Consider the following 55879-nt stretch of genomic DNA (forward strand, 5'->3'; position numbering starts at 1 on the left):
ACTTCGTTAAGTCCAAATTGTCTGCAATCGCTAAAACTGCATCAGCCTGATTTAGCGAGTAGAAATGAATGCCAGGTGCACCGGCAGTTAACAACTGATCACACAAGTCGGTCACTACTTCTTCACCAAATGCACGAATAGACACAATGTCATCACCGTAAGATTGAAGACGTAAACGAATCCAGCGTGGAATTTCTGCGCCACAGGCATCAGAGAATCGCAATAATTGGCTGCTATTGGTAATCGGCATAATGCCAGCAATGATTGGCTGTGTAACGCCTAATTCATAAGCCTCATCTACGAAGCGGAAGTAAGCATCGCTGTTGTAAAAATACTGGGTAACCGCAGAGTTAGCGCCCGCCTTCATCTTTTGCACAAAGAAATCGATATCACTAGCAGGCGACTTTGCCTGTGGATGCGTTTCTGGATAAGCAGCTACATCAATATGAAACCAATCGCCTGTTTCTGTGCGAATAAATTCAACCAATTCATTGGCATGATGAAACTCACCATACTGACCCATGCCAGATGGCAAATCACCGCGTAAAGCCACAATGCGTTTCACACCTAAGGCTTGATATTGCTTGAGCATCTCGCGCACGCTTTCACGTGAGCTACCGACACAAGACAAATGGGGAGCAACAGCTGCACCAGCAGCATGAATATCGCTCACCACTTTTAATGTGCCAGACTGAGTAGAGCCACCGGCACCAAAGGTCACGGAATAAAAGGCGGGCTTGAGCGTTTCAGAAAAACGCTCGCGCACCAGGTGCAACTTACTCTCACCTTCAGGTGTTTTTGGAGGAAAGAATTCGACGCTTAATTCCATGATTTTGGGCCTAGGTTTCTATGTGACTGGATTAATAACGATAGTGGTCAGCCTTGTATGGGCCTTCCTTCGTTACGCCAATGTAAGAAGCTTGCTGATCAGACAACACTGTTAACTCTGCATTCAGAGTCTTGAGCTGTAAACGGGCAACCTTCTCATCCAAATGCTTAGGCAATGTGTAAACGCCGACTGGGTATTTATCTGTACCGACTGCATTCCACAATTCGATTTGAGCAATCACTTGGTTTGCAAATGAAGAGCTCATTACGTATGAAGGATGTCCTGTACCGCAACCAAGGTTAACCAAGCGACCTTTGGCCAAAATGATGATGCGCTTTTCAGGCTTGCCATTAGCGGCTGGGAAAATCACATGGTCAACTTGTGGCTTGATCTCTTCCCACTTGTATTTCTCAATACCAGCAACATCAATCTCATTATCAAAGTGGCCAATGTTACAAACGATAGCTTGATTCTTCATCTTAGCCATGTGGTCATGTGTAATCACATGATAGTTGCCCGTTGCAGAAACAAAAATGTCCGCTTTATCAGCAGCGTAATCCATCGTCACAACACGGTAGCCTTCCATTGCAGCTTGCAATGCGCAGATTGGATCTACTTCAGTCACCCAAACCTGAGCTGATAAAGCGCGCAATGCTTGGGCTGAGCCCTTACCCACGTCGCCATAACCGCAAACTACAGCAACCTTACCGGCCACCATTACGTCAGTAGCGCGCTTAATTGCATCAACCAAGGACTCGCGGCAACCATAGAGATTATCGAACTTGCTCTTGGTAACAGAGTCATTTACGTTGATTGCAGGGAACTTCAAGTCGCCCTTAGCAAACATTTGATACAGGCGATGTACGCCAGTAGTGGTTTCTTCTGTAACGCCTTTAACTTTTTCTAAGCGTGTTGAATACCAAGTTGGATCTTGCTCTAATTTTTTCTTAATGGCTGCGAACAAAATAGTTTCTTCTTCGCTAGTTGGATTATTCAAGCAAGCTTGATCTTTCTCAGCGCGTGCACCAAGGTGCAACAACAAAGTAGCATCGCCGCCATCATCCAAAATCATATTGGTGTAGCCGCCATCAGCCCACTCAAAAATGCGGTGAGTAAAGTCCCAATACTGCTCAAGGGTTTCGCCCTTGATCGCAAATACTGGCGTGCCATTAGCAGCGATTGCAGCGGCAGCATGGTCTTGTGTAGAGAAAATATTGCAAGACGCCCATTGAACTTCAGCACCGAGCGCTTCAAGCGTCTCGATCAATACCGCAGTTTGAATAGTCATGTGCAAAGAGCCAGTAATGCGTGCGCCACGCAATGGCTGTTGTGCAGCAAATTCATCGCGAATGGCAATCAAGCCAGGCATCTCAGTTTCAGCAATAGCGATTTCTTTGCGGCCAAAGTCAGCCAAAGAAATATCAGCAATTGCGCAACGAGTTGCAACAAAGTTATTTAAGTCAGTTACGGTATTCATTAATGCTCCAGCTAAATACGATCCAATGCTGGAGTAGAAACTCGCTAGCCATTGAATCATGGGTTAGCGAGCGCGGTTGCAATTAGCAAACTCCGGGGGTTACCTTAGAGCCCACTCCCTTCAAGCCTGGGGAAGTGCTGGGTCTCAGCATTCCTTGCAACGCTCCTTGAAGGTATGCCGTAATTGTAAACAATTACGGCATATTTCGCCTCAATACACCTACAAACTGCGTATTTCCTGCTTACAGGCCTGCTGCGGCACGTAATGCTGCTGCTTTATCTGTTTGCTCCCAAGTAAATTCTGGCTCTTCACGACCAAAGTGGCCATAAGCAGCAGTCTTTTTATAAATTGGGCGCAAGAGATTCAACATCTTCACAATACCTTTTGGACGCAAGTCAAAGTGCTCAGAAACCAATTGAGCAATCTTCTCATCCGAAATCTTGCCAGTACCAAAAGTGCTCACCATCACTGAAGTTGGTTTAGCAACACCAATCGCGTAAGAGATCTGAATCAAGCACTTGCTTGCCAAACCAGCAGCAACCACATTCTTCGCAACATAACGTCCAGCGTATGCAGCAGAGCGGTCAACCTTAGATGGATCTTTACCAGAGAATGCGCCGCCGCCGTGAGGGGCTGCACCACCGTAGGTGTCCACAATAATTTTGCGGCCAGTTAAACCACAATCGCCCTGTGGGCCGCCGATAACAAAACGTCCAGTTGGGTTTACCAAAAAATTAATCGCGCCTTTGATCAAATGCTTAGGCAATACTGGTTTGATAATTTCTTCGATTACTGCTTCACGTAATTTTTCGAGAGAAATTTCTTCATCGTGTTGAGTAGACAGCACAACAGTATCAATAGAATCAGGCTTGCCATCCACATAACGCAAGGTCACCTGTGACTTCGCATCAGGACGCAACCAGTTCAAACGGCCATCGCGACGCAACTGTGATTGACGCTCAACCAAGCGGTGTGATAAGTGAATTGGCAAAGGCATGAGCTCAGCAGTTTCATCACAAGCGTAACCAAACATGAGGCCTTGGTCACCAGCGCCTTGGTCCAAGCCGTCATCATGCGCTTTATCAACGCCTTGAGCGATATCAGGGCTTTGCTTGTCGTAAGCAACCAATACTGCACAACCTTTGTAGTCGATGCCGTAGTCAGTGTTGTCATAACCAATTTCACGCAAAGTGTTGCGAGCAACTTGGATGTAGTCAACATTGGCGTCAGTAGTAATTTCACCAGCCAAAACCACCAAGCCGGTGTTGCACAAAGTTTCCGCTGCAACACGTGCAGTAGGATCTTGAGCCAAAATGGCATCGAGAATCGAATCAGAGATTTGGTCTGCTACTTTATCGGGGTGACCTTCAGAAACAGATTCTGAGGTGAAGAAGTAATCATTTGCCATTGCATATTCCTTTAATAATTAACACGATCATTGGGACAACTCGACGTGCCAGGAACTACAACGGCGACGCTTTAGCAGAATTTATGAATCGCCCTGCAAGTTGCCTTAACTCAGCGATGAAGCAATTTTATCTGAAAAGTACTTAATTCAGCAAATCAACCTGAAATCCACACACTCAGAGCGGCATTGAATATCATTAGGGGGTGCGAAAACTCCTTCTCAAGCTCTGCCTTAATGCGATTGCCGTGCTTCCTCTTGCGCTTGTGCAAGTGATTGGGGCCTGTTTAGGCATGTTGGCTTACCTTGGCTCCAAGCAATATCGCTCACTCTTTAGACCCCAATACGAAGCGGTAGTTGATGCACGGGGTCTGACATTCAAGCTTTGGGATGCAGTAAGAGCCTCTGGAATGCTGTTTTCAGACAGCTTGTGGATTTGGCGCAACCCTGCAAAAGCACTGAAATTAGTGGAAGTGCAAAACTGGGATGTGGTTGAAGCGGCGATCGGCGAAGGGCATGGCTTAGTGATGCTGACCCCTCACCTCGGTGGCTTTGAGATCATTCCACGTGTTCTCGCACAGCATTTCCCAGCAACGATTCTCTATCGACCTTCACGCCAAGAATGGCTCAATGAAGTAGTGGAAGAAGGCCGCGCCTATCCAAATATGCATTTCGTGCCGACCAACCTCAATGGCGTGCGCCAAATGACTAGAGCGCTCACCCGAGGCCAAGCGATTGGCATTCTTCCAGATCAAGTGCCCAGTGGTGGCGAAGGTGTTTGGGTCCCATTCTTTGGGCGTCCTGCTTACACAACGCCACTACCAGCGCGTCTAGCTAATCGGAATAACACGCCAGTAGTCATGTTTACCGCTAAGCGCAAAGGTATTGGCCAAGGATGGCTCATGCAGGCTAATCGCCTTGTGCCTTTATCTGAGGATGCCAATCTTGCCGCTGCAGAACTCAACGTTGCAATTGAAAATGCAGTTCTGGTCGCGCCAGAACAATTCATTTGGTCATACAACCGCTATAAGCATCCTGCCGGTGCAGAATTGCCCCCAAGCAATTAAATAAATTCGCTATCATTTTTGAAATGACCTGGTTACAAAACCTCTTCAATTTTTTGGCGCTCAGTCTTTTGCGCCTCTTTGCCTTCCTGCCTTATACGATTACCGTCCATGTGGGCTATGGCCTGGGCTGGCTTGCTGCCCATACCCCAAATAGCCGCACCCACGTAGTGAAAACCAATTTACGCCTGTGCTTTCCCAATCTCAGCGAAAAAGCAATTGATGATCTGGCGACTGAGCACTGGAAATTATTTGGCCGCAGCGTATTAGAGAGAAGTCGCATCTGGTTGGGTAGTGGCAAACAAATTACCGATATCGTCACCATTGCATCAGCGATTACTTTGGGAGATCGCAAGCCACGCCTACTGATTAATCCACACTTTGTTGGACTTGAAGGCGGCTTCATGGCACTTTCCGTCTTAGCCAATCAACACGACTGGCCACGTGGCGCAGGACTTTATCAAAATATGAAGAACCCATTCTTCAATCAAAAAATGATTGAGTGGAGAAATCGCTTTGGCGGAAAGTCCATTGAGCGACAGAGCCGCTTACGTGACCTGATTCGTGAAATTCAAACAGGCAACTTTATTTTCATCGCCCCCGATATTGACTTGGGTCCACGTGACTCTATCTTTGTGCCCTTCTTTGGCATACAGACCAACACCATTACCTCAGTCTCCCGCCTGGCAAGACTCAGTGGCGCTGAAGTATGTTTAATGACAACTACCTTAAACAAAGACCGCAAGGGCTATACCTGCCATATTAGTGAGCCATTGCCAAACTTCCCTAGCGATGATGTTGAAAAAGATACTGCTCGCCTAAATCGATATATCGAGGAACTTGTTCGAGAAAGACCAGCAGAGTACTATTGGGTTCATAAGCGTTTTAAACACAGGCCTGAAGGCGAACCTAGTCTTTACGATTAAACGGAAATATTTTGAGCACCAATACTAACAATCCAGCACGCAAGCTACGCTTCACCAAAATGCATGGAGCTGGCAATGACTTCATTGTGCTCAACGGTATCGACCAAGACTTGAGTGGCATTACCAAGGATCAATGGCAAGCCTTAGCCCATCGTCAATTTGGCATTGGTGCCGATCAAATTCTCCTGGTTGAAAAAGCCACGCGTCCTGATGCTGATTTTAGATACCGCATTTTTAATGCTGACGGCGGTGAGGTAGAGCAATGCGGCAATGGCTCGCGCTGCTTTGTACGCTTTGTATTAGATCAAGGTCTTTCCAATAAGAATCCATTACGCGTGGAAGTGGCACACACCGTTCTGACTCTCAAGTCCCATCCGGATGGCCAGGTTGAGGTGGATATGGGCGCACCAATTTTTGAGCACAGTCATATTCCATTTAATGCAGCCGGGTTGGCAAGCGTTCAAGAGTTTCAAGAGACTCTCTATGCGCTTCCTTTGAATTACCCCGCTACTCACGATAGTTTGGTGGGCGTCCTCTCAATGGGCAATCCACATGCAGTCCAAGTAGTTGGTGATGTTGATAGTGCACCCGTATTAGAAGAAGGCCCAGAAATTGAACAGTTTGCAGCGTTTCCGAAAAAAGTAAACGTGGGTTACATGCAAGCAATCAATCGCAATGAAATCAAATTGCGTGTCTTTGAACGCGGTGCTGGAGAAACGCTAGCCTGCGGTACCGGCGCTTGTGCAGCGGTGGTTTCAGGGATTCGCAGAGGCTTACTAGACTCGCCAGTAAAGGTGCATACGCGGGGCGGCGACTTGCAGATTGCCTGGGGCGGGACTATTGATAACCTTGCTCAGCCAGTCATCATGACCGGCCCAGCAGTTACTGTCTTTGAGGGTGAAACAACAATCTAAAAGCGGTTGCTCTTAGATTCCGTATTTCTCACGATAGGCCTTTACTGAGGGCAAGTGGTTTGTTAACTGCACATCGCTTGATGAAGTTAAGAAAGACATTAAGCCGGCTAAATTCGCAATTGCAATCACCGGTAAACCAAATTCTTGCTCTACGGCCTGCACTGCAGACTTGTCTCCAATTTCAACAGCATTGCCTGAGCGCTCCATACGATCCAAAGCGATCAATACCGCTGCAGGCTCTCCTCCCGCTTTGCGAATAAGATCAACGGATTCCCTAACTGAAGTGCCAGCAGAAATTACATCATCAATGATGACAACCCTGCCCTTTACTGGCGCACCAACCAGCATGCCACCTTCACCATGATCCTTAGCTTCTTTACGGTTGTAAGCATATGGAACGTTAATCCCATCATCTGCCAGCGCAATGGCTGTTGCCGCTGCAAGTGTGATTCCCTTGTATGCCGGTCCATAAAGCATATCGAACTGAATGCCCGATTCCTGCAAGGCTTTGGCGTAATAACGACCCAAGGCGCTTAGTCGAGCTCCATCATTAAATTCACCCGCATTAAAGAAATAAGGTGAGAGTCTTCCCGCTTTGGTTTTAAACTCCCCGAAGGACAAAACCCTTGCCTCTAAGGCAAAACGAATAAAGTTATCTTGATTTGAATTATTTGAGCTCATAGGCCTATATGTTACGCATCATTTCCGCGAACCTCAACGGTATCCGTTCTGCAGTCAAAAAAGGCTTTCTGCCATGGGCTGTAAAGCAAAAGGCTGATTTCATTTGTATGCAGGAGCTTAAGGCTCAGCGCGATGATCTAGAGGACGCCATTCTGAACCCTGACGGCATGCATGGCTACTTCCATCATGCGGAGAAAAAGGGCTACAGTGGTTGCGGTATTTATACGCCCCATAAGCCAGATGAGGTCTTGTACGGCTATGGCAATGAAGAGTTTGATGCTGAAGGGCGCTATGTTGAAGCCCGCTTTAAAGGTATATCAGTGATATCTGTTTATATGCCCTCAGGCTCAAGCTCCCCCGAGCGCCAAGAAGCTAAATATCGCTACCTCGACAGCTTTCTGCCGCATCTCATCTCCCTCAAAAAATCAGGTCGTGAAATTGTCCTATGCGGCGATGTCAATATTGCCCATCAAGAAATTGATCTGAAGAACTGGAAAGGCAATCTCAAAAATTCTGGCTTCTTGCCCGAAGAGCGCGCATGGCTTACCAACTTATTTAGCAAAGTAGGTTATGTCGATGTCTATCGCCAGTTAGAGCCAGAGGCAACTGAAACTTGCTACACCTGGTGGAGTAATCGAGGCCAAGCTTATGCCAAAAATGTTGGCTGGCGTATTGACTATCACATCACTACCCCCGGTATTGCGGCTACAGCCAAGAAAACTACGGTGTATAAGGAGGAGAAATTCTCAGACCATGCGCCACTTATCGTGGATTACGACTGGAAGATTTAACAAGTAACAGGGAGAATTTACTTTCCCCATTACTCCACTTTTACTCACTCTCTTTTTTGGTCTGCACGATCTTGAAATGAATCGTTGCCCAAATAAGAAGTAGGACTGGAGCGCCAATAATGGCGGTGCCGTAGAAGAATGCTTGGTACCCAAAGTTATCAACAAACACTCCAGAGAAGCCCGCCAACCATTTGGGTAGCAGCAACATCATCGAACTGAACAAAGCATACTGGGTGGCTGAGTAACGGATATTAGTAAGCGATGACAAGAACGCTATAAAAGCTGCACTAGCGATACCAGAACTTAAATTATCTGCAGAGATGACCCAAATCAAACCATGTAAATCATGTCCTTGAGTAGCCAGCCAAGCAAACAATATATTGCTAACCGCTGAGAGAACCGCGCCTACAAATAGAATTCGCAACACGCCAAAACGCAATGTGAGCACGCCACCAACAAAAGCACCAACTAAGGTCATCACTACACCAAACACTTTGCTTACTGCAGCAACCTCATCTTTGGTGTAACCCATATCTACATAAAAGGGGTTTGCCATAATGCCCATCACGACATCACTAATACGGTAGATGGCAATTAATGACAAGATCAAAATAGCATGCCAGCGATAGCGTGTAATAAATTCTGCAAAAGGCTCAACTAAGGTCTGATATAGCCATGCTTTGGCAGTACGGACCTTTGCTAACTCATACTTCACAGGCTCTTTGCTTAAAAGGGTTGTAATTACACCTACCCCAATTGAGGCCGCCATACAAAGATAGGCAAATTGCCATGCACCCGCATCGTAACCACTACCTGTTTCAGCACGAGCAGCAAGCCAAAGCACACCGGCGCCGGCCCAAATTAAGGCAAGACGATATCCAGTTTGATATGTAGCAGCAAGGGCTGCTTGATGGTCACCATTGGCCGACTCAATACGGAAAGCATCTAATGCGATATCTTGAGTGGCAGATCCAAAAGCCACCAAGAGCGCACACCAAACAATGGAATTGAGTGCCAGCTTGGGATCTAAAGTCGACATACCGACCAGACCCAAAATGATGAGTGCTTGCGCAAAGAGTAACCAGCTGCGACGGCGACCAAACAATTGCGTTAAGAGCGGGATTTGTAAGCGATCAACAAGCGGAGCCCAAACCCACTTAAAAGCATATATCAAACCAACCCAAGTTAAGTAACCAATGGTGCTGCGATCAATGCCGGCTTCACGCAGCCAAAAGCTCAGAGTTCCTAGAATAAGTAATAGAGGAAGTCCTGCGGAAAAGCCCAAGAACAACATGCGCAAACAAGACCATTCGAGATAAACCCGAAAGTCTTGAAGCCAGGACTTCACTACATGGAGTTGCTTGTTAGGCACGACGAATGCGGAATAAAGCGAGACTACCAAATAAATTTGGCATCAAAGTCACCTGGCGACCCTCATGCAAGATGCATTGATCAATTACCTTCAGGCCAAGGCTTGAGGCTAACTTCTCAAAGTCAGCAACCGTGAGAACGCGTACGTTGGGCGTGTTGTACCACTGATAAGGCAAACTCTTAGAAACTGGCATGCGGCCTAGACCAACAGCCAATCGATGAGACCAATGGCCGAAGTTTGGAAAAGAGATTACTGACTCCTTGCCTACACGCACTACCTCACGCAAAATCTTTTCAGTTTGATGAATAGTTTGCAGAGTTTGTGACAGCACAACTGTGTCAAAACTACCATCTTCAAAGAGCGCTAAGCCGCCTTCTAAATCTTGCTGTATGACGTTTAAGCCCTTTTGCACGCAAGAGAGTACGCGTGAATCATCAATCTCAACACCATAAGCGTGAACCGGTTTTTGCTTCTGCAAAAACTCCAAGAAACTACCATCGCCACAACCGAGATCCAAGACTTGAGTATTGGGTGCAATCCAATTAGCTATGGCAGCAAAGTCGGCACGCTTATTAAAATTGCTCATGCTTGAACCTCACGCATTTGCTTAAAGTAAGCTCGGACCAGGTTGTGATAACGCTCGTCATTTAGCAGAAAAGCATCATGCCCATGTGGCGCGTCGATCTCAGCATAGGTTACTTCACTCTTATTGCTCAGCAAAGATTGCACAATCTCGCGACTGCGATCAGGCGGGAACCGCCAGTCGGTTGAAAAGCTGACAACCAAAAACTTAGCTTGCACCTCCGCTAAGGCGCGATTCAGACTGCCATCGTAACGACGTGCTGGATCAAAATAATCTAGTGCACGCGTAATCAATAAATAAGTATTGGCATCAAAGTAGCTTGAAAACTTATCACCTTGATGACGTAAATAACTCTCAACCTCAAACTCAACATCAAAGCTGAAGCGATAGTCATTTGACTCGCCATTAGGGCGCTGCAATTCTCGTCCAAATTTTTCTGCCATGTCATCATCAGATAAATAGGTGATGTGACCAACCATGCGCGCCAAACGCAAACCCCGCTTTGGTACAACGCCATGCTCGTAGTAGTTGCCCCCATGAAAATCAGGATCAGACAGAATGGCATTACGAGCCACTTCATTGAAGGCAATGTTTTGTGCGCTCAGCCTTGGGGTAGATGCCACCACCACACAATGGTCTATGCGCTTAGGAAACTGAATAGCCCAAGCCATAGCTTGCATGCCACCCAGGCTTCCACCCATTACAGCAGCAAATTTACGAATACCCAACTTATCCGCCAAGCGGGCTTGAGTATTCACCCAATCCTCAACCGTGACCACCGGAAAATCTGCGCCATATGGCTTGCCATTAGTAGGATTGATGCTCATTGGCCCAGTAGAACCAAAACAAGAGCCTAAATTATTGACGCCAATGACAAAAAAGTGATCGGTATCCACTGGCTTACCAGGACCAATCATGTTGTCCCACCAACCAATGTCTTCTGGATTATCTGGGCTTGGGCCAGCTACATGATGAGATGCATTGAGAGCATGACAAACAAGAACAGCATTACTTTTATCGGCATTGAGTTTGCCGTAGGTCTCAATCACTAAATCGTAGCCAGACAAAATGGCGCCACTCTGCAAAGGCAGGGGCTCGGCAAAATGAATAGTATTTCTAGAGAGGTGTAGCTCGCTCATTCTGAAAGGAGAAGGCGCAGGCTAACATCGGAGGCTTCAGTTGGCAGCTTCTTAAATCCGCTACGGGCAAAGCGATGCCAACGACCCAAAACAAAACTCATCAACATGGCCGCACGAATGCTGACCTCTTCTTGGCCTAGCTGAGCCCAATTACCGCCTTGGGTTTGGGCAATACGTAGAGCTTGCTTAAGAGATGCTTCGACACGATCAAGCACTTGAGTAATGCGCTCTTGAAGACGATCATCCTCTTGCAATAAAGCATCGCCCAATAAAACGCGAGTCATGCCAGGATTCTTTTCAGCAAAGAATAAAAGCATTTGCAAGATACCGCGCGCCTGAACAAGGCCAGATTCTTCTTTTTGATTAATTTGATTAATCAATCCAAAAACGGTTTGCTCAATAAAAGAAATGAGGCCTTCAAACATCTGCGCCTTGCTGGCGAAGTGCCGATAAAGAGCTGCTTCTGAAACCTCAATCTTGGCCGCTAAAGCGGCTGTAGTGACACGCTCAGCCTTTGGGTTTTGCAACATCTCAGCAAGCACTTGCAGAATCTGTAAGCGGCGTTCACCTGGGCGAGGGCGCTTACGAGCTACACCAGCGTCAGCGTTGCTGTCGTTGATGTTTACTGGCTCTAAAGATTCGCTCATGGTTATCTGCTTATCTAGAGCGAATCATCGTGCCGAATGCTTGCTCGGTCAGAATTTCTAACAATAATGAATGCTCAATGCGGCCATCAATAATGTGCACTGAATTGACACCGCTCTTAGCGGCATCTAATGCGGAAGAAATCTTGGGCAACATACCGCCAGAAATAGTGCCATCAGCAAAGAGCGCATCAATTTCTCGCGCGGTTAAATCTGTCAGCAACTTACCGTCTTTATCCATCACGCCCGGGATATTGGTCATCATGACCAACTTCTCTGCATGCAGGATTTCTGCCATCTTGCCAGCCACCAAGTCAGCATTAATGTTGTAAGCCTGGCCTTCTGCACTAAAGCCAATAGGAGAAATTACCGGAATAAACGCATCGTCTTGCAAAGCTTTAACCACCGCAGGATTAATTGCCTCGATCTCACCAACAAAACCGATATCCACCATCTTGCCCGGCTCTGTATCGCTAGGAATCTTCATTTTCTTAGCGTGAATCAATCCGCCGTCTTTACCAGTCAAGCCAACAGCCTGGCCGCCAAAGTGGTTAATCAACATCACAATATCCTGCTGCACCTCGCCGCCTAGAACCCATTCCACTACTTCCATGGTTTCTTCATCGGTTACGCGCATACCTTGAATAAAAGTACCGGTCTTACCAATCTTCTTCAAGGCCTCATCAATTTGTGGGCCTCCCCCATGAACTACTACTGGATTCATGCCAACAAGCTTTAACAAGATCACGTCACGCGCAAAACTTTCCTTGAGACGTTCTTCCACCATGGCATTTCCGCCATACTTAATCACAATAGTCTTGCCGTGATACGCACGAATATAAGGCAAAGCCTCAGCAAGAATCTCCGCCTTTAATAAAGGAGAGATATCACTAATGGTTGGTAAATGCTTAGTCATCGCTACTTAAAATTTATTCGCCAAATAATTTTTGACGGAGTTCGCGACGCTCTTGAGCCTCAAGAGATAAATTAGCTGTAGGCCTTGCAATTAAACGGTTCAAGCCGATTGGCTCACCAGTTTCTTCGCACCATCCATAGTCACCTGACTCAATGCGAGCCAATGCTTGCTCCACTTTTTTAAGCAGCTTGCGCTCACGATCACGCGTGCGCAATTCCAATGCATGCTCCTCTTCGATCGTTGCACGGTCGGCGGGATCGGGAACCAAAATATTTTCACGCAGATGTTCTGTTGTCTCGGACGCATTCTTCAAAATGTCATCTTTGAGAGTGAGTAGTTTTTGACGGAAAAAATCTAACTGCGCAGCACTCATGTAGTCCTTATCGGACATCTTGAGCAATTCGGCCTCAGTCAATGGAGCACCTTTTGCAACCTTAGCGCTCGCAGCCTTACTACTAGCTTTTGCAGCGGTTGATGGTTTTGTTGCTGTTTTTACCGTCATCTCATTCTTTCCTGGTTTGAAGCATTATTGCTTCATTCTGCCAAACTTTTACGACTCCTTTATTAATATTCATCAATATGGGCCGTGGCGGCGGATTGTACCCGAATCTTGCTAGGCCAAACAGCCCTCAAGCCCTGCCAATAGGGTGTCCTTGGGCAAATCGATGCCTATGAAGACCATCCGGGTTTGCTTGGGTTCTGTGCCCCATGGACCGGCTAAATCGCTGCCCATCATCTGATGAACCCCCTGAAACACCACTTTTCGGCTACTTCCCTTCACATAGAGTACACCCTTGTAGCGCAACATCTTCTCTCCAAAGACCTCCAAAATGCCTCCCAGGAAGTCTTCCAACTTTTTGTGATTAAAGGGTTTATCACTACGAAAAACAAAGGATTGGATACGATCAGTATGGCCAGCATGGCCATGGTGTTGGTGCTGGTGGTCGTGACTATGGTCATGGCCACAGGTACTGTGGTCGTGGTCGTGACTATGGTCATGACCGCAATCCGCATGGTCATGATCTTCCTGCTCCAAGAAATGAGGGTCAATATCCAACTTGGCATTGAGATTAAAGCCCTTGAGGTCTAAGACAGCATTCAAGGGCACCACACCCTTAGAAATGCCTGCAATAGGCGCTCTTGGGTTCATATGCATCAGGCGATTACGTAAGGCATCTACTTCAGCAGGCGTCACTAAATCGGTCTTAGTAATAAAGATTTGGTCGGCAAAGCCAACTTGGCGCTGAGCCTCTTCATGCTCATTGAGTTGTTGCTGACCGTGCTTGGCATCCACCAGGGTCACTACAGCATCTAAAACATAATGGTCTGCCACATCATCATCCATAAAGAATGTCTGAGCGACGGGGCCAGGATTAGCAACGCCTGTGGTTTCAATCACGACACGATCAAAACTAATCTTCTTATCTTTGCGTTGCTCCCAAAGCTCGTTTAAAGCATCCACGAGATCGCCACGAATGGTGCAGCAAATACAACCATTGCTCATTTGCACAATGTTCTCTTGGTTGTCTTGCACCAAGATGTCGTTATCAATATTCTCTTCACCGAATTCATTCTCAATGACGGCAATTTTTTTGCCATGCTCTTCAGTCAAGATGTGTTTAAGCAAAGTGGTTTTGCCGCTTCCCAAGAAGCCCGTCAAAATCGTTACTGGAATTAATGCCATGGATGATCCAATCAAAATCTAAAAGCCAACAATTCCCAAAGCGGGAAACCTTCTATCTTACCGAGTTCCTCAGCCTTTGCCAGCCTTTGCGCGCGGATGCGCTTTATCGTATGCCTGAGCTAGGTGCTGAAAATCTAAAGAGGTATAAATCTGGGTACTAGCAATGCTGGCGTGCCCTAGCATCTCCTGTACTGCACGTAAATCCTGTGAGGATTGCAGCACGTGGCTGGCAAAGCTATGGCGCATCATATGAGGATGCACATGGGTGGGCAATCCAGCGCGCATAGCTAAAGTCCGCAGTCTTGCTTGTACGGTACGTGGTGATAAGCGCTTACCCGTTGCTGACAAAAACAAGGCGATGGATTCTTCTGAATAGTTTCCAGCATCACGCAGCTCTCGCCAGGTAGCAAGTGATTTCATTGCAGGCACACCAACAGGTACTGAACGTCGCTTGCCGCCCTTACCCAAAACTGTTACTTCAGCAGCATTCCAATCCAACCAACCAGCAGATTCATGCTGACGATTTTTGCTTTGCATCACATCAATTCCCAAGAGCTCTGAAAGACGCAGGCCTGATGAGTAAAGCAAATCAATAATGGCTGCATCTCGGATTGATTCCAAATCCTTTTTTTCTTCCGCTTCTTTCACGGCTTGGTTTACCAGGGCAAGCGCCTGCTCGACAGACAAAGCCTTGGGCAAAGACCTCAAGCGCTTAGGCGCCTTTACATCGTCAACCGGGTTAGCAATTAAATTGCTTGTTACCTTACCAGCACGGGCATCACGCCTGGCATCTTTCTCGGTAAGCCAGTCATACCAGCCACGCCATGCAGAAAGCGCTCTCGCAATACTTCTTGAGGATTTACCTTTGGAGTGCAAACGGCCAGCCCAACGACGCACATGGCCGTTGCTCACTTTTAATAGCTCAACATTGTCTTCAAGAGCGAAATTTTGCAGATCACTCAAATCCATGCCATACGCTTTGAGCGTATGCGGCGAGAGCTGACGCAACACATGTAACTCATGCAAATACTCTTGCATGAGGGGGTGTAGTTCAGTCAACTTTAATTTCATAAGCCTGGATACGATCCAAAGCTGCGGCAGTTAATTCAGCAATCTGGCGCAAGTAGAAGGCGCCCATATCTGCCGTAAAGCGAGATTCATCCTTGCTAGCCAGCAACAACACGGCCGGTGATTGAGTGGCACCAATACTCTTACCCAAGGGCAGGCCAATAGCCACCATACTTTGCCACTCCGGATCAATGGTCGTCTGGCTTGCCAACAAATCTACGCTAGCTGCCACCAATTCTTTTGCAGAGCCACATAGTGGTGTGTCGACCCAAGGACCAAATGCAGAAGTAGGTGATAGCAGTTGAGCAGACTCCACCTCAAAGACTTCGGCTAAGCCCGAAGTAATCGCAGCCTCCACGTCTGATTTATTGTTGGCCTTCATCAAACGCAATAACCAAGCAACTAAACTTTGTTGAGTTTTATCGTTACGGCTACCAAAATGCAACATCTCGCTTAGGCGACGATTGAGCTCTTGGTTCTGTGTGCGCAATACTGTCATCTGACGTTCTTGCAAAGAGATCGCACGATCCTCATGTGGGTGCTTAATCCGAATCTCATTAAAGAGATCAGCGTAACGCTCAAAGAAGCCTGGGGTTGAACGCAACCACTCAGCAACTAACTCTTCTTGTTCGGCTTGCTTTGGATCGATTGCACTCATATATTTCTTTCTAAATATGTTCTTTGGTTAACCAAGCTTTTTACGCAAGAGCTCGTTTACTTGACCAGGGTTTGCTTTGCCTTGAGAGGCCTTCATGATCTGGCCAACGAGAGCGTTAAATGCTTTCTCTTTGCCTGAGCGGAACTCTTCAACCGATTTCTGGTTGGCCGCCAACACCTGATCAATAATGGCTTCAATGGCGCCGCTATCACTAATTTGTTTTAGTCCTTTAGCGTCAATAACCTGATCAACGGTGCTGATAGCTTTACCTGCGATAGCTTCTTCCCAAAGAATGGCAAAGATATCTTTAGCAATCTTATTGGAGATAGTGCCATCTGCCACACGCGTCAGTAATGGCGCTAAATGCTCCGCTTTTAATGGCGCGTCAGCTGCAGCAATGCCTGCACGATTTAAGGAGGAAGCAAATTCACCAGCAATTAAATTGGCTGCGGCCTTTGCCAATGGCTTACCTACGATTACCAACAATGCTTCAAATACTTTTGCTGTGTCGCGATCTTGCGTGAGCAACTGCGCATCGTATGCACTTAAGCCAAACTCGGTTTGCCACTGCTCGCGTAATTGAGCAGGTAATGCTGGCATCTTGCTGCGCACATCTGTAATCCATGCATCATCAATCACAACGGGCAATAAGTCAGGATCGGGGAAGTAGCGATAGTCGTTAGCATCTTCTTTACTGCGCATACTGCGGGTTTCGCCACGGTCAGGATCGTAAAGTCGGGTTTCTTGAACAACGGCACCGCCATCTTCAATCAGCTCGATTTGACGACGCACTTCATATTGAATGGCTTCCTCTAAAAAGCGGAAGGAGTTCAAGTTTTTGATTTCGCAACGGGTACCGAATTCAGCCTGGCCTTTAGGGCGAACAGAAACGTTCGCATCGCAACGGAAAGAGCCTTCTTGCATATTGCCGTCACAAACTCCCAGCCACACCACCAAGCCATGCAAAGCCTTGGCATAGGCAACGGCCTCAGCGGCACTGCGCATCACTGGCTCAGTAACAATCTCGAGGAGTGGTGTGCCGGCGCGGTTCAAATCAATCCCGCTAGAGGGCTCGCCATGAGGGCCTGTAAAGCCTTCTTCATGGACTGATTTACCAGCATCCTCCTCCATATGGGCGCGAGTGAGTTCAACTACTTTTATTTCATCCCCAACCAAGATCTCAAGATACCCGCCAACAACAACCGGGATCTCCATCTGGCTGATTTGATAGCCCTTGGGTAGATCTGGGTAGAAATAATTCTTGCGAGCAAAGATACTTGCCGGCGAAATCTTCGCATTTACTGCTAAACCAAATCGAATCGCATGCTCTACCGCTTGACGATTAAGTACAGGCAAAACGCCAGGCAATGCTAAATCCACCGCACACGCTTGCGTGTTTGGCGCGGCGCCAAAGCGCGTACTTGCGCCACTAAAAATCTTGGACTGAGTTTGCAACTGCGCGTGGGTCTCTAGACCAATAACGACTTCCCATTGCATCATGCCACCTCACTTGCTGGACGCAAATGCCAATCAGTGGCTTGCTGATATTGATGAGCCACTTGCAACAAGCGCGCTTCAGAAAAATAATTACCAATGAGCTGCATGCCAATTGGCAAGTTGTTTGTATTAAATCCACAAGGGACACTCATCGCTGGCAAGCCTGCCAAGTTAGTAGAGAGCGTATAAATATCTTCTAAATACATTTGCACGGGATCTTTAGATTTCTCGCCCAAACGCCAAGCCACATCAGGGGCTACAGGCCCCAGGATGACATCGCACTGATTGAATGCAGCTTGAAAATCCGCTGCAATAATGCGACGAATTTTTTGTGCCTGAAGATAGTAAGCATCATAGTAACCATGACATAGCACATAGGTTCCAATCATGATGCGGCGCTTCACTTCTTCACCAAAACCTTCGGTGCGTGACTTGGCATACATATCATTGAGATCACGATACTCATTGGCACGATACCCATAACGCACACCATCAAAGCGACTCAAGTTACTCGATGCTTCTGCTGGCGCTAAAACGTAATACACCGGTATGGATAACTTGGTTTTAGGCAAGCTGACTTCAATTAATGTAGCGCCTAAATTTTCTAAAAGCTTAGTGGCTTCAGTAACGGATTTAGCAACATCAGCGGCTAAACCTTCTGCAAAAAATTCTTTAGGTAAACCAACACGCAAACCCTCCAATGGTTTTGCGGGATTGGCATTGCCTTTCTTCCAATGTTGATTGAGGTAACGACCGTAATCTTCACCAGAGTCAGCCAAAGAGGTGGAGTCACGCGGATCATGCGAAGACATTGCAGACAGCAACAAGGCGCAGTCTTCTGCAGTCTTGCCCATCGGCCCAGCTTGATCGAGCGATGAAGCGTAAGCAATCATGCCGTAGCGTGACACTCGCCCATAACTCGGCTTAATTCCAGTTAAGCCGCAAAAAGCAGCCGGCTGACGAATTGATCCGCCTGTATCTGTGCCAGTTGCAATCGGAGCCAATCCCGCTGCTACAGCTGCAGCAGAGCCACCGGACGAGCCTCCCGCTACGTGAGAAGCATTCCAAGGGTTTAAGACCGGCCCAAAGGCGGAGTTTTCATTAGAAGAGCCCATTGCGAACTCATCCATATTGGTTTTGCCAAGACAAACCATGCCAGCGCCATGGGGATTGTCTTCATCTGGAATTCCCAGATTCGCTACTACCGTGGCATCGAAAGGACTCTGATAGCCAGCCAAGATTTTGGAGGCTGCGGTCGAATTCCAACCCCGGGTTACAAAGACATCTTTATGAGCCACAGGAATGCCGGTTAACTTACCAGCTTTACCAGATGAAATTAACTGATCTGCCTTATTTGCTTGCTCTAAACTTAAGTGAGCATTCACATCAAGATAGGCATTCCACTGTTTTCCAGCCTCAATACGGTCTAAGAAGTACTGGGTTAGCTCTGTACTGGATACCTCTTTTGCAGCAAGTGCTTTTGCCATTAAGGCGATAGGGGTGTTGTGCCAACTCATTCGATCACCTTTGGCACCAAGAAATAGCCGTCATGCTGAGCAGGGGCTGACTGCATATTTTCGGCACGATGATCTGATTCAGTAACTTGATCAACGCGCATGGGCTGGGCCAAATCCCGCAAAAAGAGGATTGGGTGAGCCAATGGCTCAAGACCAGTGGTATCCACGGCCTGCATTTCCTCAACCAAAGAAAAAATGGCCTGTAATTGAGGTAAAACTGCCTCGGCTTCTGCCTGATTTAACTCAAGCCTAGATAGGTGCGCAATGCGCTGGACATCATCAAGTTTCATGGGACGAGAGTATCATTCCTATATATTTTCATTAACACTTTCTATTTTCCCACTACATCATGTTTGGTTTTTTCCGCAGCTACTTTTCCAATGACCTAGCCATCGACCTAGGAACCGCTAACACCTTAATTTATATGCGTGAGCGGGGTATTGTCCTCGATGAACCTTCTGTTGTGGCAATTCGCCAAGAAGGTGGGCCAAACGGCAAAAAGACCATTTTGGCCGTCGGCAAAGAGGCAAAAGCGATGTTGGGTCGTGTTCCAGGGAATATTGAGGCCATTCGCCCAATGAAGGATGGCGTTATCGCTGACTTCACCATCACCGAACAAATGCTCAAGCAATTTATCAAACTTGTGCATGAAAGCAAATTATTAAAGCCAAGTCCACGCATCATCATTTGCGTTCCTTGCGGATCTACCCAAGTTGAACGTCGTGCGATTCGCGAATCTGCATTAGGCGCTGGGGCATCACAAGTATTTCTGATTGAAGAACCAATGGCAGCTGCAATTGGTTCTGGCTTGCCTGTCTCAGAAGCTGCGGGTTCGATGGTTGTCGACATCGGCGGCGGTACAACTGAAGTTGGCGTCATGTCATTAGGTGGCATGGTTTACAAAGGCTCTGTTCGTGTTGGTGGCGATAAGTTTGATGAAGCGATTACCAATTACATTCGTCGTAACTACGGGATGTTGATTGGTGAACAAACTGCTGAGCTGATTAAAAAAACGATTGGCTCAGCTTTCCCTGGCGCTGAAGTGCGCGAGATGGAAGTAAAGGGTCGCAATCTTTCTGAAGGTATCCCACGTAGCTTCACCGTTACTAGCAACGAAATTCTGGAAGCGTTGACTGATCCATTGAATCAAATCGTGACTGCGGTAAAAGCAGCTCTCGAGCAAATTCCACCAGAGTTGGCGTCCGATATTGCTGAACGCGGCATGATGCTTACTGGCGGCGGAGCCTTATTGCGCGACCTCGATCGCCTCTTGCTTGAAGAAACTGGTTTGCCAATTCATGTGGCAGAAGATCCCTTAACTTGCGTGGCTCGTGGTTGCGGTATCGCACTCGAGCGCATGGATAAGTTAGGCGGAGTGTTCTCGCACGAGTAAGCAACATACACGTCGACCAGGGAATTGCAACATAGCGCTCCACCACTTTTCAGACAGGGCATTCCGGCCTTACTTAAACTGATTGTCTGTCTGTCGATCAGCATCGCTCTGATGCTGATCGATTTTCGTTTCAAAGCACTCGACCCCATTCGCAATAATGTCAACTGGATTTTGCGTCCTCTTGAATATGTGATGATGGCACCGCGTAACGCCTTCGAAGCAACATCAGAATATTTCACCACCCGATCAACTCTTGATCAAGAAAACCAAGTAATGAAAGTACGTCAAGCAGAGCTTTCTTTGCTGGCAAATCAATCTGAATTTTTGATGGTGGAAAACCAAAACCTGCGCGAGCTTATGACTTTGCAAAAACAGGTTCCATTCAAAACATTACCGGCAGAAATTCTATTTAATCCACCCAATCCAATCTCGCAGCGCATCGTAATCAATCGTGGCAGCAATGATGGCCTAAAGCTTGGCAATCCGATTGCCAATGATTCTGGCATTTTGGGTCAAGTGGTTCGCCTCTATGAGCGCTCTGCCGAGGTTTCCCTGCTGGAAGACCGTGATTTTGCGGTTCCAGTTCAAGTGGCCCGCAACGGCCTTCGTGCGGCTGTATTTGGCGCGGGGCGTGGCAATCCATTGGAGCTACGCTATTTACCGGTAGCCAGCGATTTGGAGGTTGGCGATATTTTGCTGACCTCGGGCATTGATGGCGTTTACCCCCCAGGGTTTGCAGTAGCAGTGATTAGCAAAATAGAGCGCAATGTTGATAAGAACTCTTCTAACGTCTTTTGTGATCCCGTTGCGGCAGTAAATCGCTATCGTCAAGCGCTTGCACTGTTGTACGATCCGCAACTTGATGCCAAAGCGGCAACTGTAAATAGCAAATCCACTTCTGGTGCACCACTAAGCAATACACCCGGCAGACGCCAAACGCGTGCGCGAGGTATGCAATGATCGATTTCCAGAGCGGCTATATTCTGCGCCCGGTAAATCCGGTCTTCATTTATTTCAGCTTATTTTGTGCGCTGCTATTAAACCTATTGCCCATTGGTAATTACGGTTGGGTGCCAGATTGGTTAATCCTGTGTATTGTGTTTTGGAACATTCATCAACATCGCTATGTCAGCGTCATCACCGCCTTCATTTTGGGCTTGATGATCGATGTACATAATTCCGATTTATTAGGATTGCACGCCTTTAGTTACTCTCTGGTCGCCTACCTTGCTATCTCATGGCACAGGCGCATTGTGGCTCTGACCGTTCTTTCCCAAGCCCTGCACCTACTCCCCATCTTCTTATTGGTATCGCTATTTCCTGTGCTGGCGCACTGGCTGCTCAGCGGTGAACTCTATTGGTGGGCTTTAACAGGTGCGATCCAGGCTTTGATTGAAGCAATGCTTTGGCCGCTAGCCACCCGCATCCTGCTTGCGCCGCAACGTCGCCCTATAGATGTTGATCACAATCGACCCCTTTAAGAAGCGGCATGGTTTCTTTTAAAAAACCGGATCTCGACTCTTTTCAAGAGCGCATTCATATTGCGACTCTATTTGTCACGTTTTGCTTTTTACTACTCATCACCCGTCTTGTATGGCTACAACTAGTAAGCCACGGAAAATACGCACTTCTGGCTGAAAGCAATCGCATTGCCTTGGTTCCAGCGCCAGCAAATCGTGGGCTCATTATTGATCGCAATGGCATCGTTATTGGTCGAAATTATTCTGCCCTTACCTTGGATGTGAATGCTGAAGAAGTCAAAGGGAACGTAGATCAGCTCATCAACGATCTTTCTGAAATCGTTGCTATTTCGCCTCGGGATCGTCGCAATTTCAAGCGCTCCCTGGAGGATTCTCGAAATATGGGCACTTTCCCTCTGCGCTCCATGCTCAACGAGACCGAAACCGCCCGGTTTATGGCCAATCGCTATCGCTTTCCTGGGGTAGAAATCCGGGCTAGAAGCTTTCGGGAGTATCCATACAACGAATTAGCCTCCCACCTGATTGGCTATATTGGCCGCGTTTCGCAACGTGACAAAGAGCGCATGCAGACTGAAATTGAGGGCGCCAAGGCCGATGATCCCGATGCTTTGCAGGCTTCTTTTTTGCGTGGCATTCAGTACGTAGGCAAGATTGGTTTAGAGCAAAGCTATGAAAATGTTTTGCGTGGCGTGCCTGGTTACGATCAAGTAGAAATTACTGCGGGCGGCAAACCGGTGCGTACACTTTCAAGCTCCCCTTCAGTTCCCGGCAAAAATGTAGTTCTCTCCGTTGATATCAAGCTCCAATATTTAGTTGAGCAACTATATGGAAATTTTCGCGGTGCATTTGTGGCCATTGAACCAGCGACAGGTGATGTATTGGCTTTTGTCTCTAAGCCCAACTTCAATCCGAATGATTTTGTGGAAGGCATTGATTCGGTGACTTGGAAAGAGTTGAATGACTCTCCACAGAAGCCGCTCTATAACCGCCCACTGAAAGGAATCTATCCACCCGGATCTACTTACAAACCTTTCATGGCATTAGCCGCTTTAGAAAATAAAAAGCGTACTCCATCACAAACAATTTCGGATCCTGGCTACTTTGACTTTGGCAACCACACCTTCCGGGACGATAAAAAAGGTGGTCACGGAATTGTCGATATGCAAAAGTCGATTGTTGAATCTTGTGACACGTATTACTACATGCTTGCTCGAGACATGGGGGTAAACATGATTGCCGATTTTATGAAGCCATTGGGCTTTGGTCAAATCACTGGCATTGATTTACAAGGCGAAGCAAGAGGTGTTTTGCCATCCACCGAGTGGAAGAAAAATACTTTCAAAAAACCTGAGCAGCAAAAATGGTACGAGGGTGAAACTATTTCCCTGGGTATTGGACAGGGTTACAACGCTTTCACAATTTTGCAATTAGCCCATGCCATGGCAAACGTAGCTAATAACGGAATTGTGATGAAGCCCCACTTAGTCAAAGCCATTGAAGATCCATTTACTCGCAACAGAGTACTGACAACTCCAAAAGAAAGTTATCGCATCGATCTCAATGCTGAGAATATTGAAGTGATTAAGAAGGCCATGGTCGAGGTTAATAACTCCGGCACATCTGCCGCAGCATTTAAAGGCACTGGATATCAAGTGGGTGGGAAAACTGGAACTGCGCAGGTATTTAGCTTGAACTCCAAAGATTACAAGCATGGATCCACAGCAGAATTTTTGCGCGACCATGCCTTGTATATCGCATTTGCTCCAGCGGATAAACCAACCATTGTGATTGCAATGGTTGTAGAGAACGCAGGCTTCGGCGCACAGTATGCTGCTCCGATTGCACGTCAAGCATTGGACTACTACATTGAGGGCAAGTGGCCCAAGGAGGTTCCTGAATGGAAAAGAGCCCCTTAATCAAAGTTAAAGTATTTTTCTCCAGCATCTTCGCTGGTTTAGACCGCCAGCTAGGCCTTATTCTGCTTGGCTTAGCGGCTGTTGGCTTTTGTACTTTTTTATCTGCAAGTCAAAATACTCCCGTACAAATTACAGATGAATTGCGCAACCTCGCACTCTCGTTTTTAGTGATGTGGATCGTTTCACGTATTCCACCTAAGTGGTTGGAGATGGGTGCAGTTTGGATTTATGGATTTGGTGTTGCCCTCTTAATAGCAGTAGCCGCATTCGGACTCATTAAAAAGGGTGCTCGTCGCTGGCTCAATATTGGAGTTGTCATTCAGCCATCGGAGATCATGAAGATTGCAATGCCACTGATGCTTGCTTGGTACTTTCAAAAGCGAGAAGGCATTCAAAAATCTTGGGACTATGGTATTGCTACTGTGATCTTAGCGATACCAGTTTTTTTAATTGCACGCCAACCGGACCTGGGAACGGCGCTACTCGTTTTTGCGGCAGGACTATACGTCATCATCTTGGCGGGCCTACCGTGGAAATGGATACTGCCGTTTGTTGGCTTGGGTGTTATTGGTATTTTGTTAATCATTATTTTTGGCGGCACTATTTGTGCCCATGATGTAGTGTGGCCATTTGTGCACGACTATCAAAAGCATCGCATATGCACTCTGCTAGATCCGACTAGCGACCCACTTGGAAAGGGCTTTCATACCATTCAATCCATGATTGCAATTGGCTCTGGCGGATTCTTTGGCAAAGGTTGGTTCCAAGGAACGCAAGCACATCTAGAATTTATTCCAGAAAAACATACTGACTTTGTCTTTGCAGTTTTCTCTGAGGAATTTGGCTTATTGGGTAATCTGATATTGATTGCCTTGTTCTTCGCGCTCATTAAAAGAGGTTTAGCGATCTCGGCGAGCGGGCCAAACTTATTTACGCGTCTCTTAGGTGCGTCAGTGACTTTAATTTTCTTTACCTATGCATTTGTCAACATTGGCATGGTGAGTGGTCTCTTGCCAGTAGTTGGTGTGCCACTTCCATTTATTAGTTATGGTGGCACTGCATTAGTGACACTTGGCTTTGGCGCAGGGATATTAATGAGCATCCATCGTCACCGTCGTTTAGTGCAAAGCTAACTCAGCTTAGTGTTGCATCTGATTGATTGAGATTTTTGAAGGAATAAAAAAGCCCGGCATGCCGGGCTTTTTTATCAACAAAGGAAGAATTACTTCTTACGCTTGTTAACTGAATCTTTAAATGCTTTACCAGCAGAAAACTTAACAGTTTTTGCAGCAGCAATTTTGAGTGGCTCGCCAGTTTTTGGGTTACGACCCATACGTGCTGCACGTTTGCCAGAAGCAAAAGTACCAAAGCCGATCAGTTGTACTGAGTCACCTTTAGTAACAGCTTTGATAATTGTGTCGATTGCAGAATTCAATGCGAATTCAGCTTTGGCTTTAGAAATCTCCGCGTCGTCAGCAATCGCTGCGATTAGTTCGGCTTTGTTCAAGTGAAGCTCCTTATAGATATTGATGTCAGCGCACATTACGCTTACATGATTTTAACCACAAAAAATTACAAAAATAAAGTTGCGTTACAGCAATTTTTTACTACGACTACAAATTACTCATCCAAAACAGTAATATCAGAAACAAAATACTCGGTATCGCCAAAACAGGTAGTTGGCAAACCAATGTGTTGCTCATACTTTAGGGCCACCTTTTTACCTAAATTAGCATTGATTTTTTGCGCCACAGCATCTTCGCGCACCGTAAAGAAGAATTTTTCTGACATCGTGCCCGGCATAGAAACCATGGCTAATTCGCCTTCCCAAGTTTTGCATACGTAACCGCGATTAGAGAATTTCTGGACATACCCTGCACGCTCACCACTGCCATAGCTCCAAGTTAGCATTCCCCATGTATAGACTGAAATACCCACTAACCCAATTAAAACAAGGCTTAAGAGCCACTTTATAAAGCTATTCATAAGATCATCCTTAGCAAAACTCCACATAAACCCTAGGCCGGTTTTCAAACCCTCTGCTTGAAGTATATGAGCATCCAAGCATAAGAAATAGTCAATTTAGATCTGATATACAAATTAAAATATTAATAATTACCTCACTTAGACAAAACTCATGGAAATTCGCCACATCATCTTTTTTATTTTTATTGCATCGGCCGTTTACGTCTATTTCAGAGGAAAGATTCGTTTTGGAGTCGTTAGATCCCTTACCGACTACCAAGTGCTTTTGGCTCCCGTAAATGCACTTTTGTATTTATTTTCAAAAGTAAAACCTGGTGCTTTTATTCCAGTAAGCCAATTTCCTGAAATGCAGCCCATCCAAGATAACTGGGAAATGATTCGACAAGAAGCGCTTTCACTGCAGGAAGGTGGCTCTATTGCTGCGGCAACTGGATACAACGATATTGGCTTTAACTCCTTTTTTCGCACTGGATGGAAGCGTTTTCACCTCTGCTGGTATGGAAAAGAAGTGCCCTCGGCCCAAGCAGGTTGCCCCAAAACGGTTGCACTGCTTAAATCAATACCCTCGGTCAAGGCTGCCATGTTCGCCTCTCTGCCGCCTGGAGCAACGCTGGTGCGCCATCGTGACCCCTATGCAGGCTCCTTGCGCTATCACATTGGCCTAGCGACTCCCAACGATCCCAAATGTTTTATTGATGTGGATGGAGAGCGTTATTTCTGGAAAGATGGCGAAGCGGTCATGTTTGATGAAACTTACATTCATTTCGCTGCCAATGAAACAGATCAGCAAAGAATCATCTTATTTTGCGATGTCGAACGCCCGGTTCACACTAAGGCAGTCGCTCTATTTAATCGCTGGTTTGGGCGGTATGTCATGAGCGCTGCATCATCTCAAAATGTTGAAGGCGAGAAAATAGGCTTTGTAAATATTCTGTTTACCTATTTTTACCATCTCCGCGCACAAGCCAAAAAGCTCAAAGCAAAACATCGCTCAGTTTATTACGTAGGTAAGTGGGTGCTTATTTTGGGAATCTTATGGGCAATATTTTGGTAAGCGCCGACCTTTAAATCAAGGGCTCAACAACTGCACAATTTGCTCGGGACTAATAGGCCCCCAAATTTCTACTCGTTTCTTGCGGCTATTCTGGCCAGAAACGAATTGAATTTGTTTTTGAGGCACTCTTAATTGCTTAGAAAGCCAGGCTAATAAGAGCTCGTTAGCCTTATTTTCTAAGGCAGGTGCCTGTAAAGAAATCTTTAAGCAACCATCATGCAGGCCAACGACCTTGGTCACCTTGGCTCCTGGCTGGCAATGTAAATTTAAGGTAATTCCGGTGGGGGTTTGTTTTAACCAATTGGGCATCATTAAAGTACTTTAAACTGAAAGCATGACGATGAAGAATTCTCAAGCGCTAGAACAGCTATTTGCCAATAATCGTACCTGGGCCGAAAGCATGGTGGCGGAAGATGCCAATTTCTTTAAGCGCCTCGTTTCTCAACAAGCCCCTGAATATCTATGGATTGGTTGCTCCGATAGTCGAGTGCCAGCGAATGAAATCGTGAACCTACTACCTGGTGAATTATTCGTTCACCGAAATGTTGCAAATGTAGTTGTTCACACCGATTTAAATTGTTTATCCGTTATCCAATTTGCGATTGACCTTCTCAAGGTCAAACACATCCTGGTAGTCGGCCACTATGGTTGCTCAGGCGTCCATGCAGCACTAACTGATAAACGCATAGGCCTTGCAGATAACTGGTTGCGTCACGTTAAGGATGTGCATCAAAAACATGGGCGGTATTTAGGCGAGACTATTCCAACCCCTAAGCGTCAAGATCGCCTTTGCGAACTCAATGTCATTGAGCAAGTAGTTAACGTATGCGAAACAACCATCGTGCAAGATGCTTGGGCACGCGGGCAAGATCTCACTGTTCATGGCTGGGCTTATCGCCTTGAAACTGGCCTAGTAAATGATTTGGGAATGTCAAGTAGCTCTATTGAAGAAATGGCAGAGCGCTATGCTAAATCCGTAAAGCGTTACGAATCAGAGCAAAACTAATTTGCTGAAGTCTTTCTCCAATCAAGTAGTCGTCGTTCTACTCAAGCTGCTTACCCTTTTGCCATACAGGCTTCTGGTTGCGCTGGGCTACGGCCTTGGATATATTGCGGCTCGAATTCCAAGCGATAGAAGTCGAGTGGTCAAAACAAATCTCCATTTATGCTTTCCAAAACTAAGTGCAGCTGAAATCGACAGTCTTGCCAAAGAGCACTGGCGATTGCTTGGGCGTAGTCTGGTAGAGAAAAGCATTATCTGGTGTGGCAGCTCTAAACAACTGAGCAATATGATTGAGGTGAAGTCAGCGGTTGATCTCTCAAGCAAGAAACCGCGCATTTTAGTAAACATGCATTTCACAGGGATTGAGGGCAGCATTATTTTGAGCGCGCTCTCTAAAACAAAACATTGGCCGCGTACTTCAGGATTTTTCCAGAGAATGAAGAATCCATTTTTTAATAAACGAATTGTGGAATGGCGTAATCGCTTTGGTGGAAATTCAATTGATCGCCAAGGCAATGCAAAAGCGATCATCAGAGAAATTCGTAATGGAGACTTCATCATCATTGCGCCGGATCTTGATTTAGGCCTTAAGGATTCTGAATTTGTGCCATTTTTTGGAATTCAAACAAATACCATCACCACCATTTCTCGCTTAGCAAAAATTACTGGCGCAGACGTATGCTTAATGACCACCACATTAAAAGCAGATGAGTCAGGTTACCTTTGCGAAATTGGGAAGCCTTTAGAGAATTTTCCTGGGGCAGACCCCAAGTCAGACACCGCACGCCTTAATCAATGCTTTGAGGAAGAAATTCGACTTCGGCCGGCGGAATACTACTGGGTTCACAAGCGCTTTAAAAATCGCCCAGATAATGGTCCGAGCCCCTATAACCCTTCTAACTAGGGGCCTTTTGTCCTATCATTAAGAGATGACTGAACGTATTGGGCTATTTGCCGATCTCCACAGCAATTTAGAAGCTTTTGATGCCTGCATGGCTCGCGCCGAGGAACTTGGCGTTACTCGCATGGTGTTTCTGGGTGATCTCGTGGGTTATAACGCTGATCCTGTTGCGCTGCTTGAACGCGTTGCCGCGCTCGTAGAAAACAAAAAAGCGATTGCCATTCTTGGCAACCATGATGAGGCTGTTTTTAAAGATAGCCGCAATCAAATGAACGCCAGTGCCAATGCCGCCATTGAGTGGACTAAATCTCAACTAAATAATGACCATGTAGGCTTTCTTAAAAATCTTCCTCTGATGGTTCAAGAAGATCAGATTTGTTTTGTGCATGCCTCCGCTTACAATCCAGCAGAGTGGAATTACATTACTGACAGCATGAGTGCATGGCGTTGTGTACAAAGCTCTGGGAAAAACTACACTTTTGTTGGTCATGCGCATGAGCAAGCGCTTTTTTATCAAAGCGCTGTTGGGAAACTCATTCGATTTGCACCACACCCTGGTGATGAAATTCCGGTACTACCTCATCGCCAATGGGTAGGTGTTGTCGGCTCTCTTGGTCAGCCCAGAGATGGCAATCCAGAAGCCTGCTTTGCTGTTTTTGAGCCCGCTTCAGAAGTGCTTACATTTCATCGTACGCCCTACGATCACTATACTGCCGCAGAGAAAGTACGTCGCGCTGGCCTGCCAGAAGACCTGGCAAACCGCCTCATCACTGGCAAATAAACAATGCCAATCAATACCGACATTCAAGCAGTAGACGATATATTTCAAGAAGGCAAAGTAGTAGATGGATTTGTCTTAGGCAAGGAAGTTCACCGCGGTGGAATGGCTAGTCTTTTTTCAGCAACTAAAGAGGGAATAAATGTCCCTATCTTGCTAAAAATCCCGCGTGTTGGCAGAGATCAACCGGTTGAAAGTTTGATTGGCTTTGAAACCGAACTCACCATCCTGCGGTCCCTAAAAAGTCCTTATGTTCCTCAATATTTAGGTTCGGGCAATATGGCCACGCGTCCTTATATTGCAATGGAAAGGGTTGGGGGCCGGCCATTAGAGGATTACATCAAAGAAGGCAAGGTATTTACGATTGATGAGGTAGTGCGCATTGGCGCAGATTTGGCGCAAGCCGTTCAATCACTTCACTCGCAGGACGCCATTCATCTCGACGTCAAACCTGAAAATATTTTGATTGATGAGAAGGGAAAGTTAACGCTCATTGATTTTGGTTTGTCGCACCACGCTCGATACCCAGACTTGCTTGCAGAAGAGATGCGAAAAGGTATCGGCTCTGCACCTTATATTTCTCCTGAACAAGTAGCCGGTATTCGCTCTGATTCGCGAAGTGATATTTTTTCTATTGGCGTGATCATGTACGAGCTGCTGACTGGCGAACTGCCATTTGGCAACCCCCAAACAATGAGTGGTCTACGCAAACGGATGTGGGCAGAACCCTTTCCACCACGCGCTATTCGCAGAGAAATTCCTCGCTGGTTACAAGAGGTAGTACTGAGATGTCTAGAGCCACGCGCTGCCGATCGCTATCAAAGCGCTGCGCGTTTACGTCAAGTATTGCGAGACCCCGAGGGCGTTACGCTCACCGAACGCGCCGACCGTGTTGAGCCACCTAGCTTTTGGGAAAACCTCAAAGGCATGTTCAAAGCCGCTGGTTACGAGCCCTCTCCCAGCCCCCGGCCTAGTATGGGCAGCCTTGATGCACCCCTCATGATTGCTGCGATAGATACACGTCAATCCGATGAAGCTCTGCGTGAGCGCATGCAAATTACGGCAAAAAATTTATTACAGGCCCATCCTGAAAGTCGCCTAATTTGCTTGAGCACGATTGCCAGCACACCAACCTATGAAGGCAATCATGAAAGTCAAACAGCTAGCGGCATCGTCCGCGGCCACTTAGTACAGCTGATGGAGTGGGCTAAGCCACTCAAATTACCGCCCGAAAGAATTTCCTATCATGTACTTGAGGCACTTGATCCCGCCTCTCGAATCGTTGAATTTGCCAAAGACAATGATGCCTCCCTCATTTTGATTGGAGCATCACATAAGCTACCTAATAAGGTAACGCCTTGGAGAACCTCAATGACCAAAATCGTCGAAGAGGCTCCCTGTAGCGTTCACATTGTGCGCACTTAATTCTCAGCGCATTTTGTCCTGCTTTTGATCTAAGATTAGTTCCGGCTCTTGTGCCTCAATCCAATTGTCGCGATTTAGCACACTAGTTAATTGCTTTTGGTCTAGCTCGCCAGTCCACTTAGCAACCACAATCGTAGCCACACCATTGCCAACTAAATTCGTCAGCGCTCGTGCTTCAGACATAAAGCGGTCGATGCCCAAGATGATGGCTAAACCAGCAACAGGAACATCTCCGACAGCAGAAAGAGTAGCTGCCAAAACGATAAATCCACTACCAGTAACACCCGCTGCACCTTTAGACGTCAGCAACAGCACCAGCAAGAGTGTGACCTCCTGCATGAGTGTCATTGGCGTATTGGTTGCTTGTGCGATAAATACTGCGGCCATTGTTAGATAAATAGAAGTACCGTCTAAGTTGAATGAATAACCCGCTGGAATAACGAGGCCAACACAAGTTTTCTTGGCGCCCAACAGCTCCATTTTTTCCATCATGCGTGGCAAGACGGATTCGGATGATGAAGTACCTAAAACAATTAACAACTCTTCTTTAATGTAGCGCACGAATTTAAAAATATTGAACCCATTAATTCGCGCGATGATTCCTAAGACAATGAACACAAAGAGCAGGCAGGTTAAATAAAACGCGCCCATGAGTTTGCCCAAAGAGAACAAGGAGACTATGCCGTATTTGCCAATAGTGAATGACATTGCGCCGAATGCGCCAATAGGCGCGAACTTCATAATCACACCAATCATGTCAAAAAGAACATGGGATGTTTTTTCAATTAAGTCGAACACCATAGTTCCACGACCACCGAACTTATGCAATGCAAATCCAAACAAGATTGCAATAAAAAGGACCTGCAAAATTTCACCCTTAGCAAATGCATCAACCGCACTGCTCGGGATAATGTTCATTAAGAAATCCGTAGTAGTGCCCATTTTTCCGGGCCCGGTATACGCAGCAATTCCTTTGGTGTCTAAGCTTGCTGGATCGATGTTCATGCCAGCGCCTGGCTGAAGCACATTTACCACAACCAAGCCGACCATCAAAGCAATCGTGCTCACAATCTCAAAGTACAACAGTGCTAGCCCACCAGTTTTGCCTACCTTCTTCATGTCTTCCATGCCGGCAATACCGAGAACCACCGTACAAAAAATAATGGGGGCAATTAACATCTTGATGCCTTTAATAAAGGCATCTCCAAATGGTTTCATTTCCGTACCCAAGCTTGGGTAAAAGTGGCCCAGTAGAACGCCAATTACAACAGCTGTAAGTACTTGAAAATAAAGGATTTTATAGATTGGTGGTTTTTTTAATGCAACAGTCATTTGGTCATCCTTTATTAAATTATGAGCAGGCGTTTTTATTTCGTCTGCCCTCATATTAACTCCAGGCCAGTATTTAGCGCTGATACCGGATAATGCAAGCATGGAAGAAAAAGTACGCGTCTCAAAATTACTCTCTGAGCTTGGCCTTTGCTCCCGTCGTGAAGCGGATTCATATATTGAGCAAGGCTTAGTCACAGTAGATGGCGAAGTGGTGAATGAATTAGGTGTTCGCGCCTACCGTCATCAAAAAATTGAGTTGCAATCTGGCGCCAAAGCACAGCAAGCCTCTCGCATTACCGTCATTCTAAATAAACCCGTTGGCTATATTTCTCACTATGACGATGAGCAGGAATATCAACCGGCGGCTTCTTTGATTACCCCTGAAAACTACTTTGCCAGCCCGCTTGATAGAGGTAGAAGTCCTCGCTTTAACACGAAAGGGCTAGCACCGGCAGGCAGGCTAGATATTGACTCTACGGGCATGCTAGTTCTAACTCAAGATGGCCGCATTGCCAAATTATTGATTGGTGAAAACAGCCCAATCGAAAAAGAATATTTAGTGCGCGTAGAGGGGGCTCTCTCTTTTGAAGATTTAGATCGCTTAAAACATGGTCTCTCTCTTGATGGGGTAGAACTCAAGCCTGCACAGGTTAGCTGGCAGAATGAAGATCAGCTTCGCTTTGTGTTGCGTGAAGGTCGTAAGCGCCAAATTCGTCGAATGTGTGAGATGGTGGGCCTTAAAGTGATAGGTCTCAAACGCGTCAGAATGGGTCGCATCTCATTGGGGCCGCTTCCTCCCGGGCAATGGCGCTACGTAGGGGCTCATGAGCAGTTCTGAAGCACCTTGGCACGCTTATAATGGCCTCCGAACCTAGATACTCAACGCAGAATTATCATCGAAACTCTTACCTCCAGCACTCCAGGCGTAGAAGTACTTAGACGTCGCAGCTTTGCGATCATCTCCCACCCAGATGCGGGTAAAACTACGCTTACAGAAAAGTTACTGCTGTATGCGGGAGCCATTCAGATCGCAGGAAGTGTTAAAGCACGCAAAGCCAGCCGTCATGCAACATCTGACTGGATGGAAATTGAAAAGCAGCGCGGCATCTCTGTAGCAAGCTCGGTGATGCAAATGGAATACCGCGATTGCGTCATTAATTTATTAGATACGCCAGGCCACCAAGACTTCTCCGAGGACACCTATCGTGTGTTGACTGCGGTCGACTCCGCTCTCATGGTGATTGATGCGGCCAATGGTGTTGAATCTCAAACATTGCGCTTGCTTGAAGTTTGCCGTGCACGCAATACACCTATCGTGACATTCATTAATAAGATGGACCGCGAAGTTAAGCCTCCAATGGAATTAATGGATGAGATTGAAACTGCGCTTGGCATAGAAGTAGTGCCCTTCACTTGGCCAGTTGGCATGGGTAAATCCTTTGCTGGAGTGATTGATATCGCCCATGCTCGTATGCGCATGTTCAAAGCAGGTGAAGATCGCGTGACCGAAGACTCACATGCAGTAGTTGCTATAAATGATCCAGCCCTTAAAGAGCGTCTGGGCACAGACTTAGAAAATGCCCTGGCTGAAGTGGATCTGATCAAAGAAGCAATGCCAGCCTTTGATCTCGAAGCCTTTCTAGCTGGCCGCCAGTCACCGGTCTTCTTTGGTTCAGCCATCAACAATTTTGGTGTGCGCGAAATTCTCAATACATTGGTTGAGCTTGCACCATCGCCAGGCTCACGTAAAGCCTTGCAACGTGAGGTCAGCCCTGCCGAGAACAAGTTCTCAGCGGTTGTATTCAAGATTCAGGCCAACATGGATCCCGCACATCGTGACCGTGTAGCTTTTTTACGCATCTGTTCTGGCCATTTTCAGCGCGGTATGAAACTCAAGATTTGTCGCAACGGCAAAGAAGTTCGAACGAATAATGCGCTCTCTTTCTTATCGCAAAGACGCGATATTTTGGATGAGGCCTTTCCAGGCGACATCATTGGCTTGCCAAATCATGGCTTGCTGCGCTTGGGTGACACCTTAACCGAAGGTGAGCAATTGCAATTTACGGGGCTCCCATTCTTTGCACCAGAAATTTTCCGCATGGTTGAATCTGCCGACCCTTTGCGCTCTAAGCAACTGCGTACTGGACTGATGCAATTGGGTGAAGAGGGCGCTATTCAGGTCTTTAGGCCAATGGCTGGGGGCACCATGCTACTTGGCGCCTTTGGTCAACTTCAATTTGAGGTGGTAAGCCATCGCCTCCAAACTGAATACGGTGCAGAAGTGCGTCTTCTACCTGCCCGCTATAGCCTGGCTCGCTGGGTTAGCTCAGACGATCCTGTTGCCCTGAAAAAATTTACCCAAGAAAATATCCACCGTATGGCAGAAGACGTGGTGGGCGCATCCGTTTTCTTGGCATCACATAAATCAGAACTGGATGTTGCCCAACAACGTTGGGAGTCTATTCAATTCCATGCCCTCAGAGAGCATGCTGGCTTAATTTATCAATCCGATTTGGCAGGCTAATTCGTCCAGCGGTTGTACTAAATTAGCGTGTTGTTTTGCAATCAAAAACGACAACTAACTGCGTATCACTACTTCTAAACGAGGCAATCTTGCCGTACTGCGCACAATAGGCGCCGGCCTTCTGAGTTAATTGCTCAATTGATTCACCACTACTATTTAGAAAAGTAACGTGATTAGAATCTGATGCATCGGTATATACCGCAGCACAAGCGCTCAAAATAGATGCGCAACATATAGTCAAAATAGAAGACTTCATCAATACATTCATTTAATCATTCCTCATCTGTAAGCTAGAGCTTATTGAGCTCCAGCACCTTCATAATCTTTGCAGTGATTTTGCTAGCAAATGGCCTGTAAATCAGAATACAAACAATGGCCACTGGGTAAGCTACTGACCAAACTTCAAACCATACCCAGAAGAAATTTTCTGCAAGGCCAATACGAACAAATGTAGTAGCAAGCGTAATGCTTGAGGACATTAAGAATCCCATAACCAGGGCAAAAATGAGATTGGGTAGGCTGATCATGGCTACATCATAGCTTCTAGACTTGTTAACTGTTATTCTGGACTGTGATCACTATTGTGCGCCCTAGACAGGGGAATCTCTTGCGAAAGTCATTGAGATTCATCATTCCATTACCCTAGGAAAACTCCATGGCTGTAGGCCAAAATCAAAGAACCAGAAAAAATGACTCTATGCTCACCAAAACGGGAAAAGCGCGCTTAGGCCCCCTGAATACCGCTCAACTTACTAAGTTACTAGAATCGAGCACCAAACCCAAAGAGAAAAGCAAAATCTTGCGCGCACTCAGCAAACACAAAGTTGTTGCCGCATAATTAAATAGCCCCGTTTAATCGGGGCTTTTTAATTTCATGGTTACAAATAAAACTACGCTCTTTTTACCAACATTCTTTTCCCAAGGATGACAGTAGACACAACCAATATAGCAAAGATTAAATTCATCGCCGTGAGTGAATCGCCCAACAAAATACTTGCTGCTACTAAAGTGCAAAACGGCTGAATTAGCTGCACTTGACTGACGCGTGCAATGCCACCAATCGCAAGTCCCTCATACCAAAAAAAGAAGCCAAGAAACATGGGGAATAAACTTAGATAGACAAAGCTAGTCCATGCCACGGCATCCGCATGAATATATTCTGGGCTATAAGTGAACCAAGTCATTACAATATTCAGCGGCAAGGAAATGACCAAGGCCCAAGAAATGACCGCGCGTGGATTCATTTTTCTGGAGAGTTCGCCGCCCTCTACATAACCAATGCAAGCGCTAATCCCGCCAAGCACTAAAAGGCCATCAATATACGTAAAGCTGCCGGAACTCTTTAATAGAGCGTACAGAATGACTAAACCGGCGCCCAATAAAGATACCAGCCAGAACCCTAAGGAGGGACGCTCTTTAAAGCGCAGCACGCCAATAACGGTGGTAGCAAGCGGCATCATCCCCAAAATCACTGCCCCGTGTGAAGACGAACCTTGAGTCATTGCAACAGTGGTAAATATAGGAAAACCAAACACGACACCCAGGGCTATGACCACAAATTTCACGAAATCCACCCTAGTGGGTGTGCTCTCTTTTTTATAAGCAAGATAGGCGAGTGCAACTAGTCCTGCCAGGGTTGCTCTTCCGAAAGCAATGAAATACGGGTTAAAACTTAAAACAGCAATCTTACTTACTGGTAGCGTTAAGCTAAAAATTAGAATGCCAATAAAGCCAATTAGCATTCCCTTGCTTTCTTTATTCACCGTTGCCCTTTTTCTTGTGTTGTATTTATTGTATTAACAATCATCAAAGCATGAGTTGTAATATGTAAACACTCCATATGAAATTCAATGCCTATATTCAAGCCATCTATCTAGCAGCGTCTGCTAGCAAGCAGATGCTATCTGTCAGCACTGCCAAAGCCATAGTTGGCATTGGCCTTGAAGGTGACCGTTATGCGCTAGGTACGGGCGCCTATTCAGCCATCGAGCCAACTAAAGTGCGTCACATCAGCATCATCGCCCTATCTGCCATCGATACAGCAAATGATTGGTTAACAGCTGGGGATGAACCGACTTTTGATGGCTCTGAAACACGCCGTAATATTGCGCTTGCAGGCATTACGGCATCTGAACTCAATGCGCTCGTGGGCCAACGATTTCAGCTAGGTGACATTCAGCTACTTGGCACAGAACTATGCACCCCCTGTGAAAGACCGGCGCAATTACTCGGCAAGCCTAGTTTCATGGAGGCATTCGAGGGGCGTGGCGGCATTCGAGCTGAGGTTTTAAACTCCGGAGTCCTGGCTGCGGGTGATAAGCTCTTCATAAGAGATGAGGAGTGACATGATTCAATATCGCGACAACGCCACAATTAGCGCTGAGCAAGCAATCGATCTATACAAGCGCTCCACTCTTGGAGAGCGGCGCCCTATTCACAACGTTCAAACATTTACGGACATGCTCAATAACGCTAATCTCACTATTACCGCTTGGGATGGCGAAACTTTGATGGGCATTTCTCGCTCGCTAACTGACTTCTCCTATGTAGCCTATCTTGCGGACTTAGCCGTTGATGAAAAATATCAACGCTCTGGGATTGGCAAGCAACTGATTGAGGAAACCAAAGCGCGCCTTGGTCCTGAATGCATGATCGTACTTTTAGCAGCGCCTAAGGCAAATGAATATTACGGACATATTGGCTTTGAACACAATCCGCGCGCCTGGACTCTCAAAAAGTAATTCGGTCTTTATCATTGCCATATGACTATTACTCGATTTTGCTTAGTTCGCCACGGTGAAACTGACTGGAATGCCGCACGACGCCTTCAAGGCCACACTGATATTGACCTCAATGCCAGAGGCTTAGCTCAAGCAGGGCAAATGGCGCGTGCCCTCAAAAATATGAAGCTTCAATTTGACGTTCTATATACCAGCGATCTTCAGCGAGCAGCAAAGACTGCACAAGCGATTGAAGATGTATTCGAAACCTCTGCGATACCCAATGCTGGGTTAAGAGAGCGTCATCTTGGTGCTCTACAGGGACTCACTACCGATGAAGCCCCGATACGTGAGCCAGAACTTTGGAAATCTCATCTCAGCAGAAATATTGAAGAGAGCTTACACAATGGAGAAAGCATTCAACAATTTGCAGATCGAATTAAAGCTGCGCTTGTGGAAATCTGCGAAGAACATTCAGGCAAAACTATTTTATTGGTAAGCCATGGAGGCGCATTGGATATGATGTACAGAATTGCGAGCAATCAAGCCTTGGATGCAGAAAAGGCCGTTACCGTACCTAACGCCTCTCTCAATTGGATCAGTCATGATGGACTTGCCTGGAAGGTGAATAGCTGGGCAGATATAAGCCACCTTCAGGATTTGGCTCTAGATAATCTAGATCTCTAATGGCCCGTAAGGGCTTATGATGCATACATGAAATCGATTTTTCGCATAACGGCTCTTTTAATTGCCACTGCAATCCATATTCCCGCCTACGCGTTGGATGATATTCCGGACGCGCTTCCGGATCGCATCGTTGGCGATATCGGTGCGGCCGTTTACACCTCTAATTTACATATTGGCACCGAAGGGACTCAATCCTTAGCTCTGCCCTATGCCTTTTTTGACTATCAGCGTTTTTTCGCTCGCATTGATGAGGTGGGGATTAAGACTTTCAAGATGGGTTACGGCTACTTTGAAGTCATCGGAAAAATTAATTTAGACACCTACAAAGTAAAGTCGTCAATCAATGGCAACTCTATCAACCGAAGCGACCCAATACCCCTTGGCCTGGGAACCTTTCAAGAGACGCCGATCGGGGGATTTTTTGTTAATGCTTATCATGACTTTGGTAAATCAAAAGGGGCGCTCTATGAATTTTTATACTTCGCCGAAATTGAAACCTATAAAAAAGTAATCCTCTATCCGCAAATTGGTATAGAACGACAGTCAAGTCAATATGCTAACTACTACTATGGCATCAGCCCTGGAGAGTCGACAGCTACTGGTTATGGAGCTTATAGCGCACCAGCGACGAACAATCTTTTAGCAGGACTCATGGTAGAGATTCCGGTAGTGGATAACTGGTATATCAATGTATATGGCAGACGTAAATGGATGGGTGGCGGAATTAATAATAGCCCAGTCATGAATCGCTCATTCCAAGACAATGTCTTTATGGCACTTGCGTATCGCTTTAAGTAAGAAGATAGAAGCTGGCTTACTCTAGATGGCGACTTTAGAAAGACATGGCCAAGATCGACAAGCCTGAAATTAACATCACCAGCTCCATCAGCAGCAAAAATTTCTTTTCCGGTAACGCCAGAACAATTTTCTTAGAAAAGATCGAGCCCACCAAAACACAGCCTCCAATAAGAAGCCCCTGAATGATTGCGGTTACATTGAGAAAGCCTAGCTGATGAAATGTAATTCCCTTGGTAAACAGAATAGATAGGGTACTTGCCGCCTCTGTTCCCAAGAAGGCGCCCTTCGTGAGGCCGTAGGCTAAAAAGAAGGGGGTGTTGATAGCGCCAGTAGTCGCAACAATCCCAGTCAAATAGCCAATAACAGCCCCAACCAGGGCCATCTGCCAAAGTTTTAGATAAAAATTTTGGTTGCGCATCCAGCGACGAATCGGAATTAACGCGATTAAAAATATTCCTAAAGTTATTTCAATTAATCGCTCATTAAGTTGTACGAGCATATTCACGCCCAATATCGTGAATGGTATTGCAGCTAGACTATATACAAAACATACACGCCATTGAATTACGTTCCACCACAAAAAAATGCGAGAAAGATTAGCTACGGTAGCAACCAAAGCTATGACGGGAATTGCCTGAATGGGCCCATAAAAATAGACCAAAGCGGGCATCAATATGATGGTGGTACCAAAACCAATGACGCCACCTAAAACCCCAGCGCACAGGCCCAGGGAACCGAGTACTAAGGCCTGAAGACTCAGGTCAGACAAAGTCGCCCATCTGGGTAAAATTTTGCATTGGCATATTAACGTCCTTGACAAGCCAAAGGCATTTCCCACAAAGGCTTGCCTTGGCTGAAATCACAATTCACCCCTTCTGGAGAAGTGGTGCTGGCAAGGCAACCGCTCAAGATGAGAGCAAATAAAGCCACAGTCAAAGTTAGGAATATTTTGTTCATTTGCGATACCTCACTGGAAATACAGTTTTATAAATAGTTTTGTATTAGGCCCAAAATGCTTTCATCATTGCAATATCAGCAATGCCCCTATCGTTTCCATACTTCAAATAAGGTGCAATCCATTTTGGATCAAGAAGATTCTCTACCTTAGATAAACCAGGCGGAAGACCAACAACAATGTGCTTGGTCTTTGTGCCACCGCCCTCCAAATCCTTCACCTCTTGATTAATCGTATTGGGCAGAGAAGATAAACGCAATCCCTGCTTTTGCTCATTGATCGTTCCATCGCCCAAAGAAATCACAATGGCTCGTTTAACGCCGGCAATAACATCGCTATGCGTGCTACTTTGGCTCATGCCGCCATCCATACATAACCTATCTTTTATGAATGTAGGGCCAACCTGGCCTGGTGCTGAAGAGCTTGCGGCACAAGCAACGTTAATAGGAACATTATCGGCTTTTGACACAACAATACGCTGTCCCGTAAAGCAATCAATAGCCGTAGTAAACATTCCATCTGAAGGCCAAGCAGACGCCGTTAGCAGCTTCCTCATTACCTTGTAGTGATTGGCTACACCATCAGGATTGAACGAAGCCATCGCAGCTTTGCCGATGCGCTGAATGGATGCAAGAGATCCATCGTGCACAGTCAACTCGGCACGCTGCGCCCTTAATTGAGAAGCATTAAATTTTAATGCGGGCATCATTTCTGCAAGCAATTTTGGGAAATCCGCAAAAAGATCCATCTCACCCATAAGGCGCCACATGTGCCCAGATGTCAGCATTGCACCAAATATTGAACCTGCAGAAGTTCCGACCACAACATCTGCAACACTTAAATCTACGCCGGCCTTCTTAAGTGCATTACAGTACCCGGCATACCAAGCAATCAATGGAGTTCCACCTCCACCTAATGCCAAACCTCGATCCTTCCCTTGCGCAAACGGATTCTTAAATGGAGCTGGATGAACCAAACCATCATTCCAACTCGCCGTAGATTCAACATCTTTTTTAGCTGCCAAGGCCTCAACTTCGGCAATGGTTTTTAGTGGCAAATTTTGGGCCTGGGCTAGAGCTTGTGTACTGGCAACTGCCGCGATGCCAACAGCGGAAGTTTTTAAAAAATTGCGGCGTGATGATGCAGTCATATAGCTTCCATAAGTAATGCTCGATTTATAGCAGACCCTAACGGCAAAGGATCGTTTACACAGCGATCCTGTAGAGAGACCATCCCAAGTTCAATGCAACCAATGCAATAAGCGTGAAAAAAGTGAATTTCATTCCAAGCACACGCTTGCTGAAATCTGGCGGCGGAGTATTCATGCCTTTTGCATGAATCAAGCGCCCAATAATGAGTGAGACACCTGGAATAGCCATCAACCACCAAGGGGCGCCATTTAACTCAAGACAAGCTATTAAGATAACTCCCAAAGGAATGTATTCGGCAAAGTTTGCTTGGGTACGAATAGCCCTCTCGAGATCTTCGTGACCACCACTTCCTAAGCCAACCTTATTTTTTCTTCTTAAACCAATGACCGCAAAAGAGAGCTTGATAAAAATAATTGTTAGGATGGCGGCAATGATGGATGTAATTAAAAGCATTCATATCTCCTTAGATAACTTCTAATACCTTGCTTAAAGAATTACCTTCATAGTTTGGTTTTTCACCAATCTCTTCAAAAGGGTGGCCAAGACGATTGACCCAAAATACATCAAAACCATACCACTTTGCAGCTAGAGCATCCCAAGCATTGCTCGATACAAAGAGAATTTCTTCTTTCTTCACAGAAAATGCCTTTAATAGCAATTCATAGGCCTGTGGGGCCGTTTTAAATAAGCGGACATCCTCGATAGTGACAACTTTATCCAGGTAAGGCTTTAAGCTATTACTCTCGACTACGGTTGCCAACATTTCTCTGCTGCCGTTAGACAAAATCGCAGTAGAGATTCCTTTCTGTTTTATTGTTTTGAGGACATTAAGGCTATCTTCAAAGCCAGTGAGCTTGGCATACTGGTCCATCAACCGCCCCTCATAATCAGGGGTGAGATTTAGGTTCATGCGCTTACAGACATATCGCAATGAGCGAATGGTTAGCTCCCAAAATGGGAGATAGTGCGAACTGCCATTGGGATTGGGATCACTCATCGTCACCAGGCGAGTGTATTCAATTTGGCGATCGCGCCACATTAAAGCAAAGGCCTGCCCATGACCCGGAAATAAGTCTTCTGCCAACTGCCCCATGGAATACACATCAAATAACGTGCCATAGGCATCAAAAGCGATTAGCTTATACATGTGTTTCTTGCTTTCTAGTATGAATTTCTATTGTCATTTAATCAGAAAATTTAGCCAACGCATGCCACCCAAAACTAAGCAGGGGAAGCATATCTTTAGCAAAACTAGTGACTTCTTTAATTAACTCTTTCGAGCAAATCGTTGATCTGGGCAACTGCTTTCTAATAATCCAACCCTTGAGCTTGATAGCTCCCTCAATCTCTTTAGGAACATCATTAAAGCCTCTCGGAATTCGGGCCAATGTGTTGGAATAATCCAGCTCATAGCCTTTTCTTTTTAGAGACTTCTCAAGAGATAGCCAGGCCTTAGGGTTATCTAAAATCCCCTGCCTGAGTTTTTTGAGATTGTGGGCCTCTGGTTGTAAATAACCCGCAGCACATCTACTTCCTAAGGGGTCTAAACGAAAATACAAAACGCCGGGAGAGTGCTTGTCGCCGGTTCTCGTAAAGAGCCCGCTGGCATGCATGTTGTAAGGATGCTTTGCTTTTGAAAACCGAGCATCTCGATTAATTCTAAAGAGAGATTTTTTAGGATCACCCCACAAGGGCACATCTTTTTTAGAGAGACTCTCAGACAGGGCGTCTGTAAAGTGCCTCATCGGTTCGCGCACAAATTCTTCATATTCTGAACGATGCTCAGAAAACCAAACCCTAGTTTGATTGTTGGTAAGCTCTTCAAGAAATTTGAAAGCTTTCGGACTAAATCCAATAAATTCACTCATTGCATTAAGGGGCGAGGATGGCAAGCCTAACTCGGTTTTTTAAACCGGTTCTGCTTTTCCTCAGGACTCATGTTGTCCCATTTAGCTCTTCGTGCTTTTATTTCTGCCTGCTCTTCTGGTGTTAGTCCATCAAAGAAATATTTTTTCTCAGCTTTCATTTTTTCTTTTTGTTCATGAGTAATGGATCGCCATTGTGCCTTCATTTTTTCCTGAACTAGCTTGCGATCTTCAGGGCTTAAGGCCTTCATTTGATCGCGCCTCTGATGCCAATACGCTTTGCGCTCTTCTGGTGTTGCCTTCAGCAATGCAGCATCTATTTGCTTCATCTGTTCAAAGCGCTGATCAAAGGTGAGATTGATATTGGCCAAAGGATTTGGTGGCTCGGGGAGGGCAGCAGCAGCCAAGGAAATTACAGCAACACTAAATAGCGCTCCAACTACCCATTTTTTAGAAATCATCGCCTCATCTCCTGCTGGTTATGAACCATTCTAATCCCGGTCAGGACAGAGTCAACCAGCCACATCTAGTAAGTTAGACCCGCAATATAAGCGTAAAGTGGAATCCCCAAAGTGATATTGAAGGGGAAGGTAATTCCCAACGACATTCCCATATATAAAGCGGGGTTTACTTCTGGAAGTGCGTGTCTTAATACAGCTGGCACAGCAATATAAGAAGCGCTCGCGGCAAGCACCATCAATAAAACAGTATCTCCCAATGGTAAGCCAAGTAGTTTGCAAAACCCCAGTGCGATTGAGGCATGAACCAAAGGGGCACCGATTGCATAAAGCAAAGTAATGGGTGGCTTACCCTTTAATCCCTCAAAGTTCTTAGCCGCCATCAAACCCATATCTAGCAGGAAGAAGGCCAGCATTCCCTTGAACAAATCGATTGAAAATGGGGCCATTATTCTTTGTCCGCTGTCGCCACTGACTAAGCCAACTATCATCGAACCCAAAAGCAGTAGTTGTGCGCCATCAGTAAATGACTCATGAAGAATCTTTGACATGCCTGTGGACTGCGTCGAATTAGTAGCTGATGATCTTGCTTTATTCGCCAACAAGATTGCCAGAATGATTGCCGGCGACTCCATCAAAGCCATAGCGGCCGCCATGTGTCCACCAAACGCAATCCCATATTGATCAAGTGCTTGTGTCGCAGTAATAAACGTAACGGCACTAACCGAACCATAAGTAGCTGCAATGGCGGCTGCATCATAGTTATTGAGTTTGGCTCTTAAAACCATATACCCCATGAGAGGAATGATGATTGCCAAAAATACTGCGAGCCCAAGCGCCAAACCTATCTCAAGAGTAAATCCTGATTTATGCAGAGCAAAGCCGCCCTTCAAACCCAACGCCATCAATAGATAGAGCGATAAAAACCTAGCAATGGGCTGAGGAATTTCTAAATTGGATTTAACGGCGCCAGCAAAAGCACCAAAGACAAAGAAGAGAATTGCTGGATCCAAAAAATTATTCATATCGATATCTTAGGTAATTTTAGAAGTTCTTGTATTGGCCCCACAGTGCCTGAGGGTTATACAGGATCGATATGCGTCATGACATTGAGCACCGGCAATTGTTTCTTGATTTCATTGCCCGCGTTTAAAGCAATGTCGTGCCCAACCTTGACGGTGGCATTGGCATCCACATCAATATGGACATCTACCAAAATCATATCGCCCATCTTACGAGTACGCAGATCATGAAAGCCTCTAACGCCATCAGTAGATTTAATGATGTCCTCTATCTGACGATGCTCTTCCTCCGATACCGCCCTATCCATTAAGTCATGCAGGGCATCCCAACCAAACTTCCAACCCATTTTTGCCACCATTAAGCCAACCACTAAAGCACCAATAGCGTCAAAGATTGGGTGCCCAAATAGAGCGCCAACAATACCAATAGAAACGACTAATGAAGAAGCTGCGTCAGATCTGGCATGCCAAGCATTAGCTACCAACATTGAAGATCGCACACGCTGAGCTACTGCCAGCATGTATCTAAAAAGAAGCTCTTTTGCAACTAAGGAGGCCAATGCAACATACAAAGCTAGGGTTTGAATTTGTCCGGCCGCTACTGGATTGATAATCTTTTCCCCGGCTTTAAAAAGCATGCCCGCACCAACAGCCAATAAAGAGATTCCTAAAAATAGAGAGGCAGCAGTTTCATATCGTTGATGGCCATAGCGGTGATCTTCATCCGCATCTTTAGCGCTATGGTGATTGGCAAAGAGCACTACAAAGTCTGCAACTAAATCTGTCGCGGAGTGAATGCCATCTGCAATCAAACCCTGAGAGCCAGACGCAATACCTGCAAATACTTGAGAAACTGTCAGGCCGATGTTCACAACGACACTAACCAATGTGCTCTTCTTCCCGGCCTGTTGTTTGGCAGGCGTTTGTGATTCGTGATCTTCTATTTCTTTATCCATTACCTGATACTAGCAAAGAAGGGGGTGTTAGTGTCTCTTGGTCGCCCAGGACGGAGCCAAACCAGAAGTTCAGAATGATCGATCCTTAATTGCAACCCTAATATCTTGATAAATCTGTAAGCCGGCAATGAAGATAAGGGAAAGGGATAAGGGCACTACTGAAATATAGCCAACCCTTTTAAAGCTTACCGCACCAATAATTCCACCCACCAAAAACATTCCAAAAATAAATAGGTGGGTTTTGAGTTTCTCCCTGTTGGCCTTGACATAACCACTCACATTGGCTTCTGGTGACTTATTCCAATAGATCAACTTACCCAACTCAATACCTATATCAGTAATGACTCCCGTCATATGTGTAGTTCTTATCTCTGCTCTAGAGGCTTTTGTAACTATGGCGTTTTGTAGGCCCATCACAAAACATAAAAGAAGAGCAATCGCCGGGACAGTTATAGGCAAGTAGATATTCAAGTTGGCCCCCACCAAACCAAACACTAGTAGCAGGATGGCCTCAACCAACAAGGGCAAAGCAAACTCACTATGGATTTTTCTTCTATGCCCCCAATTAATAAGAATAGCAGTGGTTGCCGCCCCAAACAGAAACGAGAGCAAAAGCGAGATGCCACCTAAAACAGAAATAAAATTATTGAGAGCCAGGTCATCGCCAATAGCAGAAATGATGCCACTCATATGAGAGGTATAACGAGCAATCGCTAGAAACCCACCCGCATTCACCGCACCCGCTACAAATGCCATATAGGCGCCCAGCTGAACATTAGTCTTATGAGAGCGCTGAGCGCTAGTTAAAAGCTGAATGAACTTAATTGGCATTGAAACTACATTCTAAGGCCCACACCGATTAATCAGTTGGTGAAGTACCCATTGAGGGGGCGCTCTAACTATTGCTTTAGTAATAACTCAGTGGCTCGGTTTTTCCCCAAAAGATTTTGTAGGAATAAATGGTATATCCAATGATGGTTGGCAGCACAACTATAGCCCCCCAGAATATGACCCATAATGACTCCGTAGCTGAAGCCGCCTCCCAAATCGTCATTTTGTCTACAACGATGTAAGGGAACATGCTGTAGGCGATTCCTAGAAATGCTAAGACAAAGATGGCTACGCTTAAAGCAAAAGGAACCCAAACAGGAGCGGGCTTATTCTTCTGCATTTTTAACAAGTTCAAATCGATAAAGATAAAACAAGCCAAAGTCAAAACTGGAAATGGCAATAAGAAAAAGACATTGGGAAAGTTAAACCACTTTGCCGCAATCTCTGCACTAAAGAATGGTGTTGCCACAGAAATGATCCCAACACCCAGGGCCGTAAATAAGAGGCATCTTCTTGCCCAGCCCACCGCCTTTAGCTGTAACTCGCCAGAAGTCTTCATAATCAGCCAGCCAGCCCCCAATAGGGAATATCCAGCAGGCAGACAAAGCGCCACGATAAAAGAAAATATCCAACCCAAGTATCCGGAGTCAAAACCGATCACCTCTCTACCAACCATAACCCCTTGAGATGCAGCGGCCAAGAAGCTGCCAAAAAAGAATAGAAAGTTCCAGACTGCCTTCTGACTCAAATGGGCTTTTGCACGAAAGTCAAAAGATACGCCTCGTAAAATTAAACCAGCCAACATGATGCCTACAGGCAAATAGAGCTCAGTCAAAATAATTCCATGCGCCATTGGAAAGGCAATCAAGAGAACTCCGACTCCGAGCACCAACCAAGTTTCATTAGCATCCCAAAAAGGACCGATTGATGAAATCATGATGTCTTTTTCTGACTCACTTGCCTGATTCAATAAGATGCCAACGCCTAAGTCATATCCATCTAAGACAACGTAAGCAATCATTGCAATGCCCATTGCCGCCAAAAAGAAAAGGGGCAACCAACCAGATGGTTCGTATAAATTAGGAATCATTCTTATGCTCCAGCAATACCGTTAGTCAAACCTGGTTTTTGCCCATCAATAATATGTACGGGATTAGCTTGTCTTGCCAAATAAAAAACAACCCAAATATAAGAAACAATAAGTCCCAAATACAGAGCAAGGTACATCACGAGCGTACCCAAAACCATATTGGCAGGAACTTTAGTAACTGCGTCAGCAGTTTTTAGTACTCCACTAACAAGGTAGGGCTGTCTGCCTATCTCCGTCACATACCAGCCAGCAACTACGCCAACCCAACCAGAAAAAGTCATCACACTGAGAGCCCTTAAGAGCCAGTTTGGTAGTTCTTTATTTTTTCTTGTGAGATAAAACCCAACGAATGCGGTTAAGAGCATCAACATGCCAATGCCGACCATAATGCGAAAGGCAAAGAAAATGGGGGCGACTGGTGGAGTTGCACCAGGGAAGGAATCCAAACCCTTCACCTCACCTGCAAATGAGTGTGTCAAATATAAAGATGCGAGCTTTGGAATAGCTATTTCGTATTTATTGGCTTTAATACTCTCATCTGGTATCGCAAATAAAACGGCGGGGGCACCTTTTGTTGTCTCCCAAATTCCCTCCATTGCCGCTACCTTTGCAGGTTGATACTCCAACGTATTTAAGCCATGCGAGTCTCCAAGAACAATTTGCAGTGGAGCTAACACTGCCGCCATAGTCATCGCCAACTTGATCAGCGCTCGACTGCCAGAAAGATCAATGCCCTTCAAATATCGATAAGAGGAAATGCCTGCAATTAAAAACGTTACCGTCAAAAATGATGCTGTCATCATATGCAAGAGGCGATACGGCATGGAAGGATTAAAGACAATCTCAATCCAATTAGCTGCATGTGCTTGACCATTAATCATCTCAAACCCTTGCGGGGTTTGCATCCAAGAATCTAAAGCAATGATCCAAAATGCCGATAGTGATGTACCGAAGGCAACTAAAAATGTAGCGATAGTGTGAGCTCTTTGAGAGACTCTTTTGGAGCCAAACAACATAATTCCTAAAAAAGTTGCCTCGAGGAAGAATGCCGATAAAACTTCGTAGCCAAGCAAAGGTCCTGCGATATTGCCAACCGTTTGCATATATCCAGGCCAGTTGGTTCCAAACTGAAAACTCATCGTGATACCACTAACAACCCCCAGGGCAAAAGTTAGAGCGAATATCTTGACCCAGAATTGATAGGCTTGGCTCCATACTGAGTCGCCAGTTTTATTAAATTTAACTTTGAAATAAAAAAGCACCCATCCCAGTGCAATCGATATTGTTGGGAAAAGAATGTGAAAAGTCATATTCGAAGCAAATTGAATTCTGCTCAAAATAAGCGTATCTACCATTTTGTTGCCTCTTATTTTTAATGTGCTTTTATTATGCTCTTTACCTTTCTAACTTGCTGATGCTGGTTTAATGGGCTTACCTCAGCATCGCATGTCGCTTTAACGATATTGCCTAATATGAAAAAACCACCCGAAGGTGGTTTTAGTGTCTCCTACATCCTATAACAAGCGCAGCACAAAATTTAAGGCCTCAACCAACATCTGCTAGCCGGCCCCTGTATTGGCATATATCCTTGATTACCAGTACTTAAAAGGCTTTTCAGCATCTACATCACCGCCTAAAGCCCTCATGCTCGTATTGCAATGCGGACAGGTAAGGCCATCCCACTCAGACAGATGATTACTCGAGTGGCAACTAGTACAAACCGGTGTCCTACTAATTTCAGTATTAATACTTCCTGGATGAGCCACTGTATAAGCATCAATCGTTGAACAAGATTTACAAACCATCGCCACCCTAGAAGAGTGAAGACCAACCTCTCTGCCTATGCTACTAATGCATTCAAACTTACAAGAGCGGCACACAAATTTATATCTAGCCATACATGTATCTCGCTAATTCTTTTTAGATTGAAGCGCTAATTTCTTCATGCGGGCATCTTGAATAAGCAATTGCCTTTCTTGATTGGCCACTCCAATAGTGATCTTTCTGGCTATAAGATCCGCATAAACACCATCAATCTTTTTAAAAAAATCTTCGTAAACCGCTTTCTTTTCGGGGCTTAAGCCCTCCAAAGCAATGGGTCGACAGGAGTTTGCTTCAGCCAAATAATTTGTCAATGCCACAGTTTGCTGATCCGTTAATTTATCTGCGGAACTAAAGAGGGCTTTGGCGTGAGGATTGCTTCTTGTGACAGCGATGATTTGACTGTCCGCTAACAACGCATCAGCACTTTGATTGCTGTGAATGATGCAATCATTCAGTCGCTTAGTTACAGACCCCGAGTGATCTGGTGCTGGAGCCATCATTGGTGATTGTGCCTTAGCAACCTGTACTGGGTTATTGGGTATAACGCTTGTCGCACATCCCCCCAGGAAAGTAACTCCTATCAAACTTAACTTAAATATGTTTTTCATTGAGTGGCCCATTAGTTATTGATAGACAAAATCAGCGCGGCGATTTTCTTTAAATGCCGCCTCTGTCTGAGCTGGGTTAGCTGGCTTTTCTTTTCCAAAGCTCACCGCCTCTAACTGAGATTCACTGACGCCCTGGGCAAGTAACGCCTTCTTAATGGCTTCTGATCGTTTTTGACCTAGGGCAAGGTTGTACTCGGTAGTTCCACGATCGTCGGTATTGCCCTGGATGATCACAAAAGCTTTTTGCTTTTGAAATGCCTTTAAGTAAGAAGCATGCGCGGAGATTGTTGATGCATATTTTGGGTCTACGGTATAGCTGTCAAACTCAAAATAGATTGAGCGCTTACCATAAACACTAGACTTCGGATCACTAATTGGATCGTAAGTAGAAGAGCCTCCAGCGTTAACAGTGGTGACGCCATTGGCATCATCTAACTTAACGCTACTGCAAGCGGAAACAAATAAAACCAATAATGCCAATGGCACTATTTTTACAAATTTAAACATGATGAGGTTTCCCCAAACATGGCTACACCTTAGTAGCCAAATAGCAAAGAGGCACGCCACTAAAGCATGCCCAACCTAAGAAAATTAGGCTATAGCTTTGGGTGGTTTAAACGCTGAGTCGGGAAAGTTTTGCGTCAACAAAACTTCATTTGTCATAGCAAATTGATGCATGGTAGTTGATGGAAGAAAAACAGCAATTCCAATCTCGCTAATATTTGCGGTTACATGGCTCATCAGATACATCGTATGAACCTGCTCTTTGTCATCGGTCGAATCAGAGCTGTTATGTGCTTGCTGTGAAGCTGAGGCATTGTTATAGCTGCCAGCAAGCTCTGCCCGCTCAATTGCAGACTGGATAAAAATAGTTCCAGCTGCCGCCTTAAATGCAATCAAGAAGAGGCATATCAATAGAACGAGTGTTTTACTACGAAGCAACATGGACAAATTCTATACCTGATTACCAAATTTGTCGTTTTAAACAATGCCTACAAACTGGGCTGAGGATATTTAATCCTAATTTTGATCGCCCTTAGCTACTAAGCGCATGATTCTCAATAATTCAACATCATGGCTTGGAAGACCATCCAGCAGGCCAACTAGATGCGGAACATCCTTAGCAATTTGATCACCCCCATAAAACCTTAAGGCCCAATTGGGAAACAATCTTTGGTCAATCTCATCGAGCTCAATTCGATGCAGAACCTTATGACGATAGTCTTTTTGAATTTTTCCCCAAATGAACAAAACATCCTTTCGCTTACCCTCAAGAATCTGGGCGAAATGGCCATTCTCGTAGAAAAGAGCCCCCGTAAGCTCATGGTCTAAATTCCACTTTCGGGCAACATCAAACAGATGGACTAGGCTTGAAAGGCCCATGTCATGAGTTGCTTTGCTGATATAGCTCAGCTCAACCAATTGATTTGGATCGTCAACACTCACTTATTCTCCCGGCCTATAAAAATAACTATGAAAACTAAAGCCAGTTTGTTCTTTTAGTCACCAAGCTTAAATGGGCAATAACCCTATCGACTGGGGCCAGGATGCCTAATTCTTGTCTGCATATTGCATTTCGCCATTGCCAAATGACCAATTTTCTTTGCTTACCTCAAGCAAGTTAATAAAAATATCTTGAGGCCTGACTTGAAGCTGTTGCACCAAGGCCTCACAAATGGCTTTATATAGTTTCTTCTTTGCCTCTATGGACCTACCAAAACTTATGGTCGCTTGAATAAAAATGATGCCCTCTGAATATTCAATTCCTAAATAGCTTTTTGGAATATTTAATTCTGATGCGTCGTGTCTAGTAATAACCTGAAACTTATCGTCTTCAGGAACGTTGATTTGCTCGCGCATCACGTTATAGATAATGTCCCCGACTTGCTGAGCAAAACTCTCAGAGTGTTTTTTACTTAAATCAATTCTGACTAATGGCATCACTATTCTCCTTAGATTCATCTATCTTAAACAGATGCAATTAATTGCGCAGAAGCTTGAGAGATTGCTAAATAAAAAACCACCCTCGGGTGGTTTTGGTGTTTCTTGGAGGACCGGCACGGAATCAACCAGGGCCGAGGATGTTTAATTCTATTTCCTGTTTGCCCCATAAGTTTTATTAAGGTAGTCGACTATGACTGGAACCTCCTCATCAGTAATGGGCGCCTTAAATACATTTTTCATCCTTAAAACTTGAGCATTCCAATAGCCAACTCCTGTATTGGGCGGTTGATATTCTGCATAGTGGGCAGAGTGGCAGGTAGAACATTTCTGTAAAGTCAGCTGATAGCCAGGCAAATCTGATGGTCGCCATAAAACAGTATCAGCTGGTAACTCAATCGTTTTAGCTTGTGCCATTTGTGCCAAAGCAAGAGCAGATAGAAGGAGGATAGTTTTTTTCATATTCTTCTCCTTAAACCGCTGTGACTTTTACAGTCTCAACAATATTTCGCATATAGCCTGCAGGCATCCAGCTTGCAGTCATGGGCTGAACTTGGCCAGCATGATTAAATGCTCTGACCCTTAAGTCCAATATCCCTTTTTGTTTTGGCGTAAATTCAATGCGCCACTCTCTAAATGAGAAACGTCCAAGGTCTTGACCCAATCTAGCCTCTGTCCAATTTTGTCCATTGTCCTGCGAGAACAAAACTTTCTTTATTCCATAGCCCGCATCAAAGGCAATGCCTCGGGCTTGAACCGGCTTACCAATAGCGACAACGCTACTGTCTGTGAAGTTCGTAATGAATGAGCGAATCGTAAACTGATTAATAGGAATCGTTTTTGAAGGTGCGGTTCCAGGCGCAACACAGTTACAGTCATTATCAGGAATGCGATAAGCAGGATTCATCCAATAACCGTTGTATACATCATCAACCACTTTAATTTCACTAAGGTGCTTAACCCAATATGTTCCGTAGTAGCCGGGAACAATTAACTTGATTGGATAGCCGTTTAAGAAAGGAATATCTGTGCCATTCATTTGATAGGCAACCATCACATTGCCGTCCATGGCGTGATCAATATCTAGGCCTTTTACAAAATCTGAATCGCTTGGGAGAATTGGCTGATCCAAGCCATTAAAGGTTACTTGCTTAGCTCCGCCGCCGGGATTGGCCGCCTTCAAAATATCTTTTAAGGCAACGCCAACCCAAGCGGCATTACCCATCGCACCATTACCGAGTTGCCCACCATTCACTCTAGGCTCAAATAAGCCGCGACTATTACCAGAGCATTGATTAACAGCAACAATGCGTTGCGATGGAAAGTTTTTCTTTAACGACTCTAGAGAAATCTCTAAAGGCTTTTCTACATTGCCCCCAACTTTTAGTCGATAAGTATTAGGGTCAATGGATGTTGGAATGCCGGCCATGTGATAGCGTACAAAGAATTCATCATTTGGCGTAATGACATGATTGTCGTAATACTGAAATGGTGTTTCTAATTGTGGGGGCCTAGAGGTCAGCACAATCATGGGCTTCTTTTCAGGAAACGCCATGAGTTCGCGCTCACCATAGGCCATAGGTAAATTTGTTTTCTCTGCGCCCATTGCCCAAGATGGCAATAATGAACTGGCTCCACCAGCCAATGCGGCTGTAATGACTTTCCGTCTATTGGTAAAGTTCTCTGAATTCATGGATGTCTCCTCCATAGTATTTTTGGTTCAGGTAAGAATAGCTACTTTTAAAGAGGCATGCGTTGGTGATTACCCTCATCGAGCATTAAAAATGTCGTTTTAAATGATATTGCGAGCAACCGCCATTAATAAGCTATATGCTTAAATCGACGCAGGGCAGTCAAATTAGTTTGCCCTTTTGAAGGACAGTTCTTGCATGCAATATCCGAGACCAATGGCGCCTAACCTTGGCAAGCCTTAAAAGAAAATAGCCCAACAAGTAGGCTATTGAGATTCTTAGTGGCCCGGGGTGAATCGACTGGGGCCGAGGATGTCTAATCCTTGGTGGCTATTTAAAAATCTTTAACGCGCCGCAATAATAGAAATCCTTATAGCGTTTTTTAGTACTAAAAATCATCACTAGAGCTAAAGTATTACCCGCTCTTGGCAAGAAGGTTGACTTAGGACAAGTTTTTCTAATAGGCGCAAGCAGAGTATTGACGCGCCGCTAACAACATAACTGTAGGGGAGAAAAATCACTTATAATTTTTAAAACTATAAAGGGTGCTATGAGGAAATTGCTTGTACTAACGCTGTTTAGCTTACTGGTTGCTTGCTCACAAAATCCTAACAACTTAACATTAAGTTGTTATGGTGCGGCCATTAAGACTGAAGCAAAACAAGAGGTAGTTACACCTCAGGTTACACGAACTTATAAGTTCCAAAATTACAAGATTGATGATTATGATTGTGCTCAACAAGCCAACATCATCAGTTGTAACTTTATAAAAGAAGAAAGCGGTACCAGGCAGCGTAAACGCATTATTTACGATACAAGCACGCAGTCATTCGCAGAAATTGATGCTATTTGGGCTGTTGGTGAAAAGATAAATCCTAATGAACGCAATATAGCCAGAACAGAGTTTCTTGGTAGGTGCCAAAAGCCACTCCTAAACTAAACGATTTTTTTAAACAATATCTCGAGTCCAGAGGAATGTTGGAGGGCCTGAGACCAATAGTGGCTAACCAATCCGATCAAATAAAAAATCACTCGAAGATGTTTCTTGGTGGCCCGGAGTGGAATCGACCAGGGCCCCTGGAGACACTCATCCTAGCTCTAGACTACTTCCAGCTAAGGTTCAATTTCTTATGCGAAAGGGCGCAATCTCTTAAATAGAGATTAATGAGGCTTTGATAAGGAATGCCCACCTCTTCTGATATAGATTTGAAGTAGCTCACTGAATCCTCATCCAATCTAATGGTAATGGGCTTCTTGAGCATGGAAGCATATGGATTTTTACGGGCTTTTGAGAAATCATATTCATTACGCATCTTCATCACCTTTAATAAGATTTTGACTCTTTAGGGGTTGCCTTACGAGCCGAAATAATACGAATGACATTACCCTCGCTTCGATAACAATGGCAAACCAAAATCACACGAAGAGAATGGCTTACCCCCAGCAAGATAAATCTGTCTTCGTCCTCCGAATGATCGGGGTCGGAAATTAACTTAGCACTTTCATCATAAAACACAGATTTCGCCTCTTCAAATGAAAAACCGTGTTTCTTCAGATTGGCTGAAGCTTTTCTAGGTTCCCATTCAAATCGTAACGAAGTCATATGTACATTGTACATACATCAGCTGGGATAAGCAACCAGGGTTAAAAATCCTGAATCACGCAACCTTTCCGAAAGACCAAATGAAAAAACCACCCGAAGGTGGTTTTGGTATTTCTTGGTGGCCCGGGGCGGAATCGACCAGGGCCTAGGATGCCGATCCTATTTCCAACTTTTAGCCTGTTGAGATAGATGCTTCTTAAAGATTGTGGCTATTGGAGATAACTTTTTGCCTTTGGGGCTCACAAGGTGCCAGCTTGATTCAATAGGAAATTCTTTACATTTCAGTATGGCAACCTCTTCTTGGTCAGTCTTATCACCAAGAGAATACTTGGATAGAACTGCGATACCGAGACCACCTATAACTGCCTGCTTTATTGCTTCGTTACTTCCAAGCTCTAACCTAACATTAGGTCTGTACTTCAGTCTTTTGAAGTGAGCATCCGTTGCCATTCTTGTGCCAGAGCCCTTTTCTCTAAAAATAAACTTTTCACTCTTGAGCGCACTAATATCAATATTCTTTTTTTTGGCAAAAGCATGATCTTTTGGGGCAACTAATAACAAAGGGTTGGGCATAAACACTTCGTCCTCTATATCAACATGAAGTGGTGGCTGGGACATGATGTAAAGATCATCCAAGTTTTCTTCCAATCTTTTCACTACACCATCACGATTGAGCACCTCTAGAGAAATATCGATTTGAGGATACTTCGCGCAAAAAGTT

Annotated in this window: 66 protein-coding genes and 1 riboswitch (2 of these 67 only partly in view); of the genes, 22 read left to right on the forward strand and 44 right to left on the reverse strand. The window is 45.4% G+C overall.

Going from position 1 to position 55879, the window contains the following annotated elements; genetic code table 11:
• The 3 genes from metF to metK form a co-directional block, all read right to left on the reverse strand.
• A protein-coding gene (gene metF, locus C2755_RS09770; protein ID WP_215321149.1) for a methylenetetrahydrofolate reductase [NAD(P)H] crosses the window boundary here: on the reverse strand, positions 1 to 829 show its 5' portion. It extends 2 nt beyond the left edge of the window; only the first 829 of its 831 coding nucleotides appear in the window; it begins with the start codon at positions 827 to 829; its stop codon straddles the left edge of the window (only 1 of its three bases is visible, at position 1).
• A 31-nt stretch (positions 830 to 860) separates the two neighbouring features.
• Positions 861 to 2306 carry an adenosylhomocysteinase gene (gene ahcY, locus C2755_RS09775; RefSeq protein WP_215322366.1) on the reverse strand — a complete coding sequence of 482 codons (1446 nt, stop codon included), beginning with the start codon at positions 2304 to 2306 and terminating at the stop codon, positions 861 to 863.
• 61 nt (positions 2307 to 2367) lie between these two features.
• Positions 2368 to 2480: riboswitch (S-adenosyl-L-homocysteine riboswitch) on the reverse strand.
• 67 nt (positions 2481 to 2547) lie between these two features.
• The gene (gene metK / locus C2755_RS09780; protein ID WP_215321150.1) at positions 2548 to 3714 is read right to left on the reverse strand and encodes a methionine adenosyltransferase; all 1167 of its coding nucleotides are present in this window, start codon (positions 3712 to 3714) and stop codon (positions 2548 to 2550) included.
• Positions 3715 to 3917: 203 nt separating this feature from the next.
• Between metK and C2755_RS09785 the strand changes: the two genes are divergently transcribed.
• Genes C2755_RS09785 through dapF form a run of 3 tightly spaced genes read left to right on the forward strand, consistent with a single transcriptional unit; the run spans position 3918 to position 6615 of the window.
• The gene (locus C2755_RS09785; protein ID WP_215321151.1) at positions 3918 to 4778 is read left to right on the forward strand and encodes a lysophospholipid acyltransferase family protein; all 861 of its coding nucleotides are present in this window, start codon (positions 3918 to 3920) and stop codon (positions 4776 to 4778) included.
• A 23-nt stretch (positions 4779 to 4801) separates the two neighbouring features.
• Complete coding sequence (locus tag C2755_RS09790; protein WP_215321152.1) at positions 4802 to 5701, forward strand: lipid A biosynthesis acyltransferase; 900 nt, start codon at positions 4802 to 4804, stop codon at positions 5699 to 5701.
• 59 nt (positions 5702 to 5760) lie between these two features.
• The gene (gene dapF / locus C2755_RS09795; protein WP_215322367.1) at positions 5761 to 6615 is read left to right on the forward strand and encodes a diaminopimelate epimerase; all 855 of its coding nucleotides are present in this window, start codon (positions 5761 to 5763) and stop codon (positions 6613 to 6615) included.
• A gap of 12 nt (positions 6616 to 6627) precedes the next feature.
• Here dapF and pyrE read toward each other — a convergent pair whose 3' ends face one another.
• Positions 6628 to 7296, reverse strand: coding sequence for an orotate phosphoribosyltransferase (pyrE, locus tag C2755_RS09800; RefSeq protein ID WP_215321153.1), 669 nt, complete (start codon positions 7294 to 7296; stop codon positions 6628 to 6630).
• Positions 7297 to 7304: 8 nt separating this feature from the next.
• Between pyrE and C2755_RS09805 the strand changes: the two genes are divergently transcribed.
• On the forward strand, positions 7305 to 8087 hold the full coding sequence (locus tag C2755_RS09805) for an exodeoxyribonuclease III (protein WP_215321154.1): 783 nt from the start codon (positions 7305 to 7307) through the stop codon (positions 8085 to 8087).
• A gap of 40 nt (positions 8088 to 8127) precedes the next feature.
• Here the strand turns inward: C2755_RS09805 and C2755_RS09810 are convergent, their stop codons facing one another.
• The 12 genes from C2755_RS09810 to gatC form a co-directional block, all read right to left on the reverse strand.
• Positions 8128 to 9459 carry an MFS transporter gene (locus tag C2755_RS09810; RefSeq protein WP_215321155.1) on the reverse strand — a complete coding sequence of 444 codons (1332 nt, stop codon included), beginning with the start codon at positions 9457 to 9459 and terminating at the stop codon, positions 8128 to 8130.
• A complete protein-coding gene (gene metW, locus C2755_RS09815; protein WP_072582609.1) occupies positions 9452 to 10045 on the reverse strand; it encodes a methionine biosynthesis protein MetW in 594 nt (197 codons plus the stop codon). The genes C2755_RS09810 and metW overlap by 8 nt, the downstream gene beginning before the upstream one ends.
• Positions 10042 to 11181 (reverse strand): homoserine O-acetyltransferase, encoded by a 1140-nt coding sequence (locus C2755_RS09820; RefSeq protein ID WP_215321156.1) that lies wholly within the window; start codon positions 11179 to 11181, stop codon positions 10042 to 10044. Before C2755_RS09820 ends, metW begins: the two co-directional genes overlap by 4 nt.
• Positions 11178 to 11828, reverse strand: a complete 651-nt coding sequence (slmA, locus tag C2755_RS09825) for a nucleoid occlusion factor SlmA (RefSeq protein WP_215321157.1) — start codon at positions 11826 to 11828, stop codon at positions 11178 to 11180. The genes C2755_RS09820 and slmA overlap by 4 nt, the downstream gene beginning before the upstream one ends.
• Before the next feature lie 10 nt (positions 11829 to 11838).
• Positions 11839 to 12741 carry an acetylglutamate kinase gene (argB, locus tag C2755_RS09830; RefSeq protein ID WP_215321158.1) on the reverse strand — a complete coding sequence of 301 codons (903 nt, stop codon included), beginning with the start codon at positions 12739 to 12741 and terminating at the stop codon, positions 11839 to 11841.
• Positions 12742 to 12754: 13 nt separating this feature from the next.
• Positions 12755 to 13132, reverse strand: a complete 378-nt coding sequence (dksA, locus tag C2755_RS09835; RefSeq protein WP_088525877.1) for an RNA polymerase-binding protein DksA — start codon at positions 13130 to 13132, stop codon at positions 12755 to 12757.
• A gap of 222 nt (positions 13133 to 13354) precedes the next feature.
• Complete coding sequence (locus C2755_RS09840; RefSeq protein ID WP_215321159.1) at positions 13355 to 14425, reverse strand: GTP-binding protein; 1071 nt, start codon at positions 14423 to 14425, stop codon at positions 13355 to 13357.
• A gap of 69 nt (positions 14426 to 14494) precedes the next feature.
• Positions 14495 to 15496 (reverse strand): tyrosine recombinase XerC, encoded by a 1002-nt coding sequence (locus tag C2755_RS09845; protein ID WP_215321160.1) that lies wholly within the window; start codon positions 15494 to 15496, stop codon positions 14495 to 14497.
• The gene (locus C2755_RS09850; RefSeq protein WP_215321161.1) at positions 15477 to 16151 is read right to left on the reverse strand and encodes a DUF484 family protein; all 675 of its coding nucleotides are present in this window, start codon (positions 16149 to 16151) and stop codon (positions 15477 to 15479) included. The genes C2755_RS09845 and C2755_RS09850 overlap by 20 nt, the downstream gene beginning before the upstream one ends.
• A gap of 27 nt (positions 16152 to 16178) precedes the next feature.
• Entirely contained in the window at positions 16179 to 17648 is a 1470-nt protein-coding gene (gatB, locus tag C2755_RS09855) for an Asp-tRNA(Asn)/Glu-tRNA(Gln) amidotransferase subunit GatB (protein ID WP_215322368.1), read from the reverse strand.
• Entirely contained in the window at positions 17648 to 19165 is a 1518-nt protein-coding gene (gatA, locus tag C2755_RS09860) for an Asp-tRNA(Asn)/Glu-tRNA(Gln) amidotransferase subunit GatA (protein WP_215321162.1), read from the reverse strand. Before gatA ends, gatB begins: the two co-directional genes overlap by 1 nt.
• Positions 19162 to 19455, reverse strand: a complete 294-nt coding sequence (gene gatC / locus C2755_RS09865; protein ID WP_215321163.1) for an Asp-tRNA(Asn)/Glu-tRNA(Gln) amidotransferase subunit GatC — start codon at positions 19453 to 19455, stop codon at positions 19162 to 19164. The genes gatA and gatC overlap by 4 nt, the downstream gene beginning before the upstream one ends.
• 59 nt (positions 19456 to 19514) lie before the next feature.
• Here gatC and C2755_RS09870 point away from each other — a divergent pair, with 59 nt between their 5' ends.
• The 5 genes from C2755_RS09870 to rodA are packed head-to-tail and all read left to right on the forward strand — an operon-like array spanning position 19515 to position 25088.
• Positions 19515 to 20558: a rod shape-determining protein gene (locus C2755_RS09870; protein WP_068319852.1), complete on the forward strand. Its 1044-nt coding sequence runs from the start codon at positions 19515 to 19517 to the stop codon at positions 20556 to 20558.
• Between the two features lie 24 nt (positions 20559 to 20582).
• Entirely contained in the window at positions 20583 to 21518 is a 936-nt protein-coding gene (mreC, locus tag C2755_RS09875) for a rod shape-determining protein MreC (protein ID WP_215321164.1), read from the forward strand.
• On the forward strand, positions 21515 to 22039 hold the full coding sequence (gene mreD, locus C2755_RS09880; protein ID WP_215321165.1) for a rod shape-determining protein MreD: 525 nt from the start codon (positions 21515 to 21517) through the stop codon (positions 22037 to 22039). The genes mreC and mreD overlap by 4 nt, the downstream gene beginning before the upstream one ends.
• 8 nt (positions 22040 to 22047) lie before the next feature.
• Positions 22048 to 23955, forward strand: a complete 1908-nt coding sequence (mrdA, locus tag C2755_RS09885; RefSeq protein WP_215321166.1) for a penicillin-binding protein 2 — start codon at positions 22048 to 22050, stop codon at positions 23953 to 23955.
• Positions 23937 to 25088: a rod shape-determining protein RodA gene (gene rodA / locus C2755_RS09890; protein WP_215321167.1), complete on the forward strand. Its 1152-nt coding sequence runs from the start codon at positions 23937 to 23939 to the stop codon at positions 25086 to 25088. Before mrdA ends, rodA begins: the two co-directional genes overlap by 19 nt.
• Positions 25089 to 25177: 89 nt before the next feature.
• Here the strand turns inward: rodA and C2755_RS09895 are convergent, their stop codons facing one another.
• A complete protein-coding gene (locus tag C2755_RS09895) occupies positions 25178 to 25498 on the reverse strand; it encodes an HU family DNA-binding protein (protein WP_011903860.1) in 321 nt (106 codons plus the stop codon).
• A 77-nt stretch (positions 25499 to 25575) separates the two neighbouring features.
• Positions 25576 to 25941: a hypothetical protein gene (locus tag C2755_RS09900; protein WP_072582885.1), complete on the reverse strand. Its 366-nt coding sequence runs from the start codon at positions 25939 to 25941 to the stop codon at positions 25576 to 25578.
• Between the two features lie 157 nt (positions 25942 to 26098).
• On the opposite strand from C2755_RS09900, the gene C2755_RS09905 reads away from it, so the two are divergent.
• Positions 26099 to 26995 (forward strand): aspartyl/asparaginyl beta-hydroxylase domain-containing protein, encoded by an 897-nt coding sequence (locus C2755_RS09905; RefSeq protein ID WP_215322369.1) that lies wholly within the window; start codon positions 26099 to 26101, stop codon positions 26993 to 26995.
• Positions 26996 to 27010: 15 nt separating this feature from the next.
• On the opposite strand, the gene C2755_RS09910 is transcribed toward C2755_RS09905, so the two are convergent.
• Entirely contained in the window at positions 27011 to 27307 is a 297-nt protein-coding gene (locus tag C2755_RS09910) for a DUF167 domain-containing protein (protein WP_215321168.1), read from the reverse strand.
• Between the two features lie 22 nt (positions 27308 to 27329).
• Here C2755_RS09910 and can point away from each other — a divergent pair, with 22 nt between their 5' ends.
• The 4 genes from can to C2755_RS09930 are packed head-to-tail and all read left to right on the forward strand — an operon-like array spanning position 27330 to position 31102.
• The gene (gene can / locus C2755_RS09915) at positions 27330 to 28001 is read left to right on the forward strand and encodes a carbonate dehydratase (protein ID WP_215321169.1); all 672 of its coding nucleotides are present in this window, start codon (positions 27330 to 27332) and stop codon (positions 27999 to 28001) included.
• Position 28002: 1 nt separating this feature from the next.
• Positions 28003 to 28902 (forward strand): lipid A biosynthesis acyltransferase, encoded by a 900-nt coding sequence (locus C2755_RS09920; protein WP_215321170.1) that lies wholly within the window; start codon positions 28003 to 28005, stop codon positions 28900 to 28902.
• A gap of 25 nt (positions 28903 to 28927) precedes the next feature.
• The gene (locus C2755_RS09925) at positions 28928 to 29680 is read left to right on the forward strand and encodes a metallophosphoesterase (protein WP_215321171.1); all 753 of its coding nucleotides are present in this window, start codon (positions 28928 to 28930) and stop codon (positions 29678 to 29680) included.
• Between the two features lie 3 nt (positions 29681 to 29683).
• The gene (locus tag C2755_RS09930; protein WP_215321172.1) at positions 29684 to 31102 is read left to right on the forward strand and encodes a protein kinase; all 1419 of its coding nucleotides are present in this window, start codon (positions 29684 to 29686) and stop codon (positions 31100 to 31102) included.
• Positions 31103 to 31105: 3 nt separating this feature from the next.
• Here the strand turns inward: C2755_RS09930 and C2755_RS09935 are convergent, their stop codons facing one another.
• On the reverse strand, positions 31106 to 32434 hold the full coding sequence (locus C2755_RS09935) for a dicarboxylate/amino acid:cation symporter (protein ID WP_215321173.1): 1329 nt from the start codon (positions 32432 to 32434) through the stop codon (positions 31106 to 31108).
• 100 nt (positions 32435 to 32534) lie between these two features.
• Here C2755_RS09935 and C2755_RS09940 point away from each other — a divergent pair, with 100 nt between their 5' ends.
• Both C2755_RS09940 and C2755_RS09945 read left to right on the forward strand, forming a co-directional pair.
• Positions 32535 to 33272 carry a pseudouridine synthase gene (locus C2755_RS09940; protein ID WP_215321174.1) on the forward strand — a complete coding sequence of 246 codons (738 nt, stop codon included), beginning with the start codon at positions 32535 to 32537 and terminating at the stop codon, positions 33270 to 33272.
• Between the two features lie 57 nt (positions 33273 to 33329).
• Positions 33330 to 34958 carry a peptide chain release factor 3 gene (locus C2755_RS09945; protein ID WP_215322370.1) on the forward strand — a complete coding sequence of 543 codons (1629 nt, stop codon included), beginning with the start codon at positions 33330 to 33332 and terminating at the stop codon, positions 34956 to 34958.
• A gap of 22 nt (positions 34959 to 34980) precedes the next feature.
• Here C2755_RS09945 and C2755_RS09950 read toward each other — a convergent pair whose 3' ends face one another.
• Positions 34981 to 35226, reverse strand: a complete 246-nt coding sequence (locus C2755_RS09950) for a hypothetical protein (protein ID WP_215321175.1) — start codon at positions 35224 to 35226, stop codon at positions 34981 to 34983.
• Positions 35227 to 35248: 22 nt separating this feature from the next.
• Positions 35249 to 35485 (reverse strand): DUF2798 domain-containing protein, encoded by a 237-nt coding sequence (locus tag C2755_RS09955; RefSeq protein WP_215321176.1) that lies wholly within the window; start codon positions 35483 to 35485, stop codon positions 35249 to 35251.
• Between the two features lie 128 nt (positions 35486 to 35613).
• On the opposite strand from C2755_RS09955, the gene C2755_RS09960 reads away from it, so the two are divergent.
• Positions 35614 to 35796, forward strand: a complete 183-nt coding sequence (locus C2755_RS09960) for a hypothetical protein (RefSeq protein ID WP_072582586.1) — start codon at positions 35614 to 35616, stop codon at positions 35794 to 35796.
• Positions 35797 to 35848: 52 nt separating this feature from the next.
• Here the strand turns inward: C2755_RS09960 and C2755_RS09965 are convergent, their stop codons facing one another.
• On the reverse strand, positions 35849 to 36721 hold the full coding sequence (locus tag C2755_RS09965; RefSeq protein WP_251368477.1) for a DMT family transporter: 873 nt from the start codon (positions 36719 to 36721) through the stop codon (positions 35849 to 35851).
• 77 nt (positions 36722 to 36798) lie between these two features.
• Here C2755_RS09965 and C2755_RS09970 point away from each other — a divergent pair, with 77 nt between their 5' ends.
• From C2755_RS09970 to C2755_RS09985, 4 genes are read left to right on the forward strand one after another with little or no spacing between them, the layout of a single operon-like run.
• Positions 36799 to 37302, forward strand: a complete 504-nt coding sequence (locus tag C2755_RS09970; protein WP_251368478.1) for an MOSC domain-containing protein — start codon at positions 36799 to 36801, stop codon at positions 37300 to 37302.
• Between the two features lies 1 nt (position 37303).
• On the forward strand, positions 37304 to 37699 hold the full coding sequence (locus C2755_RS09975) for a GNAT family N-acetyltransferase (RefSeq protein ID WP_215321177.1): 396 nt from the start codon (positions 37304 to 37306) through the stop codon (positions 37697 to 37699).
• Positions 37700 to 37720: 21 nt separating this feature from the next.
• Complete coding sequence (locus C2755_RS09980) at positions 37721 to 38365, forward strand: histidine phosphatase family protein (RefSeq protein WP_215321178.1); 645 nt, start codon at positions 37721 to 37723, stop codon at positions 38363 to 38365.
• Positions 38366 to 38392: 27 nt separating this feature from the next.
• A complete protein-coding gene (locus tag C2755_RS09985; protein ID WP_215321179.1) occupies positions 38393 to 39163 on the forward strand; it encodes a MipA/OmpV family protein in 771 nt (256 codons plus the stop codon).
• A gap of 34 nt (positions 39164 to 39197) precedes the next feature.
• On the opposite strand, the gene C2755_RS09990 is transcribed toward C2755_RS09985, so the two are convergent.
• From C2755_RS09990 to C2755_RS10075, 18 genes are all read right to left on the reverse strand, one after another.
• Positions 39198 to 40001 carry a sulfite exporter TauE/SafE family protein gene (locus C2755_RS09990; protein WP_215321180.1) on the reverse strand — a complete coding sequence of 268 codons (804 nt, stop codon included), beginning with the start codon at positions 39999 to 40001 and terminating at the stop codon, positions 39198 to 39200.
• A gap of 163 nt (positions 40002 to 40164) precedes the next feature.
• The gene (locus C2755_RS09995; RefSeq protein WP_215322373.1) at positions 40165 to 41268 is read right to left on the reverse strand and encodes a patatin-like phospholipase family protein; all 1104 of its coding nucleotides are present in this window, start codon (positions 41266 to 41268) and stop codon (positions 40165 to 40167) included.
• Positions 41269 to 41323: 55 nt separating this feature from the next.
• A complete protein-coding gene (locus tag C2755_RS10000; protein ID WP_215321181.1) occupies positions 41324 to 41722 on the reverse strand; it encodes an MAPEG family protein in 399 nt (132 codons plus the stop codon).
• 10 nt (positions 41723 to 41732) lie between these two features.
• Complete coding sequence (locus tag C2755_RS10005) at positions 41733 to 42416, reverse strand: haloacid dehalogenase type II (RefSeq protein WP_215321182.1); 684 nt, start codon at positions 42414 to 42416, stop codon at positions 41733 to 41735.
• 37 nt (positions 42417 to 42453) lie between these two features.
• Positions 42454 to 43137: a DUF2461 domain-containing protein gene (locus C2755_RS10010; RefSeq protein WP_215321183.1), complete on the reverse strand. Its 684-nt coding sequence runs from the start codon at positions 43135 to 43137 to the stop codon at positions 42454 to 42456.
• 26 nt (positions 43138 to 43163) lie between these two features.
• A complete protein-coding gene (locus C2755_RS10015; RefSeq protein ID WP_215321184.1) occupies positions 43164 to 43595 on the reverse strand; it encodes a DUF3106 domain-containing protein in 432 nt (143 codons plus the stop codon).
• 65 nt (positions 43596 to 43660) lie between these two features.
• Positions 43661 to 44617, reverse strand: coding sequence for a sodium-dependent bicarbonate transport family permease (locus tag C2755_RS10020; protein ID WP_215321185.1), 957 nt, complete (start codon positions 44615 to 44617; stop codon positions 43661 to 43663).
• Positions 44618 to 44673: 56 nt separating this feature from the next.
• Positions 44674 to 45570: a cation diffusion facilitator family transporter gene (locus C2755_RS10025; protein ID WP_215321186.1), complete on the reverse strand. Its 897-nt coding sequence runs from the start codon at positions 45568 to 45570 to the stop codon at positions 44674 to 44676.
• Between the two features lie 69 nt (positions 45571 to 45639).
• Positions 45640 to 46401: a YoaK family protein gene (locus C2755_RS10030; protein WP_215321187.1), complete on the reverse strand. Its 762-nt coding sequence runs from the start codon at positions 46399 to 46401 to the stop codon at positions 45640 to 45642.
• A gap of 76 nt (positions 46402 to 46477) precedes the next feature.
• A complete protein-coding gene (locus tag C2755_RS10035; RefSeq protein ID WP_215321188.1) occupies positions 46478 to 47491 on the reverse strand; it encodes a cytochrome d ubiquinol oxidase subunit II in 1014 nt (337 codons plus the stop codon).
• Between the two features lie 2 nt (positions 47492 to 47493).
• Complete coding sequence (locus C2755_RS10040; protein ID WP_215321189.1) at positions 47494 to 48846, reverse strand: cytochrome ubiquinol oxidase subunit I; 1353 nt, start codon at positions 48844 to 48846, stop codon at positions 47494 to 47496.
• A 555-nt stretch (positions 48847 to 49401) separates the two neighbouring features.
• A complete protein-coding gene (locus C2755_RS10045; protein WP_215321190.1) occupies positions 49402 to 49923 on the reverse strand; it encodes a hypothetical protein in 522 nt (173 codons plus the stop codon).
• A gap of 15 nt (positions 49924 to 49938) precedes the next feature.
• On the reverse strand, positions 49939 to 50430 hold the full coding sequence (gene pal, locus C2755_RS10050) for a peptidoglycan-associated lipoprotein Pal (protein WP_215321191.1): 492 nt from the start codon (positions 50428 to 50430) through the stop codon (positions 49939 to 49941).
• 84 nt (positions 50431 to 50514) lie between these two features.
• The gene (locus C2755_RS10055; RefSeq protein ID WP_215321192.1) at positions 50515 to 50868 is read right to left on the reverse strand and encodes a hypothetical protein; all 354 of its coding nucleotides are present in this window, start codon (positions 50866 to 50868) and stop codon (positions 50515 to 50517) included.
• A gap of 75 nt (positions 50869 to 50943) precedes the next feature.
• Positions 50944 to 51369: a BLUF domain-containing protein gene (locus C2755_RS10060; RefSeq protein WP_215321193.1), complete on the reverse strand. Its 426-nt coding sequence runs from the start codon at positions 51367 to 51369 to the stop codon at positions 50944 to 50946.
• Positions 51370 to 51474: 105 nt separating this feature from the next.
• Positions 51475 to 51864, reverse strand: a complete 390-nt coding sequence (locus C2755_RS10065; protein WP_215321194.1) for a tautomerase family protein — start codon at positions 51862 to 51864, stop codon at positions 51475 to 51477.
• A gap of 150 nt (positions 51865 to 52014) precedes the next feature.
• Positions 52015 to 52326, reverse strand: a complete 312-nt coding sequence (locus C2755_RS10070; RefSeq protein ID WP_215290234.1) for a cytochrome c, class I — start codon at positions 52324 to 52326, stop codon at positions 52015 to 52017.
• Between the two features lie 10 nt (positions 52327 to 52336).
• Positions 52337 to 53557, reverse strand: coding sequence for a molybdopterin-dependent oxidoreductase (locus C2755_RS10075; protein WP_215321195.1), 1221 nt, complete (start codon positions 53555 to 53557; stop codon positions 52337 to 52339).
• Positions 53558 to 54105: 548 nt separating this feature from the next.
• Between C2755_RS10075 and C2755_RS10080 the strand changes: the two genes are divergently transcribed.
• On the forward strand, positions 54106 to 54495 hold the full coding sequence (locus C2755_RS10080) for a hypothetical protein (protein WP_215321196.1): 390 nt from the start codon (positions 54106 to 54108) through the stop codon (positions 54493 to 54495).
• A gap of 163 nt (positions 54496 to 54658) precedes the next feature.
• On the opposite strand, the gene C2755_RS10085 is transcribed toward C2755_RS10080, so the two are convergent.
• The 3 genes from C2755_RS10085 to C2755_RS10095 all read right to left on the reverse strand — a co-directional run.
• Positions 54659 to 54868, reverse strand: a complete 210-nt coding sequence (locus C2755_RS10085) for a BrnA antitoxin family protein (RefSeq protein WP_215321197.1) — start codon at positions 54866 to 54868, stop codon at positions 54659 to 54661.
• Positions 54869 to 54879: 11 nt separating this feature from the next.
• On the reverse strand, positions 54880 to 55158 hold the full coding sequence (locus C2755_RS10090) for a BrnT family toxin (RefSeq protein WP_215321198.1): 279 nt from the start codon (positions 55156 to 55158) through the stop codon (positions 54880 to 54882).
• A gap of 159 nt (positions 55159 to 55317) precedes the next feature.
• On the reverse strand, positions 55318 to 55879 hold the 3' portion of the coding sequence (locus tag C2755_RS10095) for a LysR family transcriptional regulator (RefSeq protein ID WP_215321199.1). Its footprint extends 335 nt past the window's final position; 562 of the gene's 897 nt are visible here — the last part of the coding sequence; the start codon falls outside the window, past its right edge — the gene reads right to left on this strand; the stop codon is at positions 55318 to 55320.

The sequence above is a fragment of the Polynucleobacter sp. MWH-S4W17 genome (assembly GCF_018687535.1).
Lineage (GTDB): Bacteria > Pseudomonadota > Gammaproteobacteria > Burkholderiales > Burkholderiaceae > Polynucleobacter.

Excerpts from the sequence above, each read along its gene's own strand:
- ahcY (WP_215322366.1), bottom strand. The coding sequence starts at position 2,306 with ATGAATACCGTAACTGACTTAAATAACTTTGTTGCAACTCGTTGCGCA.
- metK (WP_215321150.1), bottom strand. The coding sequence starts at position 3,714 with ATGGCAAATGATTACTTCTTCACCTCAGAATCTGTTTCTGAAGGTCAC.
- C2755_RS09790 (WP_215321152.1), top strand. The coding sequence starts at position 4,802 with ATGACCTGGTTACAAAACCTCTTCAATTTTTTGGCGCTCAGTCTTTTG.
- dapF (WP_215322367.1), top strand. The coding sequence starts at position 5,761 with ATGCATGGAGCTGGCAATGACTTCATTGTGCTCAACGGTATCGACCAA.
- pyrE (WP_215321153.1), bottom strand. The coding sequence starts at position 7,296 with ATGAGCTCAAATAATTCAAATCAAGATAACTTTATTCGTTTTGCCTTA.
- C2755_RS09805 (WP_215321154.1), top strand. The coding sequence starts at position 7,305 with ATGTTACGCATCATTTCCGCGAACCTCAACGGTATCCGTTCTGCAGTC.
- metW (WP_072582609.1), bottom strand. The coding sequence starts at position 10,045 with ATGAGCAATTTTAATAAGCGTGCCGACTTTGCTGCCATAGCTAATTGG.
- C2755_RS09820 (WP_215321156.1), bottom strand. The coding sequence starts at position 11,181 with ATGAGCGAGCTACACCTCTCTAGAAATACTATTCATTTTGCCGAGCCC.
- slmA (WP_215321157.1), bottom strand. The coding sequence starts at position 11,828 with ATGAGCGAATCTTTAGAGCCAGTAAACATCAACGACAGCAACGCTGAC.
- argB (WP_215321158.1), bottom strand. The coding sequence starts at position 12,741 with ATGACTAAGCATTTACCAACCATTAGTGATATCTCTCCTTTATTAAAG.
- dksA (WP_088525877.1), bottom strand. The coding sequence starts at position 13,132 with ATGTCCGATAAGGACTACATGAGTGCTGCGCAGTTAGATTTTTTCCGT.
- C2755_RS09840 (WP_215321159.1), bottom strand. The coding sequence starts at position 14,425 with ATGGCATTAATTCCAGTAACGATTTTGACGGGCTTCTTGGGAAGCGGC.
- C2755_RS09845 (WP_215321160.1), bottom strand. The coding sequence starts at position 15,496 with ATGAAATTAAAGTTGACTGAACTACACCCCCTCATGCAAGAGTATTTG.
- C2755_RS09850 (WP_215321161.1), bottom strand. The coding sequence starts at position 16,151 with ATGAGTGCAATCGATCCAAAGCAAGCCGAACAAGAAGAGTTAGTTGCT.
- gatB (WP_215322368.1), bottom strand. The coding sequence starts at position 17,648 with ATGCAATGGGAAGTCGTTATTGGTCTAGAGACCCACGCGCAGTTGCAA.
- gatA (WP_215321162.1), bottom strand. The coding sequence starts at position 19,165 with ATGAGTTGGCACAACACCCCTATCGCCTTAATGGCAAAAGCACTTGCT.
- gatC (WP_215321163.1), bottom strand. The coding sequence starts at position 19,455 with ATGAAACTTGATGATGTCCAGCGCATTGCGCACCTATCTAGGCTTGAG.
- C2755_RS09870 (WP_068319852.1), top strand. The coding sequence starts at position 19,515 with ATGTTTGGTTTTTTCCGCAGCTACTTTTCCAATGACCTAGCCATCGAC.
- mreD (WP_215321165.1), top strand. The coding sequence starts at position 21,515 with ATGATCGATTTCCAGAGCGGCTATATTCTGCGCCCGGTAAATCCGGTC.
- mrdA (WP_215321166.1), top strand. The coding sequence starts at position 22,048 with ATGGTTTCTTTTAAAAAACCGGATCTCGACTCTTTTCAAGAGCGCATT.
- rodA (WP_215321167.1), top strand. The coding sequence starts at position 23,937 with ATGGAAAAGAGCCCCTTAATCAAAGTTAAAGTATTTTTCTCCAGCATC.
- C2755_RS09895 (WP_011903860.1), bottom strand. The coding sequence starts at position 25,498 with ATGTGCGCTGACATCAATATCTATAAGGAGCTTCACTTGAACAAAGCC.
- C2755_RS09900 (WP_072582885.1), bottom strand. The coding sequence starts at position 25,941 with ATGAATAGCTTTATAAAGTGGCTCTTAAGCCTTGTTTTAATTGGGTTA.
- C2755_RS09910 (WP_215321168.1), bottom strand. The coding sequence starts at position 27,307 with ATGATGCCCAATTGGTTAAAACAAACCCCCACCGGAATTACCTTAAAT.
- can (WP_215321169.1), top strand. The coding sequence starts at position 27,330 with ATGACGATGAAGAATTCTCAAGCGCTAGAACAGCTATTTGCCAATAAT.
- C2755_RS09925 (WP_215321171.1), top strand. The coding sequence starts at position 28,928 with ATGACTGAACGTATTGGGCTATTTGCCGATCTCCACAGCAATTTAGAA.
- C2755_RS09930 (WP_215321172.1), top strand. The coding sequence starts at position 29,684 with ATGCCAATCAATACCGACATTCAAGCAGTAGACGATATATTTCAAGAA.
- C2755_RS09935 (WP_215321173.1), bottom strand. The coding sequence starts at position 32,434 with ATGACTGTTGCATTAAAAAAACCACCAATCTATAAAATCCTTTATTTT.
- C2755_RS09940 (WP_215321174.1), top strand. The coding sequence starts at position 32,535 with ATGGAAGAAAAAGTACGCGTCTCAAAATTACTCTCTGAGCTTGGCCTT.
- C2755_RS09950 (WP_215321175.1), bottom strand. The coding sequence starts at position 35,226 with ATGAATGTATTGATGAAGTCTTCTATTTTGACTATATGTTGCGCATCT.
- C2755_RS09955 (WP_215321176.1), bottom strand. The coding sequence starts at position 35,485 with ATGATCAGCCTACCCAATCTCATTTTTGCCCTGGTTATGGGATTCTTA.
- C2755_RS09960 (WP_072582586.1), top strand. The coding sequence starts at position 35,614 with ATGGCTGTAGGCCAAAATCAAAGAACCAGAAAAAATGACTCTATGCTC.
- C2755_RS09970 (WP_251368478.1), top strand. The coding sequence starts at position 36,799 with ATGAAATTCAATGCCTATATTCAAGCCATCTATCTAGCAGCGTCTGCT.
- C2755_RS09975 (WP_215321177.1), top strand. The coding sequence starts at position 37,304 with ATGATTCAATATCGCGACAACGCCACAATTAGCGCTGAGCAAGCAATC.
- C2755_RS09980 (WP_215321178.1), top strand. The coding sequence starts at position 37,721 with ATGACTATTACTCGATTTTGCTTAGTTCGCCACGGTGAAACTGACTGG.
- C2755_RS09985 (WP_215321179.1), top strand. The coding sequence starts at position 38,393 with ATGAAATCGATTTTTCGCATAACGGCTCTTTTAATTGCCACTGCAATC.
- C2755_RS09995 (WP_215322373.1), bottom strand. The coding sequence starts at position 41,268 with ATGACTGCATCATCACGCCGCAATTTTTTAAAAACTTCCGCTGTTGGC.
- C2755_RS10000 (WP_215321181.1), bottom strand. The coding sequence starts at position 41,722 with ATGCTTTTAATTACATCCATCATTGCCGCCATCCTAACAATTATTTTT.
- C2755_RS10005 (WP_215321182.1), bottom strand. The coding sequence starts at position 42,416 with ATGTATAAGCTAATCGCTTTTGATGCCTATGGCACGTTATTTGATGTG.
- C2755_RS10010 (WP_215321183.1), bottom strand. The coding sequence starts at position 43,137 with ATGAGTGAATTTATTGGATTTAGTCCGAAAGCTTTCAAATTTCTTGAA.
- C2755_RS10015 (WP_215321184.1), bottom strand. The coding sequence starts at position 43,595 with ATGATTTCTAAAAAATGGGTAGTTGGAGCGCTATTTAGTGTTGCTGTA.
- C2755_RS10020 (WP_215321185.1), bottom strand. The coding sequence starts at position 44,617 with ATGAATAATTTTTTGGATCCAGCAATTCTCTTCTTTGTCTTTGGTGCT.
- C2755_RS10025 (WP_215321186.1), bottom strand. The coding sequence starts at position 45,570 with ATGGATAAAGAAATAGAAGATCACGAATCACAAACGCCTGCCAAACAA.
- C2755_RS10030 (WP_215321187.1), bottom strand. The coding sequence starts at position 46,401 with ATGCCAATTAAGTTCATTCAGCTTTTAACTAGCGCTCAGCGCTCTCAT.
- C2755_RS10035 (WP_215321188.1), bottom strand. The coding sequence starts at position 47,491 with ATGATTCCTAATTTATACGAACCATCTGGTTGGTTGCCCCTTTTCTTT.
- C2755_RS10040 (WP_215321189.1), bottom strand. The coding sequence starts at position 48,846 with ATGGTAGATACGCTTATTTTGAGCAGAATTCAATTTGCTTCGAATATG.
- C2755_RS10045 (WP_215321190.1), bottom strand. The coding sequence starts at position 49,923 with ATGAAAAACATATTTAAGTTAAGTTTGATAGGAGTTACTTTCCTGGGG.
- pal (WP_215321191.1), bottom strand. The coding sequence starts at position 50,430 with ATGTTTAAATTTGTAAAAATAGTGCCATTGGCATTATTGGTTTTATTT.
- C2755_RS10055 (WP_215321192.1), bottom strand. The coding sequence starts at position 50,868 with ATGTTGCTTCGTAGTAAAACACTCGTTCTATTGATATGCCTCTTCTTG.
- C2755_RS10065 (WP_215321194.1), bottom strand. The coding sequence starts at position 51,864 with ATGCCATTAGTCAGAATTGATTTAAGTAAAAAACACTCTGAGAGTTTT.
- C2755_RS10070 (WP_215290234.1), bottom strand. The coding sequence starts at position 52,326 with ATGAAAAAAACTATCCTCCTTCTATCTGCTCTTGCTTTGGCACAAATG.
- C2755_RS10075 (WP_215321195.1), bottom strand. The coding sequence starts at position 53,557 with ATGAATTCAGAGAACTTTACCAATAGACGGAAAGTCATTACAGCCGCA.
- C2755_RS10080 (WP_215321196.1), top strand. The coding sequence starts at position 54,106 with ATGAGGAAATTGCTTGTACTAACGCTGTTTAGCTTACTGGTTGCTTGC.
- C2755_RS10085 (WP_215321197.1), bottom strand. The coding sequence starts at position 54,868 with ATGCGTAATGAATATGATTTCTCAAAAGCCCGTAAAAATCCATATGCT.
- C2755_RS10090 (WP_215321198.1), bottom strand. The coding sequence starts at position 55,158 with ATGACTTCGTTACGATTTGAATGGGAACCTAGAAAAGCTTCAGCCAAT.